The organism is Laspinema olomoucense D3b (genome assembly GCF_025370785.1).
In the GTDB taxonomy this organism is placed as follows: domain Bacteria; phylum Cyanobacteriota; class Cyanobacteriia; order Cyanobacteriales; family Laspinemataceae; genus Laspinema; species Laspinema olomoucense.
On record NZ_JAMXFA010000029.1, the window covers coordinates 1 to 57,671 of the forward strand.

At 48.5% G+C, this 57,671-nt stretch carries 55 protein-coding genes (1 of these 55 running past the window's edge); 30 read left to right on the forward strand and 25 right to left on the reverse strand.

Translation table 11 applies throughout. The features are described from left to right. Nucleotides 1-81: 81 nt before the first annotated feature. Nucleotides 82-648, reverse strand: a complete 567-nt coding sequence (locus NG792_RS19485) for a TFIIB-type zinc ribbon-containing protein (protein WP_261197308.1) — start codon at nt 646-648, stop codon at nt 82-84. Between the two features lie 111 nt (nt 649-759). Beyond that, a complete protein-coding gene (patD, locus tag NG792_RS19490; RefSeq protein ID WP_261197307.1) occupies nt 760-1,131 on the reverse strand; it encodes a heterocyst frequency control protein PatD in 372 nt (123 codons plus the stop codon). A gap of 279 nt (nt 1,132-1,410) precedes the next feature. Between patD and NG792_RS19495 the strand changes: the two genes are divergently transcribed. Continuing rightward, on the forward strand, nt 1,411-3,678 hold the full coding sequence (locus NG792_RS19495) for a RelA/SpoT family protein (protein WP_261197306.1): 2,268 nt from the start codon (nt 1,411-1,413) through the stop codon (nt 3,676-3,678). Between the two features lie 100 nt (nt 3,679-3,778). Here the strand turns inward: NG792_RS19495 and dusB are convergent, their stop codons facing one another. Beyond that, on the reverse strand, nt 3,779-4,795 hold the full coding sequence (gene dusB / locus NG792_RS19500; RefSeq protein ID WP_261236501.1) for a tRNA dihydrouridine synthase DusB: 1,017 nt from the start codon (nt 4,793-4,795) through the stop codon (nt 3,779-3,781). A gap of 57 nt (nt 4,796-4,852) precedes the next feature. Continuing rightward, nucleotides 4,853-6,553, reverse strand: coding sequence for an EAL domain-containing response regulator (locus tag NG792_RS19505; RefSeq protein ID WP_261236502.1), 1,701 nt, complete (start codon nt 6,551-6,553; stop codon nt 4,853-4,855). 806 nt (nt 6,554-7,359) lie between these two features. On the opposite strand from NG792_RS19505, the gene NG792_RS19510 reads away from it, so the two are divergent. Together NG792_RS19510 and NG792_RS19515 are read left to right on the forward strand one after the other, a co-directional pair. Next, a complete protein-coding gene (locus tag NG792_RS19510; RefSeq protein ID WP_261236503.1) occupies nt 7,360-7,968 on the forward strand; it encodes a hypothetical protein in 609 nt (202 codons plus the stop codon). A gap of 330 nt (nt 7,969-8,298) precedes the next feature. Next, nucleotides 8,299-9,954 (forward strand): CHAT domain-containing protein, encoded by a 1,656-nt coding sequence (locus NG792_RS19515; protein WP_261197302.1) that lies wholly within the window; start codon nt 8,299-8,301, stop codon nt 9,952-9,954. A 140-nt stretch (nt 9,955-10,094) separates the two neighbouring features. Here NG792_RS19515 and petD read toward each other — a convergent pair whose 3' ends face one another. Both petD and petB read right to left on the reverse strand, forming a co-directional pair. After that, entirely contained in the window at nt 10,095-10,577 is a 483-nt protein-coding gene (gene petD / locus NG792_RS19520; RefSeq protein WP_261197301.1) for a cytochrome b6-f complex subunit IV, read from the reverse strand. Nucleotides 10,578-10,677: 100 nt separating this feature from the next. Next, nucleotides 10,678-11,346 (reverse strand): cytochrome b6, encoded by a 669-nt coding sequence (gene petB / locus NG792_RS19525; protein ID WP_261197300.1) that lies wholly within the window; start codon nt 11,344-11,346, stop codon nt 10,678-10,680. 507 nt (nt 11,347-11,853) lie between these two features. Between petB and ctpA the strand changes: the two genes are divergently transcribed. The 3 genes from ctpA (at nt 11,854) to NG792_RS19540 (ending at nt 14,195) form a co-directional block, all read left to right on the forward strand. Then, nucleotides 11,854-13,092: a carboxyl-terminal processing protease CtpA gene (gene ctpA, locus NG792_RS19530; RefSeq protein ID WP_261236504.1), complete on the forward strand. Its 1,239-nt coding sequence runs from the start codon at nt 11,854-11,856 to the stop codon at nt 13,090-13,092. 50 nt (nt 13,093-13,142) lie between these two features. Continuing rightward, nucleotides 13,143-13,322, forward strand: coding sequence for a hypothetical protein (locus tag NG792_RS19535; protein ID WP_261236505.1), 180 nt, complete (start codon nt 13,143-13,145; stop codon nt 13,320-13,322). An 81-nt stretch (nt 13,323-13,403) separates the two neighbouring features. Further along, entirely contained in the window at nt 13,404-14,195 is a 792-nt protein-coding gene (locus NG792_RS19540) for a tetratricopeptide repeat protein (protein ID WP_261236506.1), read from the forward strand. A gap of 165 nt (nt 14,196-14,360) precedes the next feature. On the opposite strand, the gene NG792_RS19545 is transcribed toward NG792_RS19540, so the two are convergent. Further along, nucleotides 14,361-14,738 carry a slr1601 family putative cell division protein gene (locus tag NG792_RS19545; protein WP_261197296.1) on the reverse strand — a complete coding sequence of 126 codons (378 nt, stop codon included), beginning with the start codon at nt 14,736-14,738 and terminating at the stop codon, nt 14,361-14,363. A gap of 356 nt (nt 14,739-15,094) precedes the next feature. Beyond that, nucleotides 15,095-15,190, reverse strand: coding sequence for a photosystem I reaction center subunit XII (psaM, locus tag NG792_RS19550; protein ID WP_015148281.1), 96 nt, complete (start codon nt 15,188-15,190; stop codon nt 15,095-15,097). A gap of 763 nt (nt 15,191-15,953) precedes the next feature. On the opposite strand from psaM, the gene NG792_RS19555 reads away from it, so the two are divergent. Next, on the forward strand, nt 15,954-16,724 hold the full coding sequence (locus NG792_RS19555) for a TerC family protein (RefSeq protein WP_261197295.1): 771 nt from the start codon (nt 15,954-15,956) through the stop codon (nt 16,722-16,724). A gap of 107 nt (nt 16,725-16,831) precedes the next feature. On the opposite strand, the gene ndk is transcribed toward NG792_RS19555, so the two are convergent. Beyond that, nucleotides 16,832-17,281 carry a nucleoside-diphosphate kinase gene (gene ndk, locus NG792_RS19560; protein ID WP_261197294.1) on the reverse strand — a complete coding sequence of 150 codons (450 nt, stop codon included), beginning with the start codon at nt 17,279-17,281 and terminating at the stop codon, nt 16,832-16,834. Between the two features lie 308 nt (nt 17,282-17,589). On the opposite strand from ndk, the gene speA reads away from it, so the two are divergent. Then, nucleotides 17,590-19,602 (forward strand): biosynthetic arginine decarboxylase, encoded by a 2,013-nt coding sequence (speA, locus tag NG792_RS19565; RefSeq protein WP_261236507.1) that lies wholly within the window; start codon nt 17,590-17,592, stop codon nt 19,600-19,602. 131 nt (nt 19,603-19,733) lie between these two features. Here speA and NG792_RS19570 read toward each other — a convergent pair whose 3' ends face one another. From NG792_RS19570 to NG792_RS19585, 4 genes are all read right to left on the reverse strand, one after another. Next, nucleotides 19,734-20,903: a nucleotidyltransferase family protein gene (locus NG792_RS19570; RefSeq protein ID WP_261236508.1), complete on the reverse strand. Its 1,170-nt coding sequence runs from the start codon at nt 20,901-20,903 to the stop codon at nt 19,734-19,736. A gap of 253 nt (nt 20,904-21,156) precedes the next feature. Further along, nucleotides 21,157-22,020, reverse strand: coding sequence for a segregation/condensation protein A (locus tag NG792_RS19575; RefSeq protein WP_261236509.1), 864 nt, complete (start codon nt 22,018-22,020; stop codon nt 21,157-21,159). Between the two features lie 539 nt (nt 22,021-22,559). Further along, nucleotides 22,560-22,850, reverse strand: a complete 291-nt coding sequence (locus tag NG792_RS19580; RefSeq protein WP_261200141.1) for a hypothetical protein — start codon at nt 22,848-22,850, stop codon at nt 22,560-22,562. Between the two features lie 472 nt (nt 22,851-23,322). Further along, entirely contained in the window at nt 23,323-25,974 is a 2,652-nt protein-coding gene (locus NG792_RS19585) for a DUF3536 domain-containing protein (protein WP_435387592.1), read from the reverse strand. Nucleotides 25,975-26,777: 803 nt separating this feature from the next. On the opposite strand from NG792_RS19585, the gene cax reads away from it, so the two are divergent. From cax to mutY, 5 genes are all read left to right on the forward strand, one after another. Beyond that, complete coding sequence (cax, locus tag NG792_RS19590) at nt 26,778-27,872, forward strand: calcium/proton exchanger (RefSeq protein ID WP_261236511.1); 1,095 nt, start codon at nt 26,778-26,780, stop codon at nt 27,870-27,872. A 105-nt stretch (nt 27,873-27,977) separates the two neighbouring features. Further along, nucleotides 27,978-28,136: a hypothetical protein gene (locus tag NG792_RS19595; RefSeq protein WP_261236512.1), complete on the forward strand. Its 159-nt coding sequence runs from the start codon at nt 27,978-27,980 to the stop codon at nt 28,134-28,136. Further along, nucleotides 28,133-30,043 (forward strand): serine/threonine-protein kinase, encoded by a 1,911-nt coding sequence (locus tag NG792_RS19600; RefSeq protein WP_261236513.1) that lies wholly within the window; start codon nt 28,133-28,135, stop codon nt 30,041-30,043. The genes NG792_RS19595 and NG792_RS19600 overlap by 4 nt, the downstream gene beginning before the upstream one ends. A 442-nt stretch (nt 30,044-30,485) precedes the next feature. Further along, nucleotides 30,486-30,827 carry a DUF760 domain-containing protein gene (locus NG792_RS19605; RefSeq protein ID WP_261200146.1) on the forward strand — a complete coding sequence of 114 codons (342 nt, stop codon included), beginning with the start codon at nt 30,486-30,488 and terminating at the stop codon, nt 30,825-30,827. Nucleotides 30,828-30,863: 36 nt separating this feature from the next. Continuing rightward, nucleotides 30,864-32,006: an A/G-specific adenine glycosylase gene (mutY, locus tag NG792_RS19610; protein WP_261200147.1), complete on the forward strand. Its 1,143-nt coding sequence runs from the start codon at nt 30,864-30,866 to the stop codon at nt 32,004-32,006. A gap of 135 nt (nt 32,007-32,141) precedes the next feature. Here the strand turns inward: mutY and NG792_RS19615 are convergent, their stop codons facing one another. After that, entirely contained in the window at nt 32,142-34,154 is a 2,013-nt protein-coding gene (locus tag NG792_RS19615) for an ATP-binding cassette domain-containing protein (RefSeq protein ID WP_261236514.1), read from the reverse strand. Between the two features lie 358 nt (nt 34,155-34,512). Between NG792_RS19615 and NG792_RS19620 the strand changes: the two genes are divergently transcribed. From NG792_RS19620 to NG792_RS19630, 3 genes are all read left to right on the forward strand, one after another. Then, nucleotides 34,513-34,674, forward strand: a complete 162-nt coding sequence (locus tag NG792_RS19620; RefSeq protein WP_261236515.1) for a hypothetical protein — start codon at nt 34,513-34,515, stop codon at nt 34,672-34,674. A 348-nt stretch (nt 34,675-35,022) separates the two neighbouring features. Next, on the forward strand, nt 35,023-36,183 hold the full coding sequence (locus tag NG792_RS19625) for a glycosyltransferase family 4 protein (RefSeq protein WP_261236516.1): 1,161 nt from the start codon (nt 35,023-35,025) through the stop codon (nt 36,181-36,183). 46 nt (nt 36,184-36,229) lie between these two features. Continuing rightward, nucleotides 36,230-37,090, forward strand: coding sequence for a hypothetical protein (locus NG792_RS19630; protein WP_261236517.1), 861 nt, complete (start codon nt 36,230-36,232; stop codon nt 37,088-37,090). A gap of 56 nt (nt 37,091-37,146) precedes the next feature. Here the strand turns inward: NG792_RS19630 and NG792_RS19635 are convergent, their stop codons facing one another. From NG792_RS19635 to NG792_RS19645, 3 genes are all read right to left on the reverse strand, one after another. After that, complete coding sequence (locus NG792_RS19635; RefSeq protein ID WP_261236518.1) at nt 37,147-38,397, reverse strand: glycosyltransferase; 1,251 nt, start codon at nt 38,395-38,397, stop codon at nt 37,147-37,149. Between the two features lie 64 nt (nt 38,398-38,461). Continuing rightward, a complete protein-coding gene (gene galE, locus NG792_RS19640) occupies nt 38,462-39,466 on the reverse strand; it encodes a UDP-glucose 4-epimerase GalE (protein WP_261236519.1) in 1,005 nt (334 codons plus the stop codon). A 91-nt stretch (nt 39,467-39,557) separates the two neighbouring features. Beyond that, nucleotides 39,558-39,764, reverse strand: a complete 207-nt coding sequence (locus NG792_RS19645) for a hypothetical protein (protein ID WP_261200154.1) — start codon at nt 39,762-39,764, stop codon at nt 39,558-39,560. 200 nt (nt 39,765-39,964) lie between these two features. On the opposite strand from NG792_RS19645, the gene gloB reads away from it, so the two are divergent. Both gloB and NG792_RS19655 read left to right on the forward strand, forming a co-directional pair. After that, a complete protein-coding gene (gloB, locus tag NG792_RS19650; protein WP_261236520.1) occupies nt 39,965-40,738 on the forward strand; it encodes a hydroxyacylglutathione hydrolase in 774 nt (257 codons plus the stop codon). A 124-nt stretch (nt 40,739-40,862) separates the two neighbouring features. Then, a complete protein-coding gene (locus tag NG792_RS19655) occupies nt 40,863-41,252 on the forward strand; it encodes a GFA family protein (RefSeq protein WP_261200156.1) in 390 nt (129 codons plus the stop codon). A gap of 28 nt (nt 41,253-41,280) precedes the next feature. Here the strand turns inward: NG792_RS19655 and NG792_RS19660 are convergent, their stop codons facing one another. Continuing rightward, nucleotides 41,281-42,135: an SH3 domain-containing protein gene (locus NG792_RS19660; protein ID WP_261200157.1), complete on the reverse strand. Its 855-nt coding sequence runs from the start codon at nt 42,133-42,135 to the stop codon at nt 41,281-41,283. A 551-nt stretch (nt 42,136-42,686) separates the two neighbouring features. On the opposite strand from NG792_RS19660, the gene glgP reads away from it, so the two are divergent. Further along, entirely contained in the window at nt 42,687-45,293 is a 2,607-nt protein-coding gene (gene glgP / locus NG792_RS19665; RefSeq protein WP_261200158.1) for an alpha-glucan family phosphorylase, read from the forward strand. Here glgP and NG792_RS19670 read toward each other — a convergent pair. Next, complete coding sequence (locus NG792_RS19670; RefSeq protein ID WP_261236521.1) at nt 45,290-46,210, reverse strand: DUF429 domain-containing protein; 921 nt, start codon at nt 46,208-46,210, stop codon at nt 45,290-45,292. The two genes, glgP and NG792_RS19670, sit on opposite strands and share 4 nt — an antisense overlap. 232 nt (nt 46,211-46,442) lie before the next feature. On the opposite strand from NG792_RS19670, the gene NG792_RS19675 reads away from it, so the two are divergent. Both NG792_RS19675 and NG792_RS19680 read left to right on the forward strand, forming a co-directional pair. Continuing rightward, nucleotides 46,443-46,685 carry a type II toxin-antitoxin system Phd/YefM family antitoxin gene (locus NG792_RS19675; protein WP_261236522.1) on the forward strand — a complete coding sequence of 81 codons (243 nt, stop codon included), beginning with the start codon at nt 46,443-46,445 and terminating at the stop codon, nt 46,683-46,685. Continuing rightward, nucleotides 46,682-47,068 carry a type II toxin-antitoxin system VapC family toxin gene (locus tag NG792_RS19680; RefSeq protein WP_261236523.1) on the forward strand — a complete coding sequence of 129 codons (387 nt, stop codon included), beginning with the start codon at nt 46,682-46,684 and terminating at the stop codon, nt 47,066-47,068. Before NG792_RS19675 ends, NG792_RS19680 begins: the two co-directional genes overlap by 4 nt. 61 nt (nt 47,069-47,129) lie before the next feature. Here the strand turns inward: NG792_RS19680 and NG792_RS19685 are convergent, their stop codons facing one another. Then, nucleotides 47,130-47,681 (reverse strand): DUF6141 family protein, encoded by a 552-nt coding sequence (locus tag NG792_RS19685; protein WP_261236524.1) that lies wholly within the window; start codon nt 47,679-47,681, stop codon nt 47,130-47,132. A gap of 440 nt (nt 47,682-48,121) precedes the next feature. On the opposite strand from NG792_RS19685, the gene trpS reads away from it, so the two are divergent. Both trpS and NG792_RS19695 read left to right on the forward strand, forming a co-directional pair. Further along, nucleotides 48,122-49,132 (forward strand): tryptophan--tRNA ligase, encoded by a 1,011-nt coding sequence (trpS, locus tag NG792_RS19690; protein ID WP_261236525.1) that lies wholly within the window; start codon nt 48,122-48,124, stop codon nt 49,130-49,132. Nucleotides 49,133-49,306: 174 nt separating this feature from the next. Continuing rightward, nucleotides 49,307-50,287, forward strand: a complete 981-nt coding sequence (locus tag NG792_RS19695) for a methylenetetrahydrofolate reductase (protein ID WP_261200164.1) — start codon at nt 49,307-49,309, stop codon at nt 50,285-50,287. A 1,219-nt stretch (nt 50,288-51,506) separates the two neighbouring features. On the opposite strand, the gene NG792_RS19700 is transcribed toward NG792_RS19695, so the two are convergent. The 4 genes from NG792_RS19700 to NG792_RS19715 all read right to left on the reverse strand — a co-directional run bounded on the left by NG792_RS19700 (nt 51,507) and on the right by NG792_RS19715 (nt 52,954). Then, nucleotides 51,507-51,629, reverse strand: coding sequence for a hypothetical protein (locus NG792_RS19700; protein ID WP_261200165.1), 123 nt, complete (start codon nt 51,627-51,629; stop codon nt 51,507-51,509). A gap of 80 nt (nt 51,630-51,709) precedes the next feature. Then, on the reverse strand, nt 51,710-52,156 hold the full coding sequence (locus NG792_RS19705) for a helix-turn-helix domain-containing protein (protein WP_261200166.1): 447 nt from the start codon (nt 52,154-52,156) through the stop codon (nt 51,710-51,712). Continuing rightward, on the reverse strand, nt 52,156-52,392 hold the full coding sequence (locus NG792_RS19710) for a hypothetical protein (RefSeq protein WP_261236526.1): 237 nt from the start codon (nt 52,390-52,392) through the stop codon (nt 52,156-52,158). Before NG792_RS19710 ends, NG792_RS19705 begins: the two co-directional genes overlap by 1 nt. A 43-nt stretch (nt 52,393-52,435) precedes the next feature. Next, nucleotides 52,436-52,954 carry a pentapeptide repeat-containing protein gene (locus NG792_RS19715; protein WP_261200168.1) on the reverse strand — a complete coding sequence of 173 codons (519 nt, stop codon included), beginning with the start codon at nt 52,952-52,954 and terminating at the stop codon, nt 52,436-52,438. Nucleotides 52,955-53,252: 298 nt separating this feature from the next. Here NG792_RS19715 and NG792_RS19720 point away from each other — a divergent pair, with 298 nt between their 5' ends. The 3 genes from NG792_RS19720 to rpmH all read left to right on the forward strand — a co-directional run bounded on the left by NG792_RS19720 (nt 53,253) and on the right by rpmH (nt 55,540). Further along, entirely contained in the window at nt 53,253-54,326 is a 1,074-nt protein-coding gene (locus NG792_RS19720; RefSeq protein ID WP_261236527.1) for a cysteine hydrolase family protein, read from the forward strand. A gap of 262 nt (nt 54,327-54,588) precedes the next feature. Then, nucleotides 54,589-55,122, forward strand: coding sequence for a DUF2808 domain-containing protein (locus tag NG792_RS19725; protein WP_261200170.1), 534 nt, complete (start codon nt 54,589-54,591; stop codon nt 55,120-55,122). 280 nt (nt 55,123-55,402) lie between these two features. Further along, on the forward strand, nt 55,403-55,540 hold the full coding sequence (rpmH, locus tag NG792_RS19730; protein WP_015148244.1) for a 50S ribosomal protein L34: 138 nt from the start codon (nt 55,403-55,405) through the stop codon (nt 55,538-55,540). 31 nt (nt 55,541-55,571) lie between these two features. Here rpmH and NG792_RS19735 read toward each other — a convergent pair whose 3' ends face one another. Next, nucleotides 55,572-55,712: a hypothetical protein gene (locus NG792_RS19735; protein WP_261236528.1), complete on the reverse strand. Its 141-nt coding sequence runs from the start codon at nt 55,710-55,712 to the stop codon at nt 55,572-55,574. Nucleotides 55,713-55,743: 31 nt separating this feature from the next. Between NG792_RS19735 and rnpA the strand changes: the two genes are divergently transcribed. The 4 genes from rnpA to yidC all read left to right on the forward strand — a co-directional run. Next, nucleotides 55,744-56,175 carry a ribonuclease P protein component gene (gene rnpA / locus NG792_RS19740; RefSeq protein WP_261236529.1) on the forward strand — a complete coding sequence of 144 codons (432 nt, stop codon included), beginning with the start codon at nt 55,744-55,746 and terminating at the stop codon, nt 56,173-56,175. Next, nucleotides 56,147-56,542 carry a PH domain-containing protein gene (locus tag NG792_RS19745; RefSeq protein WP_261200172.1) on the forward strand — a complete coding sequence of 132 codons (396 nt, stop codon included), beginning with the start codon at nt 56,147-56,149 and terminating at the stop codon, nt 56,540-56,542. The genes rnpA and NG792_RS19745 overlap by 29 nt, the downstream gene beginning before the upstream one ends. After that, nucleotides 56,529-56,669 (forward strand): hypothetical protein, encoded by a 141-nt coding sequence (locus NG792_RS19750; protein WP_261200173.1) that lies wholly within the window; start codon nt 56,529-56,531, stop codon nt 56,667-56,669. Before NG792_RS19745 ends, NG792_RS19750 begins: the two co-directional genes overlap by 14 nt. Nucleotides 56,670-56,739: 70 nt before the next feature. Then, on the forward strand, nt 56,740-57,671 hold the 5' portion of the coding sequence (gene yidC / locus NG792_RS19755) for a membrane protein insertase YidC (protein ID WP_261200174.1). The gene runs 214 nt beyond the window's last position; only the first 932 of its 1,146 coding nucleotides appear in the window; its start codon is at nt 56,740-56,742; the stop codon falls past the right edge of the window.

Below are 57,671 nucleotides of genomic sequence, written 5' to 3' on the forward strand. Positions count from 1 at the left end.
CCCCATCCTCCCCATCCTCCCCATCCTCCCCATCCTCCCCATCCTCCCCATCCTCCCCATCCTCCCCATCCTCCCCACTCCTTATTGCGGTTTATCAAAGCGCCGCATTAAATAGGCTACGCCGAAATCTCCATTCGGGTGTTGTTCGAGAACTTCCGCGAGTTGGAAGACCATTTCCGCAACTTCTGGACCTAGTTTATCGATGGTGGCATCGCGTTCTTTTTCCGATTGAAGGAACGATCGCACTCGGGCTTGCCATTCCCCCGAAAAGATCTGTTCTAGGCTATCATGGAGTCCTAGTTCTTCGAGAATTTCCCATTCCCCGCGATCGCACCAGAACCCGCCACAACTAGGACAGCGTTCCACATAAAACGGGTTTTTTGCCATCACTTTGGAACGGGAAAGATAGCGATTACATTCCGGACATAATCCCGCTTTCATGTCCGTCTCAGGGGGAATGAAGTGGGTGCCGACTTCGCGAGTCACGTAGGTGGGGGGAATCATCTGCCGACGTTGCTGCGATCGCCAGGGTTCGTAGTCGGTTGAGGAAATCCAACTCCCTTGACATTCCACACAGTGCTTGACGGGGAGATCCCCGGACAAAAATCCATCGATTAGGGGTTCATTCTTATCTTTTGGGCATTGCATTGCTCTTTCTTTCCCGGTTACACCTTCAAAAATGGGACTTGGAACGAATTGGGGCTAGATAATCCAGGATGGGCGATCGCAACTCCGGATCTTAACCCGGGCCCCTGGAACTTAATTGGGGGCAGGAATCGACAAAATGGCCTCACAGTATCCGATGCAACCCTTAAGGCGATCGCGGACCTCAGACCAACGTCGCTCAAGGGTCTCCGGTTGTCGGGCCGAACCTAAAAACATCACGTCATTTCCCAGCAGCCGAATCTGCTTGTGCAGTTCCGTCTGGAACGACTGCACCAGGGACACCATACCCGGGTCTAGCTCATCCATCCCTAACCTCAAAATTTGCTCCTGAAAAAATTGTTGCATTTCAAGTGTACTGGCTCGCACCCTCGCTCGATCGGGATTCGGAGCATTGACCGTCTCGGCTAATTGGCTGAGTGCTTGCATCAAATTTTGATAACACTGGGTATGAAGATCCGGCAGCATAAGTAGAAGAAATTTGTTTATATTAAAGTAGGTAATCCGTACAATTTAATAAAACTTTAACTTAGATATAAATTGCAAGCCTGATCGATGCAGAGTTTCTGGTCCGGTGTGAACAGCTTCGGGATTTTCAAATTTCCCGCCCACCTCGCTATCGGGACCCTCCACCCTCAGCTAATAGCTCCTCATTTCCGGGTTTTCTGTATCTGAAGATACAATAAATGCCCTAAAATTGATAAATCTTCTCAAGCCCACCCCATCGTTAATCCTTCAGACAGTCTTATGATAATGAACCCCGTTGCTCCAACCTGCTCCTTTGATGTCGAGATCCCCGAATGGCTGCAAAGCTGTTTAATCTCCTATAACGAATCTCCAGACTCAGCCCACCCCGACCTATCCCAGAACGATAACTCCCTGATCTGTCGGGCCTTTGAATTCGCCTATCAACTTCATGAATGTCAGCGGCGCAAATCCGGAGAGCCTTATATCATCCATCCGATCGCCGTTGCCGGACTCCTGCGGGAACTCGGCGGCAGCAGCGCCATGATTGCCGCTGGGTTTTTGCATGATGTCGTCGAAGATACCGAAGTTACCCTCGAAGAAATCGAAGAACGCTTCGGGGAAGAAGTCCGCCAACTCGTCGAAGGCGTCACCAAACTGTCCAAATTTAACTTTTCCAGCAAAACCGAACGGCAAGCGGAGAACTTCCGCCGGATGTTTCTGGCAATGGCTAAAGATATTCGAGTCATCGTGGTGAAACTGGCCGATCGCCTACATAATATGCGCACCCTAGAGTCCCTCGCCGATGTCAAGCGTCAGCGCATCGCCCTGGAAACCCGAGAAATCTTTGCACCCCTAGCCAATCGCTTGGGGATCGGTCGATTTAAATGGGAACTCGAAGACCTCGCCTTTAAGTATCTGGAACCCGAGTCCTACCGACAGATGCAGGATCTCGTTGCCGAAAAACGGATTGATCGCGAAAACCGCCTGAATAAAGTCACCGAAACCTTGCGACTGCGCTTGGAAGAACTGGGGATCGGTTGTACAGAAGTCAGCGGACGACCCAAGCATCTGTACGGGATCTACCAAAAAATGCAGCGCCAGAACAAAAAATTTGAAGAAATATACGACGTAGCAGCGGTGAGAATTCTGGTGCAAAAAAGCGAAGAATGCTACCGTGCATTGGCGATCGCTCACGATGCCTTCCGTCCGCTACCGGGTCGCTTCAAAGACTATATCGGCCTACCCAAGCCCAACCGCTATCAATCCTTACATACCGTCGTCCTCGGACCGACAGGCAGGCCAATAGAAGTGCAAATCCGAACCGTTGAAATGCATCACGTTGCCGAGTACGGGATCGCAGCCCACTGGAAATATAAAGAGACCGGATCCAGCCACAGTAAACTCAATAACGATGACGAGAAATTCACCTGGTTACGGCAGCTATTGGAATGGCAAAGTGACCTAAAAGACGCTCAAGAGTATCTGGAAAATGTTAAGGACAATTTATTTGATGAAGATGTCTATGTCTTCACACCTCAAGGGGATTTAATCTCCTTAAAACAAGGCGCAACGCCGGTAGATTTTGCGTATAGAATTCATACGGAAGTGGGTAACCATTGTTCCGGGGCGCGGGTCAATCAACGACTGGTTACCTTAGATACTCCTTTAAATAATGGGGATATCGTTGAGATTCTCACCCAGAAAAATTGTCATCCGAGTTTAGATTGGCTGAATTTCGCCATTACAACAACAGCGAAAACCCGAATTCGCCAATGGTACAAGCGATCGCATCGGGATGAAAATGTCCAACGGGGTCGGGATATGTTGGAAAAAGAATTGGGCAAAAATGGATTTGAATCTCTGCTCAAATCTGAACAGATGCTGCAAGTGGCTCAACGCTGCAATTACCACAGTGTGGAGGATTTACTCGCCGCAGTCGGCTATGGAGAACTCACCCTGAATCAAGTGGTGCATCGCCTCCGGGGTGAAGTTACCGATCGCCAAACCTTGGCTCAGACTCAGCCGTTGTTGTTATTGCCAGGAGTCACCGCCAGGGCCGCGCTTCCCCCAGCACAGACGAAAGGGAAACACCCGATCGCCGGAGTAGAGGGATTGGTTTATCATCTGGCTCGATGTTGTACACCGATCCCCGGAGAAGCCATTATTGGAATTGTCACCCGGGGCGATCGCGGCATCTCCATTCACCGCCAAGGCTGTTCCAACGTCGAAGGGATTCCCGGCGATCGCCTCGTCCCCGTCAACTGGAATCCGACGGATTGCTCCGAGGGTCGTCCTCAAAGCTATCCGGTTGAGATTCAAATCGCCGTCCTCGATCGCGTCGGGGTCCTGAATGACATTTTGTCTCGATTGAAAGATAACAATGTCAACGTGCGCAGCGCCAACGTAAAAACCTACATGGGTAAACCGGCAACCATCGAACTGGGGATCGATATTTGCGATCGCCACCAACTCGAACGCACCTTTAACCAAATTCGTCAAATCAGCGATGTGCTGAATCTGCGACGCCTAAGCAATGCGGCGGATTAAGGTCATTGGTCATTTGTCTTTTGTCATTTGTCATTTGTCATTTGTCATTTGTCAAGGGACCAGTGACCAATGACCAATGACCAATGACAAACGACCAATATCATTCAGCCCTCATCCCTTGGGCGATCGCGCGATCGATTAACTCGCATCCGTGGGCCACTGACTCCACTCGGGCTAACTGATCCCGTAGCTCTCCGGCACCGTAAAACCCTTTCACATACCAGGTCAAATGCTTTCGCGCCTGTTGCACTCCGCGATCGCCTTTGTACTCCCACAACCCCCGTAAATGCTCCTTCGCACATTCCAACCGCTCGATCGGGGTGGGTGCTTTCAACTCCTCCCCAGTTTTCAGAAAATGGTCAATCTCTCCCACTAAAAACGGATATCCCAAAGTCCCCCGGGAACACATCACCCCATCGGCCCCCGTTTCCTCCAAACAGCGTACCGCCATTTCCACTGAAAAAATATCCCCATTCCCAATCACCGGAATTGACAGCACCTGCTTAACTCGTCGAATCCACTCCCACTTGGCACTGCCATGATATCCTTGGTCCCGCGTCCGGCCATGAATCGTAATCATAGCTGCACCAGCATCTTGCATTCCCTTAGCAAAGTCGAGGATATTAATCTCGTGATCGGACCAACCAATGCGGGTTTTCACCGTCACTGGAACCGATACCGCTTTGACCACTGCACGGACGATCTCCTCGGCAGTTTTGGGGTCCCGCAACAACGAAGAACCCCCGCCATTTTTGGTAATTTTATTCACCGGGCAGCCCATATTAATATCAATAGTATCGGCCCCTTCGGCCACAGCCATGACTGCCGCCTCCGCCAAGAAATCTGGGCGACAGTCGAAAAGTTGAACGCTAATCGGTTGTTCGTTGGGGTCCACTTCCATAATTTTGGGAACCTCCCGCAGATAGCGCAAACTGCTCGCTTGCACCATTTCGGTGTACATCATGGAGTGCGGTGCATAGCGACGCACCAGACGACGAAAGACTAAATCTGTAACCCCGGATAAGGGGGATTGCAAGACCCGACTTTTTACCGTAAGGTGACCAATTTTCAGGGGAGTTGCGAGCTTTTGTTGCAATTCAGGGGAAAGAATGGGCATTTTTGAATTCCTGATCGTCACGATTGGGGTGAAAGCAAGACAGGGGTGATTGGGTCTTTATCGTTTGCCGAACAATCGCCTAATTTCACGTTCAGAAACTGCTGTTTCTTGTTGAATTTCGTCACATTTTTGTTTTTTCAACAGATTGACTTGAGCTTCGGACTCCACCCCATCCGCGATCGCCCTTAAATTGATGCCGTGGGCCATTTGGATAATGGCATTTAGAATGGGAGCATTTTGAGTGGGATTGCCAATCAAACTGCGGGAGATTTTGAGACTATCCAAACCCAAATTTCCTAAATAATTGAGGGAACTTTGGGCCATGCCAAATTGGGCGATGGTGAGGTGCAATCCCAGCCGTTTGAATTGGAGGAATTGAGAGGCGAGTGCATTCAGGTTTTTTGCATTGGCGATCGCCTCGGCTGGAATCTCTAATTCCAAATATCCAGGGTCGAGACCCGTGCTTTTTAAGCTCTCCATCAGGAGCGCCGTTAGATTTACATCATTCAGTAATTGTTCGGAGATGCTCGCCGAAATTCGCACGGAGAGTTTGGCCTCATTTTGCCATATTTTACCTTGCTGACAAGCGATTTGTAACATCCATTGACTCATCTCTCGCAGCAGTCCCACTTCTTGCGCTAAAGACAAGACTTTAGCGGGAGGAATCGGTCCCAATCGGGGATGATCCCAATAGGGGACTGCCGCGACTGAACTGATTTTTTTCTTTCGGAGATCGATGCGAGGTTGATAAAAGACTTGCAGTTGTTTTTGCTCCCAACTGCGCCGCAAATCGGAGGCGAGTTCCAACTCCTTAGCCGTATCAAATCCAAACAAGGGACGGGTATAGATTTTAGAGGAATTTCCTCCAGATTGCTTGACTTCTCCCATTGCTACCCCGGCTTGCCTGCGCAGTTCTTCCACATTTGATACCGTGGGATAAAAGGCGATGCCGATTGAGGCGGTGAGGGGAATGGATTTGCGTTCAATCTGGTAGGGTTGAGCGATTTCTTGTAATAATTGTTGGGCGATCGCCACAGCAGTTTCTTTCTCAGTCACCGGGGGGAGCACAATTCCAAACTCGTCACCCCCTATCCGAACTGCACCGCCTCCTTGCAATCGTTCAGTAAAATCAATGAGGCGGCGGGCGACCTGTTGTAAAATTAAGTCCCCATTTCCATAACTAATGGTATCATTAATTCGACCAAATTTATCCAACCCTAAAAGCAAAAAGGGAACGAGGGTATTTCTGCTCTGACTTTGGGCGATCGCCTCGGGCAATAAACCCTCTTTTCCTTCTAATCCTGACCAATTCGGTAAACCCGTGAGAGCGTCAAATTTTTCTAACAGAGTAAGTTGTTCGGACACTTGCTTAAGCTGTTCGGTTTGCTGTTCCGTTCGCTTGAGTCTGGCTTCGATCGCCTCTAGTAATTCTTTCTTGGTAAAGGGTTTCGTGAGATAATCATCCGCCCCCAGATTCATACCTTGACGCACATCCGAGCGATCACCCTTTGCCGTCAAAAAAATTAAGGGAATATTGACGGTATTCGCATCCGCTCTTAATGCTTGTAATACCCCATAACCATCCAGTTCGGGCATCATAATATCACAAATAATCAGATCAAACCCCTCGGATTTGGCCAGTTCAACCCCTTCCCGTCCATTGGTAGCCCCACTTCCTTCAAAATCTTCAGCTTCAAGAAAATCGAGGATATTATTCAGAATTTCCGATGTATCTTCAATTACTAATATTTTGGTCATACCGTTTCTCTTTAAGACAATCGTTTATTCATAAAGCGGTGTTTTCGGCAACATCGCCTTGATTTGTACTGACATACACCCCGACTTGAAGCAAATGGCAGACATCCTTTCAGTTTCACCGCTTGAGCAATGCTTAGGGATTGTCTGCCTGACTTTCCAGTTTATTATAGAATAAAGTTCTGAGCGCGGCAGTAAGTTAGAGTGGCTAATTTTTCAACAAAGACTGACCGGCGCGTGATTGCTCATTGAGAGGAGTTTTGCTCGGGAGCAGTAAGGGGTTCGCTATTTGAATGGTGTACTCTCACCGAGCAAGATGTGAACCAGGGGGACATCCCTTACGCCCATCCCGCACATCGGAGGAGCAGGCGTCGGATCCATTGTCAGAATCCTGGAAGGTTCGCTATAGTCAAAGAAGATGCGGGCTGGGTCTCACGCTTCCCATCCCGGCCTAGAAGTCCAGGAAAGCCTGAAAAGTAGCGCCTGCGATCGCCACTCTTACCCGAGGCGAAACCTTTCCGGTGAGTCCCTCCTCGTCATCGGTCTTTTTCCGAAAAATTCAACGTTTAATCTGCTTTCATATTTTGTTTTAGGTTTTTTCTCTGGCCAAATACAATCCTTCAGGGTCAGAATTCAACCAAAAATTACGGATTTTGTGAAGAAAGGTAAAGGGAGGAAGAGGCAAAGAAGGTGTGGAAGAAAAATGCCTATCCACCGATCCCCTCACCGATTGCGGAACGGACAGAACCGCTATTGTAGCTAGCGATATCAAAGCAAATCCATCCATGCACTCACCAGGAGCATCATTCATGCCAAATCAACCCCGTGATCTTGAATGTGGAGAATATTCTCAATCTCATCTGGAGTTAGAACTCTTAGAGCTACTAACCCAGATAGAAGTTCCTTACCCTTGGAACCCAACAGCCCTTGAGAGTGAGACTTATTTTTCCACCGTAGAAGCTTCCGTTGCGCCCATGTGGTTGCCCGACGAAGCTGAGTTTGCACCTCAAGCACAAACGGCGATCGCCGCTTTCGAGAGACTGTGGTCCGCCAATCCCTCGCAAACCTCCGTAGTAGAGACTGTTAGAGCAGCTTTAGTGCAAAAATTTGGGACACAGGTACCTGTTAGCTGGTTAGAGGCGATCGCCGAACGCGCTCAAACCTTAACCTCTAGCACAACCCCGATTGCTCAAAGATTAGTGCAATGTGTCAGCGAACTGCTGCCGCAGTGGACTCCGGAAGATTTACAGGTTTTAGCCCGACCCTTTGCCTACGCCATGCGAGGCGAATCCCTCGACTCCACGGTAACCACCATGAGCGAGAAAACCTGGTCTAACTTATCCGAGATTGAAAAAGCCCGCCTGAGTTTGGCGATCGCCCGTTATGCCGTCTCTGAATTAGAAAATTTGTCGGCATAAATTACCGGGGGTGTTATTTTAATCATCTTGCACTCAACTTTAATTCAGGGTCAACACTTTCTTAATGGGATGGCAACCTCATTGGGCCAAGCATCCCCATTTCTTCAACCCCTTGGCTGGTTCAGCATCTCAACAAAGAGTCTTGATATATCGGTGTATCCCCCGCGATCGCCTTGATAGGGTTAATCCAAACACTGGATCACACCATGTCATACAAAGGGCGGGGGATATTGCTGTAATCATCAGCGAATATTCCTCAATTGAACATCATCACCCGAGAACAGATACACTGGTTAAAAGTCCCTTTCACATTAGAGCCAGTGTTGTTGAATGTCTTGGTCTGAGATTCCTTGCCTGAGCATCGCGATCGCGCCATTAAATACCAACTCTGATGCCAAACACTTTGCCATCTGGGTTCTGAAAGCCCCCTATCCCGGTGGCTACGTTCATTATGACTGTCCCTGGCCCGATAGCCTCACCCAAACCTGGCAAGCGTGGCATCAGCTATTTTCCCTACAGCCCTTGCCCTCAGTCTGGAATCTACAGCCTTCATCCCAAGACAACGCCTTGTCCCTGCTTACCCCCAGCAGCAGTCAGTCTCCAGCCAGTTACAGTGCTCGCCTAATGCAGCAGTTAGGACTCCAGCTTTGGCAATGGCTGTTTGGGGAAGCGCTTCAAAATAGCTATGCCCAAAGCATGGGAATCGCAATGGGTCAGGACCGACCCCTGCGGATTCAGTTAGAAATTCGGGACCCCGAACTGATCGCGTTGCCTTGGGAGCTCATGCAACCCCGTCCAGGTAAACCCACCATTTGCCTCAATCCCCAATTGCGATTTAGCCGGACCACCAGTGATGTAGACCCCCTGGGGATTCGTTGTACCGCCCAATCTTTAAAAATTTTATTAGTCTTAGGGGAAGAAGTCGAGACCCCCGGTCATCCCTCCCAGCCAGAAAACCGCCTGCAACTGCAAAAAGAAGCGAATGCTTTAGCCCAGGTCCTAGAACCGAGCGATCGCAACCGTCAGGGGAGTGACAATATCCTCCCGGTATCCTGCCATGTGGATACCTTAATCCAACCCACTCCCAGCGAATTGATTGAAACCCTCGAAACGGGAAACTATAATATTTTCTTCTATGCGGGTCACGGCATCTGTGCACCTGCGGGCGGTCAGTTATTATTACGCAGCGGGACCCCTCTGAGTGGGACGGAATTGGCTCAAGTGCTGGTGCGCTCAGAAGTGACTTTAGCGGTGTTTAATGCTTGTTGGGGCGCTCAGAGCGATCGCCAGAATGGACAAGCGATTCCTCGCAGTAGTTTAGCTGAGGTCCTGATTCATCATGGCGTCCCGGCAGTGTTGGGAATGCGCGACTCGATTACCGATGAAGAAGCATTAAGTTTTATTCAAGCCTTTACCAGCGCCCTGGCAGACCGAATGTCCATTGATCGCGCTGTAGCAGTGGCCCGACAGCAGTTATTAACGGTTTATAAATTCAATCAACCTGCTTGGACCTTACCTGTCCTTTATATGCATCCGCAGTTTAATGGGGAATTAATCCAACCTTTGGACTATCTGGAGACAGAACTCCCGGAGAACACACCCTCGGGGATTCGGCCTTTAATTAGTCTGGCTTATCTGCGATCGCTCGATGTCAGCAATCAAGTCTGGCCGATTCGGGGGGGCCTCATGCGGGTGGGTCGGCGGTCTCAAAACGACCTGGTGATACAGGAACGGTGGGTTTCCCAACGACACGCCGAAATTTTTTACCGAGATATGTCAGGGACAGGTTCAGTTCCCGCTTATTTTCTGCGGGATTTTTCTCGGTATGGGACTTTGATTAAAAGTAGTAATGGTTGGCAAAAAGTGCACCATCAGGAAGTGAAGTTAGAATCAGGAATTTTATTAAAATTTGGCAGTTCCCAGGGTCAAACGTTAGAGTTTGCGATTGAGGAATGGCAAACTCATGACACAGGAGAGAAGGGGTAAGATCAACAAACATCCGTTGCTCTTCTATGGTTTGTGGGAATAAAATGTGAAAAGACGCCCTTGCTTTATCTCAGAGGTACAATTGCACATCTGAGAACATGGGCGTCTATAATTTAACCGGGAATTGACCCGGGAAAAATTTAGAATAGACCGAGAGTCAGAGACTTGTCGATCGGCATGATTGCGCCGACTCCCAACCAGATGGTGAACAAAGTACCAAACAGGAAGACTGCCGTCGCCAAAGGACGACGAAAGGGGTTTTGGAATTTGTTGACATTCTCGATAAAGGGAACCAACATCAAACCAACGGGAATCGCACCCATCAATGCAATTCCTAACAGTTTGTTAGGAACGACACGCAGCATCTGGAACGAAGGCCACAGATACCATTCGGGAAGAATTTCCAGAGGGGTCGCAAAGGGGTCAGCAGGTTCTCCGACCATTGCGGGGTCTAAAACACCTAATCCAACACACAGGGCGATCGTCCCGAGAATAACTACGGGGAAGACATAGAGCAGGTCATTTGGCCAAGCGGGTTCGCCATAATAGTTATGGCCCATCCCCATTGCCAATTTTGCCCGCAACTTCGGATCGCTCAGATCCGGCTTTTTCAAAATAGACATTTTTGAGAATCCTCTCCTTAATTGTTAAGGTCGGCAGGTCTTGGCTGGAATTGCTAAAAGGATATAGCGATCGTCAGCATGATGAATAGCAAGGATCTCTTTACAAGGGACCGGAAATACCTTGCTTGCGAATCATTAAGAAGTGCAGCAACATGAACACGGCAATCAGCCAAGGCAACACGAAGGTGTGCAAGCTGTAATAGCGCGTCAAGGTGCCTTGACCCACACTGGTACCACCGCGCAGCAGTTCAACAATGGTAGAACCAACTACGGGGATTGCTTCGGGTACTCCAGAGACGATCTTAACGGCCCAGTAACCCACTTGATCCCAAGGGAGAGAGTAGCCCGTCACGCCAAAGGAGACGGTAATCGTTGCTAAGATCACGCCGGTGACCCAGGTGAGTTCCCGAGGTTTTTTGAAACCGCCGGTTAGGTAAACTCGGAACACGTGCAGAATCATCATCAGGACCATCATACTGGCGGACCAGCGATGAACGGAACGGATGAGCCAGCCGAAGTTGACCTCAGTCATTAGGTACTGGATTGAGGAAAAGGCTTCGGTAACGGTGGGGCGATAATAGAAGGTCATCGCGAACCCAGTGGCAAATTGGATGAGGAAGCAGACTAGCGTAATCCCGCCCAAGCAGTAGAAGATATTGACATGGGGAGGGACGTACTTGCTGGTGATGTCCTCAGCGAGCGCCTGAATTTCGAGGCGATCTTGAAACCACTGGTATGTTTTGGAGTTCGTTACTTCTTTGGAAAACATTGCAGCAAGCGTTCCGAAAAGATTAATGCGTTTCTTCCAAAATGTAACATAATCTAAACACTATTTTCATAAATCTAAGACCCTTTGGCGATCGCGGCTAATCCCCAATCCCTTGGCCCTTCTGTACAAGGGATCGGGGTGGGGATCAGCCTTGAAGGTGGGGGGCTACTTTTATGAGAAAAGGTCAGCCTCAAGTGGCTCGATCGCCCTGGGTGAGCGATCGCCTCCTGGGGTGGGATCTAGAATTGGAGGGTTAGGGGTCCAGATTCCCCGGCTCAAATTCCGGTTCTATTCCTGAATGTCTTTGTCGAGGCGATCGCCAATCCCGAATTTAACCTAGACGTGGGTGGGTGGGAAGTGATCAAGAGGGCGATCGCAGCCAAACCCTTTCTTGTCAACCCTCCCAATGCTAGATAGCTAAATCCCCTAAACTGGGGTAACTTTAGCTCATATATTTAGACTGATAAATTTGATATAAGCTTTGATCAACCTTTCAAAATCGGCATTATGGCAAAACGAGTATTCCGAGTAGGGCTATTATTGGTCTTGCAATTTACCCTTGCCTGTGGCTGGTGGACGCCAGAGGCATTCGCCCTGAGCGAAGAGCAGCAGTTGATTTCGCAAGCGTGGCGAATCGTTAACTACTCTTATGTAGATGAGAGCTTTAACCATCAAAATTGGTGGTTTGTGCGCCAAAAGGCACTGAAACATCCCCTATCCAATCGCGAAGAAACTTATGAGCAGATTCAAGGAATGCTCGCGAGTTTGGATGACCCCTTTACCCGATTATTAAAACCCGAGCAGTATCGAAGTTTACAAGTCAATACCTCGGGAGAGCTAACTGGGGTGGGATTACAAATTGCCCTAGATGAGGAAACGGGAACCGTGGCTGTGATTGCCCCGATTGATGGGTCCCCTGGTCAGAAAGCGGGATTGCGCCCGGGCGATCGCATTCTGGAAATTGAAGGAACCTCTACGATGGGTTTAACCTTAGATGAAGCGGCAGCTAGAATGCGCGGCCCCATTGGAACCACAGTCACCCTAACCATTAGACGAGAGGAAACTCAAGAGGTGGAACAGGTTCCTCTCGTCCGGGAGTTGATTGCCTTAAACCCAGTTAACTCTAAATTGCAGCAAACCCCAGATGGTCGTTCCGTGGGCTACATTCGTCTGAGCCAATTCAACGCCAATGCAGCAACAGAAATTGCCCAGACGGTGCAGGCGTTTGAGGAGCAAGGGGCAGATGCCTACATTCTCGATCTGCGGAGCAATCCGGGGGGGCTCTTACAAGCGGGGATAGAAATTGCTCGACTGTGGCTAAATGGCGGTACGATAGTTTATACAGTAAACCGGCAAGGCATAGTCGGCAGCTTTGAAGCGATGGATGAAGCACTGACCGACGATCCCTTAGTCGTGTTAGTCGATCGCGGGACTGCCAGCGCCAGTGAAATTCTGGCCGGTGCTCTACAGGATAATGGACGGGCCTTGTTGGTGGGAGAAAAAACGTTTGGCAAGGGGTTGATTCAGTCCCTATTTGACTTAGCCGATGGTTCGGGATTAGCGGTAACCGTAGCGAAGTATGAAACGCCAAATCACCGGGATATTCATAAATTGGGGATCGTTCCCGATAAAGAGGTGGCATTAGATCCGATATCGCGCGATCGCTTGGCAACGGAGTTTGATCGCCAATATCAAGCGGCATTGGACTTACTCATTGATCCCAGGGTGGTGGCGGGTGTCCATTAGGGTTGGGACGGTTTTCCCGATCCCAAGGGTGCTGAAGCGACTCAGCTTTCATGGGGCAAGGGCCCTCAGTGGTCAAGGGTGAACCACCGGAAGCGGTTTACGGGTCTAAACCATTCAATGGATTTAAAATCCCTGGTTTAGGGGCGATCGCCTTAACCTGTTCAGCAGTGATGGACGCCGGTTGGACAAAGGAGGAGTCGCACTCCCTCCCCCTGGACGATCCGGATTGAAAAGTGACACATCCGCAAAGCCAACTTGGAGAGGACCTCGGTAAGGTGATTCTAGTGGGTTATGGAAGAGGATGAAACAGTATGAACCCTGGCTTTTTTGGTCATCAGCAACATAGAAATAGCTATCCCTGCACTCCGGATTCGGCTTTGTCCAATCCAGGGTCGGGGCTGGTCAAGGGCCCTGCACGGGGCAAACGCCAGCGCCGGTCTACCTGGGAAGGTCCCTCCCCTAGGGGGATCGGGTTGGGGTCCCAAGGGTTATCTCCGCAGCAGTTACGTCAACAAGCGAGTTTGACGGTTCAACGAGGAGACTATGCCGGGGCGATCGCCCTGCTGAGTTCGTTAGTCTCTCAGAATCTCGCCAGTGCGATTGACTACAACAATCGGGGGTTGATGTATTTTCAAAGTGGTGAATATGAGAAAGCCCTAGCGGATTATAACCAAGCCATCGAGCTAGATGCTCAACTGTCCCAAGCCTACAATAATCGGGGCAATTGCTATGCGGCGTTAGGGTTGCGCGTAGAGGCGACTTTGGACTATGACATGGCGATCGACCTGAATCCCTTTAACGTGCGGGCGCTGATCAATCAGGGGATCACTTTGCGCGAAATGGAAATCTATGAATTGGCGATCGAGAATTTTGAAATAGCCTTGGGACTCGGGCAAATTGAAGGGCATATCTTTGCCGAACGAGGCCGGACCTATCATGTGATGGGAGAATGGAATGCGGCGATCGCCGACTATCGACGGGCCCTGGAATTTTTGCCCGAATCTACCGCTTCATCCGCTGAGGTGTCCACCCGGTTGCGATCGCTGGTCAAAAATTGGATTCATGAACTGATTGGTTCTTCCGACACCGATCCCCATTCCTAAGCCAGAGTTTCTCATGATAGCCCTCATCCTACTTCCTCCGGCAAAAACCGTTAGGGAAGCATAACCGGCAAGAGATGCCAGGGTTATGCTATTTTTGAAAGCCTGCTTTTACCCGTCGCCATCCCAGCCTTGTTCAAGGGTTAACGCTTCACTGGCGCAGTCGGCTTATTTATCAATCACAATTTGAACTTTATTGGGATCGACCCGATAGCTATGTTCTTCCATAATACTCGTCGCTTGTTCCGGAGCCATCAACCGTTGCAGTTCCGCCTGCAAGCGATTTACGCGGGTTTCAACATGGTTGACTTCAGCACGAATATCCTGTAAATCCTGCTGCCGAGACTGTTGATAGGGAAGCAGGGTGATCACCGCAGAGACGGCAACCACTGAAAGAACCGCGTTGACGGCTAACTTCACCGTGGTTTCAGCGGCGATCGCCCGGTAAAGATGTCGCTGTTGGTGCTGTTGCGACAACCCGCGTCTTTTTGGACGTCGCGTTTCCACAGGTATTAAATGGGGCGTTGAGGGTTGAATTGCATTCATGAGAGTGACTATCCCTTACCTTGCCTGAAATATCAGTTTCAATTCAAAAAAAGCATTTACCGGAGCTAAACCGGGCTTGGTGGTTGCGCGGCAGGACAAGCGCGTATCCCACCTGAATTCTACTCCCTTGTTTAGCTCTCAACCGCCTACCTTAAGACTTTTTTTTGAAAAATGCTTGCAAAAAATTCCGAATCCTCAAATCATCCCCCAGATTAACCCGGTTAGGGGATCCTGATTGGCTATTTTATTTTCTGCCATTGATTTTGGAAACAGGTTCCCAAATCAGGAGCCTGTCAAGGACCCTTACGGTAGGCAAGGGTCCTCGACAGGCCCTGAGCCGTTGGACTGGGAGAACCTTACTTGTACAGTTCGGTTGCCAGACGGAAGGCTAAGATGCCCGGAATTAAAGCAACAACCAGTGCGACTAGGACTTGGGTTTCAGAGATTCCCATAATTTAGACCTCCTTGATATTTGGATATTTTTAACTAATGTCGGCTATTTCGTGCCGTGAGGAAACCCATTGTTACAATATGCAACAAATAGTTCTGCCATTTTACTCTGTCTCGCGCCCCGAATGGGACCCCAAAGCCCAAATCAGCCCCTCAGAGGTGGGATTCCTGGGTTGAGTAAAAAATCCTAGTTTTTCCCTGAGAGCCACGATACCTCAGAGCCTCGGTACAGGATTAGATAGAGAAAATAAGAAACCGGGGTTCTGGAGCACATTTTTGGCTAACGAGGAGCATTTTGGTCAAAAAACCCCCTTGTCTTCTGGCTACAGTATTTTTAAGCTCCCAGACCCCAGAAACTGGCTTTCTGGGGCGCATTTACTGCTTTGTGTTTAGCATTTTGGAGAAGAAAGCCGGTCGTCTTCTGGCTACTGTAGCGATGCTCTAGGGGTTCAAAAGGTTTAGCACAGAGGGGGAGCGGGGCGAATTTATTCCGGGAAACCCGAGATTCGGTGTACTGAAATTTCTCATAAAAGGTTAAGCTGAGTGAAGACCGCTGATCATTCGCTCCGAAGTGATTGCCCCCAATTTTGACCTAGGTCGCTGTAAGTGGCAGGCTACTTTCGACTCGCCCAGAGGGCTTCACCAGCCCAAGTCCCTCGTTACATGAGGACTTTTGGAGACTCACAGGCAGAAAGAGGGAAAATCATGGATGAATGATTGGTTCGGTTTCCCTGCGTGACCGCTATCAAGGAAAATTTTTCGTTAATGCTAGACCGATTTAGTGATTTTTATCCCCAAAATATCGGAATTGAAACAGCTTTCCTGCTGCTGATTTTAGTAGCGTTGGAATCTGTGCTCTCGGCAGACAATGCGATCGCCCTAGCCTCGATTGCGCAAGGATTACTGGACCCGAAGATCCAGCGTCAGGCCCTCAATTTTGGGCTAGTGGCTGCTTTTATCCTGCGGATAGCGCTCATTTTTACCGCCACCTGGGTGATCAACTTTTGGCAGTTCCAGCTTCTCGGAGCCGTCTATTTGTTGTGGTTAGTCTTTCAATATTTTACGTCCTCAGAAGGGGAAGAAAATCAGCGGAGTGGCCCGAAATATAATTCGCTGTGGCAAGCGATTCCGATCATTGCCATGACGGATTTGGCCTTTTCGTTAGATAGTGTCACTACGGCGATCGCAGTTTCTTCAGAAATTTGGCTGATTATTACAGGTGCAACCATTGGAATTATCGCCCTGCGGTTTATGGCGGGGTTATTTATCCGATGGTTGGATGAATATGTTCACCTGGAAGATGCGGGTTATATTACCGTGGGCTTGGTGGGATTGCGTCTGCTGATGCGCGTATTTAGCGACGATTTTGTCCTACCGGAATGGTTCTTTATTTCCTTGGTTGTAATGTTATTCATCTGGGGATTTTCCCTCAGAAAGCCCGAGACTGAACTGGAAAATGCTGTTGAATCCGCCACGAATCACGATGCAGAGGCGGTGGCTCCCCTCCAGGAAAAGGGAGAAATAATTCAGGAGTAAGAAGGAGTAAGGGTTAAGAATTCACTCCGGGAAGTTCTTAATTCTTAACCCTTACTCATGGGAGTCTCACGGTCTCGGCTGCGGAATAAAAGGGCAGATACCCTCTATTATTCGTAAAGCCAAGGTGCCATCGCTGAATCCCAACTGACCAGTTCTTCCGGTGTAAACCACAGGCTAATTTCCTTAGCAGCGGTTTCGATCGCATCGGAACCGTGGATCAGGTTGCGTCCGACACTGACTCCAAAGTCTCCGCGAATCGTCCCCGGTTCTGCCGTTAAGGGATTGGTTGCGCCGATGATTTTTCGAGCGGAGGAAACCACTCCATCTCCTTCCCATACCATTGCCACCAATGGTCCGGAGGTGATGAACTTCACTAACCCAGGAAAGAATGCTTTTTCCTGGTGAACCTCGTAATGTTTCTCGGCCAACTCCCGAGGCACGCTCATCATTTTCAGTCCCACCAGGGTAAACCCTTTGGCTTCAAACCGCCGAATAATTTCCCCGATGAGTTTGCGTTGGACTCCATCGGGCTTGATTGCGATAAATGTCCGTTCCAAACCAATCTCCTAGCACTTGACGATTAACAACTATCACCCTTTAAGCGTATCTCAGAACGTCCCCTCCTCCAGGTCTGAGCTAGAATCAATTTCTCAAATTATGGGTTCGGTGTTCTCTGAAATACATGAGTTTTCGTTCAATGTGCTAATATCCACGGTTATGAGAGCGCTATTGTATTCTTCCGGTTGAGGCCGGATTAACCCTGGGTAATCCTGGGAAAGGGAGCGCCGCATGATATCCCTTGGCGGGATGATGATCAACGATTTGATGGACTGGAAGCGCGTTGTTGCGAGGCTGCGAAGAAATTATGGGAGTTAAGCCAAATATCGCCGAGACCAACCTCGGGGAAAACTCGACGGATGGGAACGGGACGGAAAACAGGGGATCTGGGGCGATCGCCCCAATTGTGTTGCATCCCTCTAAGCAGGCGCAACCTTGGACGATTGAGGAGAGTGAGGAACTCTATCGCATTACAGGTTGGGGAGAGCCTTATTTTTCGATTAATGCCGCAGGTCATGTGACGGTCTCTCCCCGGGGCGATCGCGGTGGGTCGTTGGATTTGCTAGAACTGGTCCAAGCTCTGGGACAGCGCAATCTGGATTTACCCCTGCTGATTCGCTTTTCGGATATTTTAGAAGACCGGATCGAGCGCTTGAATGCTTGCTTTTCTAAAGCGATCGCTCGCTACAAGTACCCCGGGGTCTATCGCGGGGTGTTTCCAGTCAAGTGCAACCAACAACGCCACCTGATTGAGGATTTAGTCCGCTTCGGTCAACCCCATCAATTTGGCCTGGAAGCAGGTTCTAAACCGGAACTGATGATTGCCCTCGCCACGCTGAAAACTGAGGGCGCACTGGTGATTTGTAATGGCTACAAAGACCGGGAATACATTGAAACGGCAATTTTAGCCCAGCGTCTGGGTCAACGGGCGATCGTGGTGATCGAACAGTTGGAAGAGGTGGAGATGGTGATCGCTGCCTCGAAAAACCTCGGGATTCAGCCGATTGTCGGGGTGCGGGCTAAACTGATGAGCAAAGGAATTGGTCGCTGGGGAGGTTCCTCGGGCGATCGCGCTAAATTTGGTCTGACCATTCCTGAAATTATCCATGCGGTAGATCAACTCGCTGGCGCTGATCTGCTCTCCTGTCTCCAGTTGTTACATTTCCATATTGGTTCGCAAATTTCCGCCATTAGCAAGGTTAAAGATGCTATCCGCGAAGCCAGCCAAATTTATGTGGAGTTGGCGAAGTTGGGGGCAAATATGAAGTATTTGGATGTTGGCGGCGGTTTGGGGGTGGATTACGATGGCTCTAAAACCAATTTCCATGCTTCCAAAAACTACAATATGCAAAACTACGCTAATGATATTGTGGCGGAAGTGAAGGAAGCCTGCGAAGAAGGTCAGGTATCGATGCCGACTCTAATTAGCGAAAGTGGACGGGCGATCGCCTCCCATCAGTCGGTGCTAATTTTTAATGTCCTCGGCACCAGTGATGTCTCGATTCAACCCCCTGAACCGAGTACGGAAAAAGAACATCTGATTCTGCGAAATCTCTCCGATACCTATCACTCGATTAAAGCTGAAAATTACCAAGAAGCCTATCACGATGCCATCCAATTTAAAGAGGAGGCGATTAGCTTATTTAATTTCGGCTATTTGAGTTTGCGGGAACGCGCCCGGGCGGAACAACTCTACTGGGCTTGCTGTGGGAAAATTCAGGCGATCGTTCGGGGTGCTGATTATGTCCCGGATGATTTGGAGGAGTTGGAAAAAATTATGGCCTCCATCTACTACATTAATTTATCGGTGTTTCAATCGGCGCCGGATAGTTGGGCGATCGACCAATTATTCCCAATTATGCCCATTCATCGCTTAGATGAAAAACCCACGGAACGCGGTACTCTTGCAGATTTGACCTGTGATAGTGACGGTAAAATCGACCAATTTATTGACTTGCTGGATGTGAAGCACGTTCTGGAATTGCATCGCCTTAAACCCGATGAACCCTACTATTTAGGAATGTTTCTCGGCGGTGCTTATCAGGAAATTATGGGCAATCTGCATAATTTATTTGGGGATACCAATACCGTCCATATTAAGCTGACCCCGAAAGGCTATGAAATCGAACACGTGGTCAAGGGGGATACGATGAAAGAAGTCCTCAGTTATGTCCAGTACGATTCTGAAGACATGATTGAAAGTATCCGCCAGCAGACGGAACAAGCGTTAAAAGAGGGGAATATTACCCTGCAAGAATCTCAACGATTGCTGCAAAATTACGAGCGCTGTTTGGGTCGGTACACTTATTTAACGACATAAGGTGCAACGAACTCTTACCCTAGTTTTAACTGGGGTAAGGGAACAGAAACCGGGTGTTCTCCCCCGAGAGAGGGATGAGAACTGGAGTAGTTTTTAGGGAACCCGGTTTCCAAAAAAGACTACGAGGGATGTTAAGGGCGACCTTCGCTTTCGAGGAGTTCGGCGATCGCTCTGCCTTCCTCGGGGGTATTCACAGGAATAGCCTGACGAGTGTCCGTAATCAACCAATCCAGGGCCGCTGCTTGGACATCAATGGATGCACCTGTTTTATCGACGCAGTAGCGCCCAAACACCAGCTTGTCAACTAAGCGCACCCCTGGACCTAAGCGAGAATATTCAAAAATTACGCTATTTTCCACCGTTGCGCCACTGCAAATTCGGCAACTTGGCCCGATCATCGAAGGTCCAATAATTTTGGCCCCATCTTCAATTTGCGTCATCGCCCCAATGTACACCGGCCCTTTAATATCCACCTTATCGAGGTTAACGGAGACATTTAAGCCGGTGTAAACCCCTGGAATTATCTCTTTGCCGGGAATCGAGACATTTTGGATCTCTCCGGTTAATACCCCGCGAATTGCTCTCCAATAGTCCGGAACTTTTCCAATATCCACCCATTGGAAATCCATTGCAATGCCGTAGAATGGAGCACCCATTTCTACCAGTTGCGGGAATAGCTCACCCCCGATATCATATTCTTGGTCCGAGGGGATGTAATTCAACACTTCCGGCTCGAAAATATAAATACCCGTGTTAATGTTGGTACTCATCGCTTCTTCTACGGACGGTTTTTCTTGGAACTGCTTGACGCGGCCCGTTTCGTCCGTAACAATTACCCCATAACTGGATACTTCTTCCCGGGGGACAGATTTCATGACGATGGTGGCGATCGAGCCTTTTTCTTTGTGCCACTTAACTGCTTCCGTTAAGTCCAGATCGATTAAAGCATCTCCACAAAGCACAACAAAGGTATCATCGAAAAAAGGGTTAAAGTCTTGGATGCGCTTCATGCCGCCCGCACTTCCGATTGCCTCCCCAACAAGTTCGCCATCCACAATCCGACCTTCAAAGGAATAGCCAATTTCGACGCCAAATCTTTGTCCATCCCGGAAATAGTTTTCGATTTCGTTGGCTAGGTGGCTAACGTTGACCATGATTTGGTTAAAACCATGCTGGCGAAGCAATTCCACTAAAAACTCCATCACTGGTTTTTGCAGGATGGGAATCATCGGTTTGGGGGTGGTGTATGTAATCGGACGGACTCGGGTACCCTTACCCGCTGCCAGAATCATGGCTTTCATAGATATTTTTCTCTTATCCTTGAGCCTATCAATTTTAACGAATTAATGTTTTGAAATTGCAAAAAGTTGTTATCTTTTAGTCGTGATCCGGAAGGGAAGGTCCACCCCGGGGAATGAGGCTTGGGGTGAGGGGTTGAGCGATCGCCCTGTAATTCCTAGTCCCCCTGCCCTTCCTGGGGTCCCTGGCCGACTCGGTGGGTGGCAAGGTGGTTCCGGTTTAGGCTTTCTCTGGAGGGGGGTGCAGTGGTGTGGGTTAAACCATGACCTCGTTGAGAGTGGGGGGGTTCTCTAGGGCCACTGGATCGACGATCGCCCGGATTTTGAGCTCTCCGTAAAATTGTTCTTGAGACAGTTCCACCTTAGACTGAGCGGATAACAAGAGCAGGGCCGAAAAGACACCCACTCGGTCATTAGAAGTTGGGAGGGACTGGGCAGTGGCGGATTCTCCCGAGGGGCGATCGCCTCGCTGGTCCATCAACCCCTCTAAAAGGGCCTCCAACTCTAACCAGGATTCACAGATATCCAGTTTTTCCGCGTAAGCTAACAAAAAACGAGTCAGGCGATCGGCCACTTCTGAAATATTTTCTTGTTCTGCTAACTCCGTCAGCGCCCGAACCGTACTCGCCGTCGATTTCGACCCGCCATGTCGTTTCGCACGGCGGCGTGGGGGCGTTTCGATCGCCATTGACATCAACTGCAACTGCTCAATCAACTCTTGAAGCGTAACCCGGCGTTTTTTAGGCGTGGGTGCTACTGCCCGTCGTTTGAGTTGCAATTCTAACTGTCTGGGAACATTCCCCCCTTGCCCTTCCTCATCCATCGGGTCCAGAAATTCCGCCTCTTCCTCCTCCGAGGCATTCGGGTCATCGATCACCGATTCCGAACGCGCTAGAGCATCTGCTTTCAATAAAACCAACATCGAGGCATATAGAAACGCCTGTCCCGTCTCCGATAAAGCCGCTTCCCGCTCAACTCGTCCTGCTTCATGAACTTGAGACAGTCTACTGAGATATCGGTCAATCACCTCAATCACTTGGACATCCCAGGGATCGATTTCTCCAGTTTGTGCCAACTCGATGAGGAGTGAGATCGCATTTTGAGCTAAAGAACCAGTCATATCCCTTTTTTATTTTAAAAGTTAAAGTGGGTGCAGCGTGGCTGTTCAGTCTTTTGATTATATCATTCTTAAAGACCGGCCTACTCCTTGATTTGACTCCGATTAAACGCCATGTCAAAGAGTTTTCTAGGTGAGAATAGGGGTTTAAACTATTGGCAACCCTCAACTTCTCGACCCTACATTTAGGGGTGAATGTTAAACCAGGGGCCCCGCGTCGAGTTCAGCGTGATGGGGTGCTTTGCTCTCAACCCCGGGTCCCTAGGAATGAAAAATCCTCCTAAAACACCGCTTAGGAATAGTCATGACAAAAATTATCCCCAGTTTTTGGGTAAACCGGAACACTCTGTGAGGAGGCGATCGCGATGGTGGATAATTTTTAAGTTCAAAATTCCCTAAAATCTGGGTTGGAGAGGATGATCCAGACTCGGGGATGAAAATGGGGATGCACCAAGATCAGGGATTAACGAAGACGATGCACCCAAACAACCGATTCCTTGACAGTCCCGATAACTCAGACTCAGTTCTGCACCCATTGGGATTTATTTGTCTGTCACAAAACGTCTTTTTTGCGAGGAGACAATTCCTAGACCCGATAGGATAATGGCAGTGACCATGCCCGGTTCGGGAATTTTTTGGCTAGTGGGCGCTTCCCATTCTATGGTGCTTGCCCCTCTGAAGGTACACTGATCTGCTTCAGAGCAATCCATCATCATGCCCTGATGGGGGCTAGGAACCTCAGCGGAAGCAGCGGATACAGGTATAAACCCACTCAGTCCGATTTGAACGATAGATACACAGACCAGTCCCAGAGATAGTTTTAAAAACATCATTTACTTCACTCAATTTTTTGACGATTTATGCTGTTATTAACAGAATCTTTTAAAATTGCTTAATTGTCGCGAAGGTTACTCACTGCGGTTTCGTGTTTGTGGTCGGTTGGGTGCTGTGAGTGAAGTCACATCAGCCTCCAGGAGTAGCGCTCAGGGCGTTTCCCACTGAAGGCAGATTGTCGTCCCTCAATTCCTTGCTGAGACTAATTTAATGCGAAACTTCTGGAGCTTCATCTGTCTTGAGTGAGATTTGCAGGTGAGACAATTTGAGGCTGGGGTGAACCTAAAGATAGAGTTAAAAACCCGAAGGATTAAACGTTGAGTCAACCACTTTATCCGGAATCCGGTCCTGATAGACCTATCACAACCGGATTTGGTATGAGCTAACCGCTATGAGGATTCCCCGTACCCGGAATAGAAATAGCCTGCGCTATCGGGAATAGATAGCGCAGGCTATGAGATGGAATGGCAATTAGCGAAGCTGTTCTAATTGGGGCGTAACCTGAACCTGGAGGGTTTGACCCAATAACAAGAGACGACGGAGTTGGACTGGATCTCCGGGAGAAATGGCGAAAGATTCAGCAGAACCCGAGGCAATATTAGTATCCAGAGAGGGGATAGCGTGGCGATCGAGTTGACCCGTGAGCCAATAGAAATAAAGCTCTTGAGAGCGTTCTAGGGACAAGCCGAGATTGAGACGTTGACCGACGGCAATCAGGCGTTCTAAGCGCTGAATAGCGGCCTCTAGGAGTTCCGGTTGGACTTCGTGGAGGAGGTCCCAGAGCGATCGCAGGATGGACCGTTCTAAAATGAGTTTGGCTTCGGGGAGATAGAGATTACAACGGGTATGTTCAGCTTCCGTGGCGATCGCTTCTAACTCGCCTAAATGAGCGGACATTACCTGTCCATCAGCCTGAGCATTCCCCAATTCCTGTTCTAAACCCAGGACGGACTCGGTACAGCGATGGCCCAAAGCAATCTCTGCGGCAACCTGTAACTCTTTCGGGACCGGCAGTTCATCCCGATGGAAGCCCATCATGATCCCATAATTATCCCGATACACCTGGCTGTAAAGTTGGTCGAGGCGCATCAAGGTTTCTTGACTTAATAGGCGCATAATCCGATGGCGTTCCTCGGCGAACAGGTCGCGCAGATTATAGGATTTCCCATCAAAATGCTCATTCATGGCCAAAATAGCATGGGCGGCACTGGCTTCTTGCAGGACGCCGAACAGATGCTCTTTCATCTCGGTGTAGGCCCGTCGTCCCGTGAAGGGTTGAATGCAGCAATGGAAATCCCAACCGCCGATATGGAGTACGGCAAAGACTAAATCGACACTTTCTCGGGTGATTTCCGAAACCAGTTGAAGTTGTCCGACTCCCAGGGTCAGGGGACCCATGCGTTGCAACTGATAATCCCGTTGGTAAGCGTCATAGCAGTACACCCGCTGTTGGGGGCCATAGCTGGTAAAGAGTCCACTGATGGCGTAATGGGCGGCAACTTGCTCTAAGCTAATCTGAGCGGTTTGGACCAGATGGCGATAAACCCCAGCCCCATCTTTAAAGGCATCGACGTTACTGGGTGCGAAGGCAAGACGGGCGATAAATTCTCGTTCGAGTTGGACTCCGGCGACATCTCCGGCAAGTTCGATCGCCCGGGCGGCATAGCGGAGGATTTGCACCCCTTCTGGGCGGGAGAGTTCTTCAAAGAACCAGCCGCAACTGGTGTACATCAGCAAGCTGTGCCGCTGCATTTCCAGCAGGCGCAGGCCATCTACTTGTTCCAGGGGGGTGAGGGGGTGAGTTTGATGGTGTCGGAAGAAGCGGTCAATATTTTCCGGGGAGCGATCGCGGACGATTTTGATATATTCATCCCGAGCCTGCCAGGGGTCTAAGAAGAGGTGGCGACCTTGTTCTTCATAGATCTCGGTGAGTTGATCCCGCAACCAGTTGAGCGACTCACGCAGGGGACGCCGCCACTTTTGATGCCAACCGCCACCGCCACCGCAACCACAATCTTCCTGCCAGCGATCGACCCCATGAGCGCAACTCCAAGCGGTGACGGATTTGAGTTGGACTTCCCAGGAGGGGGGACTGATGCTTAAATAATGGGCAAAGTTAGTGACGGTCCAGCCATGTTTGGGGAATTCGCTAACGAAAGCGTAGGCGAGACATTTTTCGGTTCCGCCCTTGTGGTGACCGAAGGTTTCGCCATCGGTGGCGACGGAGAGTAACTGACTGGGGCGACCATCTCCTTGAATGGCTAACCCTAAGCGTCCCAGGAGGTTATGGGAATTGTTCAGGAGGTCATCAAAGCCCATATCGCGGGAAATCGGACCATCGTAGAAGAAGATATCGATGGATTTACGGTCCTCTCCCCCTTGGGGATCTGGGAGAAAACAACGATAAGGCCGGGTGGGATCAATTTGTGCGCCACCGACTTCGATCCAGTCGGTTTGGGTTTCTTCATCGGTGGGGATCACCCGGCAGCGTTGGGCTTGGGAGGGGGCTAGAATAATAAATTGGATGCCTTCGGCAATTAGGATTTCCAGGGTGGCATAGTCTACGGCGGTTTCGGCTAACCACATTCCCTCGGGATCACGGCCAAAGCGGGAGCGGAAGTCTTCTTTACCCCAGCGAATTTGGGTGTATTTATCCCGTTCGTTGGCGAGGGGCATGATGATGTGGTTGTAGACTTGGGCGATCGCATTGCCATGACCATTGAGACGCTGTGCACTTTTGCGATCGGCTTCAAGGATGCGATTGTACACTTCTCGGTCATAGCGTTCCAGCCATGTCATTAAAGTTGCACCGATATTAAAGCTGAGATATTCATAGTTATTGACGATCCCCACCACTTCGCCGCAGTCGTTCAAGACTCGGGCGTAGGCATTAGGACGATAGCATTCGTGATAAATCCGCTCGTTCCAGTCGTGAAAGGGCGAGGCACTCGGTTGCCGCTCGATCGCATCTAAATAAGGGTTTTCTCGCGGAGGTTGGTAAAAATGTCCGTGAATGGAGACATAGACGCCTGTGGCGGTTTTGATGGGGTCAACTTTCGTCGGTTCTGTCCGAGTTCCTGGGATTTCTTCTGGAGTTAAGGAAGTTAAGGTGGGATTCAGCATAAGTGCTGTGTCGGTGGGGGTTGTCATACTGTTAGATCTACAACTAAACAATCGATAAAATCTATCTTTAGGCAGGCCATTTCTGGGGTACAGAGTATGGGATTAAGTGCAGGCAATTTTAAGAAAGGGGGAGGCGATCGCGAACGGCAATGACAAACTTGGCACAAACTGCCGGGGTCTAAGCCTCAACCGTCATAGCCTTTGCTGTTACTTCAACATCATCTCTAGGGCTATCTCTTACGCGATCGCTGTTCTATCCGTTTTCTGCTATGAAGCTATCTGTCGGCACTATAACCGATCCCCATTGCAAATAGTGTCACCCCTGTCTTAATTTCACACTTCAAAACAAATCTTTATTTAATGAAACTTGCAAATCAAAATGTCTATGCTATAATCCGCTTCTTACGACTTCCATCGGGGTTTGTATCTTGCTCCTGAATACATTCAAACCCAAGGTTACGCGCTTTTGTGCTACAACAGGTTTCGTTATGACTAAACGAATGCTGAACTCCTAGTCTAATTACCTAGCCAAGGCCGGAGGGAACCGATAGAAGGGGCGGCACGTGAACCCGCCTTGTCTTGAAGCAAGCCCAATCATGCAGGCCAATTTCAAGACACTCTATAAGCTGAACTCTCCGGAAAACCGTCAGCTCAACCGGACTAAAACTCTAACGGGAGCGGTCGTTCCACCCCCCAGACTCGGACCTCAAAAGCCCGGTTAGCGGCCTAGGAAGGCCCGCAAATCTTCCCGATTCTTCCGGTTCAATTACCACTCATTTTTTTACTGAGACCTAACCAATTTGATGTCCATCAAAAACATTATTTTCATCGGTTTACTTGTTTTTGTTCCCATTTCCATTGCCGGTCATTTTCTCCACTGGGGAGCCTTAACGATTTTTTTAACCGCTTGTTTGGGAATTATTCCCTTAGCTGCTTGGATGGGAACCGCCACGGAAGAAATTGCGGTGGTTGTCGGTCCAAATATTGGAGGATTGTTGAATGCCACCTTTGGCAATGCCACGGAATTAATTATCGCCCTCGTTGCGCTCAATGCTGGATTTATCAATGTCGTCAAAGCCAGCATTTCCGGGTCAATTATGAGTAACCTGCTCCTCGTCATGGGGTTGTCCATGCTACTGGGAGGGCTGCGGTACAAACAACAAGAATTTCAACCGATTGTAGCCCGGTTGAATGCTTCGGCGATGACTCTGGCGGTAATCGCCATGTTACTGCCCACAGCGGTAGATTTCACCTCCACCGGCATCGAAGAAAAGACTATGCAGCAACTCTCAACCTGCGTGGCAGTCGTCTTAATCCTCGTTTATCTCTTAACCCTGGTGTTTTCCATGAAAACCCATGCCTACCTCTGTGATGTCGGGGAAGCGGAGTTAGAAGGGGAAGAAGGTGAAGCAGTTAAACCGCCGAATGTCTGGTTATGGACGGGGGTACTATTAGCCTGCACCCTGATGGTAGCTGTCGAATCAGAATTGTTAGTCGATTCCCTGGAAGAAGCTACTTCTATGTTGGGATTAACCGCACTCTTTACCGGGGTGATTGTAGTTCCCATTATTGGCAATGCTGCGGAACACGCGACGGCAGTTACAGTGGCGATGAAGAATAAGATGGACCTGTCCGTGTCCGTGGCCCTGGGTTCCAGTTTACAAATTGCCTTGTTTGTTGCGCCTGTCTTAGTCATTGCCGGTTATATCCTGGATAAACCGATGGATTTGGACTTCAACCCCTTTGAACTGGTGGCAGTTGCGGTATCGGTTGTTATTGCTAATTCTGTCAGTTCCGATGGCCGTTCTGATTGGCTGGAGGGGACTTTGCTCCTGGCGACTTATCTCGTGTTGGGATTAGCATTCTACTTCCATCCGGCGATTCCAGGGATTGGTTAAAAATTTGGCATTGGGTTAAAAGAATTCGATAAAATCAGGGTGAGCAATGCTCACCTTTTTTTTTGCTAGATTTTTTTGAGGTAGATGGGTTGGGGGTTGGCGCGTTTGAACCTGTTAAGAGAGCGATCGCCAATCATGCAGCCAGACTTATACCGCAAGACAACTGCCGAGAATCCCACCTATACTACAGATAGTGGTTTCCTGAATTTGCGATCGCCCCAAGTCTCCACTCCCCCGCTCAATCCAGCCCCCAAGCGTTTATGAGCTATTGCATCAACCCCACCTGTCCTTCCCCCCACAATCTAGATCACAAACTCTTCTGTCTCGGTTGTGGGATGCAATTGTTGCTGAATCGACGGTACCGCCCGGTGAAGGCCCTCAGTTCTGGGGGCTTTAGCGTCATTTACCAGGTGGATGACCAAGGCTTACCCAAAGTCCTCAAAGTCCTAAATCTCTCCCAATTTACCACCCTCCAAGCCCAAAAAAAAGCGGTTTCCCTCTTTGAACGAGAAGCGCGGGTACTCAGTCAACTCCATCGCCAGGGAATTCCCTATATGGAACCCTCGGCTTATTTTACGATCGCCCCTCCGGACCGCAAACCTCCCTTACATTGTCTCGTCATGGAAAAAATCGAGGGAGTTAACCTCGAAGAATGGCTCAAACAACAACCCACTTCCCTCACCCAATCCCTTGCTTTAAAATGGCTTAAACAATTGGTCCTGCTTCTGGAAGAAGTCCATCAGCACCAATTTTTCCATCGGGATATTAAACCCAGTAATATCATGCGCCAACCTGATGGCAATCTGGCTTTAATTGACTTTGGGACCGTTCGTGAGGTCGCCCATCAGGAACTCTCATCCCAAAATATCATCCCTGCCGGAACCGTCATCATTTCCCGAGGATATGCGCCACCGGAACAGGAAAAAGGGCATACAGTGGAACAATCTGACTTTTTTGCCTTGGGTCGAACCTTTGTCTATTTGTTAACCCGCCAGCATCCCCTGACCTTTTATGAACCCTATACGGACGAATTTCGCTGGCGCAGTAGTGCGCCTGGGGTTTCCGATGAGTTTGCCGAATTCCTCGATCGCCTGATGGCACCTTTCCCCTCCCAGCGTCCCCGCAATACCGGGGAAATTTTATCGGAACTCGCCCGTTTAGAGCAGATTCAGAACAGCCCCCCCGGGGTTCATGCCGTCCCACCCACCCGGAAAATTGCTTTACCTACACCCTCTGCCATTAAACCTACTAGCCCCGATTTTACCCTTGAGCGCACCTTAATCGGGCATCAAGATGGGGTTTGGTCTGTGGCCCTTTCTCCTCGGGGTCATATCCTCGTCACCGGCAGTTGGGATAAAACGATTAAAGTCTGGAATGTCGCTACGGGGCAGTTATTACGGACTCTGATGGGTCATCAGGAGGCGGTGTGGTCCGTGGCAGTCACTGCCGATGGTAAAACCCTGGCGTCCGGCAGTTCAGATCAGCAGATTAAAATCTGGAACCTCCCCACGGGACAATTAATTCACACCCTCACGGGTCATTCTAACTGGGTCGCGGCAGTGGACCTCTCCCCCGATGGGACCCTGATTGCCTCGGGGAGTTCGGATAAAACCATTAAAGTTTGGTCTGTCCAGAGTGGGGAATTAATCCACACCCTCCAGGGTCACCGCTATGCCGTCACTTGCATCGCCTTTACTCCCGATGGCAAAACCTTAGTCAGTGGCAGTGGGGACAAAACCCTGAAAATTTGGTCCCTGACGACGGGAGAATGCTTCTCGACTTTCACGGGACATCGCGCCTCGGTGACTTGCCTTGCCATCAGTCCTGATGGCAAAACTGGGGTGAGTGGGGATGTGAAGCAGACTCTTTGTGTCTGGGATTTAGAGACGCAAAGACTAAGCTATACCCTGACGGGTCATTCGGGTACGATTTGGTCGGTGGCGATCGCCCCGGATGGCGAACAGTTTGTCAGCAGTTCTCGGGATAAAACGGTTAAAATTTGGAACTTACAGACTGGCGAATTACGCAGCACTCTCATGGGTCATCGCAGTGCCATTAATGGGGTGGCGATCGCCCCGAGTGGGAAAGTGCTTGTCAGTGCCAGTCATGACCAAACCATCAAAATTTGGCGATCGGCCAGTCCACTCTCAACCGCTGCGATCGGTTCATGAGTTTCTCGCCAACAGCTTGCTCTTATCCCTAACTCCTCTCAAAATTAGCCCACTTCTGTTCCGTTCCCCCCTTCAATCTCGCCCTACATGGGCGACTTGGGTAAACGGCTATTTCTTTTTAGGGAGTCCGATTAACCCCTTTAGATAGAGGCAAACTTCCCTATAGAGACGATAACTTAAAGAAACATTAGAAAACTGTCATAAATGGCTCGGACCATTCAGTCTGAAAAAAAACAGAGCATTCCCCTTCCTCCTACTACAGCATCGGGACAGGATTACAGCCAAGGGACAATAAACCGGGTTTATCGCCCAGATTTCCTGCTAGTTTCTACAAATTTTCTTCCCTAACCTCGGTTTGTCTTCCCCCTACTGTACCGACGCTGTAGCCTACAACCTTAATAGACAACTAAACGCCCATCTAAGCCCAAGAGGTACAATTATTATGAACCCTGAATCCAATCGACCGCCAGAATTCCTCTCAGAAGAGGGAGACAATAATTTACTCTGGGATTACTTACAATCCTTGAGTCCAGAAGCTATTTCCCAACTCTCTCGACCTAGTTCCTCTGATGTGTTTCAAGTTATGGAACGCAACATCATCGGTTTATTAGGAAATCTCCCCCCGGAACACTTTGGCGTTACGATTACGACGAATCGCGAACATCTCGGACGGATTCTAGCCTCAGCGATGATTAGTGGCTATTTTCTCCGCAATGCCGAGCAACGCATGGCTTTTGAAAACTCTTTACAATTTACCGAATCTCATCCTAAACTTCATGAGTAAATGGAGGGTGAAGTCCTAGGGTGGAGTTGAACAAACTTGCAGCAGAACCAGAGTATTACTCGAACCTCGGCAGGCTCATCCCTGAGTTTGCCGAATTTTGCTATTTTAGACTTGCGGGAATCTCTGCTGAGTTGGTACGCCCAAGGGGGAAGAGATTTACCTTGGCGTCAGCAACGAGATCCGTATCCGATTTGGATCTCGGAAATTATGTTACAGCAGACCCAAGTTAAGACGGTTATCCCCTATTATCATCGCTGGTTGGAGCGGTTTCCAACTCTCATCAGTTTAGCTGAATCGAGTCAACAGGATGTGCTCAAATTGTGGCAAGGGTTGGGATATTATGCTCGGGCACGCAATTTACACGCCTGTGCTCGGGCGATCGTTCAGGACTATGATGGCAGCTTTCCCAGGACCCTAGAAGCGGCGCTGGCGTTACCGGGAATTGGGCGAACCACTGCCGGGGGGATCCTCAGTGCGGCGTTTAATTTACCTCTGCCCATTCTTGATGGGAATGTCAAGCGAATTTTCGCTAGACTCATAGGGTTGCGGGTGCCACCAGCAAAGGCCATGAAGCTGTTATGGCAGTGTTCAGAAGTTTTGCTGGATCCTGAAAATCCTCGGGATTTTAATCAGGCTTTGATGGATTTGGGGGCGACTCTATGCACTCCCAAGGCTCCTGAGTGCAGTCGCTGTCCTTGGATGGCTCACTGTCAGGCTTATCAATTACAGATGCAGGCTGATTTACCCATGCGTGAAACTTCTAGTCCCCTCCCCCATAAACTCATCGGTGTGGCTGTGATTTGGAATGATCGCGGAGAGATTTTAATTGATCGGCGACGTCAGGAGGGACTCCTGGGGGGGTTATGGGAATTTCCGGGAGGGAAAATCGAACCGGGAGAAACGGTATCTGATTGTATCCACAGGGAAATTCGGGAAGAGTTGGCGATCGAGGTGGAAGTGGGTGCCCAACTGATTAGCCTAGAACACGCTTATACCCATTTTCGGGTCACGTTAACGGTTCATCATTGTCGCCATGTTGCCGGGGAACCACAACCCCTGGAATCGGATGAGGTGCGCTGGGTGCGATTGGATGAAATTGACCAGTTTCCATTTCCAAAAGCGAATGTCAAGATTATTGAGGTGTTACGTCAGCCGGAAAATTCTTCGTTTAAGCCGTAACCGGAACCCAAATCAGCTAAGGCTTTAAGTTAGGGTTTTAGGGTAGAGAGGCACCGGTTAGGTGCATCTCTTTGAGGGAATATTGGGGTGTGACTGCTCAATTTAGAAGGTGCAACTCTGTGGGGAAAGGGGGTTTTAAACTTCGAGTTTAGACTGTTTTTCCATATATTCTAAAGTGTTGAGCAAACGAATTGCTGATTCATAAGATTCCTGGGTTAATTCGCGCAGTTCTTGGGGTGAGTCTACGACATCATCTACGATTAAGCGCAAAAATCCAATCATGGGATTGAGGCGAGTCCGAATTTCGTAGGAGGTGTTCATTAAGGTTTCGCTGCGAGCTTTTTTGACGAGATCTTGGGTGTCTAGGGAGAACTGCATGGAGTAAAGTTTGGCATAGTATCCGCCTTTGCTCAAGAGTTCCTCATGGGTCCCGGTTTCGACGACTTGACCTTTGTCTAAGACGGCAATTTGGTCGGCATTTTTGACGGTGGACAAACGGTGAGCAATTACCAGGGTGGTGCGATCGCGACTGAGGCGTTCGATCGCCTGTTGCACGAGATGTTCGGAAACGGTATCTAGGGCACTGGTAGCTTCGTCTAGGATTAAGATATCGGGATTATGAAGCAATGCACGGGCGATCGCAATTCGTTGTCGTTGTCCTCCCGAGAGCAAAATCCCGCGATCGCCCAAGGGGGTATCAAATCCTTCCGGGAGGTTCATAATGAATTCATAGGCATTGGCCAGTTTTGCCGCTTCTATCACCTCTTGCTCTGTGACATCGGGACGCCCATAAGCGATATTATTGCGCACCGAATCGTTGAATAAAAAGGTATCCTGACTGACGATTCCCATTGATTTTCGCAGCGATCGCATATCAAATTCGCGCAAGTCTTTCCCATCAATGGTGATCCGGCCCTCTGTGGTATCGTAAAATCTCGGCAGCAAATCCGCTAAAGTCGATTTTCCCGCCCCCGAACCCCCGACTAAGGCCAAAGTTGTCCCTTTGGGTAACCATAGATCCACATCTTTAAGCACCACATCTTTATGTCCAGAGTATGAAAAAGACAGGTGATCAAAATGAATTCCATTTTCCAATTTTCTGTAAGGTTCCGTTCCATCCTTCATCAAGGGTTTGTCATTTTTCCGCAAAAATTCGCTAACAATAATCGTGCTGGGAATAACATTGGCAAATTCACTGCGACTATTATTTAATTGTCCCATTAAGGGGACCACTCTGGACAGCACAAACAAGTACGTGAGCAAAAGGGTTGAAAGGGATTCTATTTGATTGGAAAATATAATTCGCCCTATTATAATAATGCATAAAATCACAAATAACCCACTCAACTCATTCATCGGCGTAATAATTGAGTAGTTCACTTGGGATTGCATCTCTGCTTTTTCTCGGTCTTCGATTAGTCTTTTTATTTTGAAATACTCCTGATTCTCTTGTCCCGTAGATTTTACCAAACGAATTCCATTTAATACTTCCATTAAGGCGGTGGTATAGGCCCGAGATTTTTCTGACAGAATCTTTCCATACTCCTGGGAACGCCGGATGATAAACTGAGAAAGGAGCGGGACGAGCATTAACAAAAGAGTAGAGACCAGGGTGAGCTGCCAAGAGATTAAAATCAGAATCCCCACAAAGATTAAAACCGTCATCGCGTTGGTCAGAGTCCGAATTCCAATCCGAATAGCGCTGGAACATCGGCCAACCTCTTGATTCACATAATTGAGAATATCCCCCAATTTCTTCTTTGAATAATAGTCAATATCTATATCAAGCAATAATTGTACCGCATTTAACCGAATATCTTTGACCAGCAAGCGGGATAAATGAGCAGATGCCAGTTGATTAGAGACCAACGTGACATTTTTCAACACGATCAGCAGTAGAATGACTCCCATCATCAACCCAAGCTGATATCTTGGACTCACTTGCTCCAAAAGACTAAACGCTCGGGTGACGATAGGAGGCCCTTGCTGAAACTCTACTTCCTGGCCTAAAAAGGCTAAGATCACAGGAACAATCAGGGTCATACTGACTCCATTGAACAATGCTCCTGACCACCCTAGAACAATAGTCAGGGTAATCCAAAAAGGGTGTTTTCTAGCATAGTTGAGGAGAAATTGAGTGGGAGACATTAAGTTTTCCTGCTACTGAGCTTGGGGGTTAGCTGCGATAAGGGAATGGTGGGTACAATACAAGGCTCGGCGTCTACTTGGGTAGCCGGAGCTTTTTTAGATTGCTCAAGGAGAGCGCATTTGGTTTTTCTGCTACTAGCCGATCAGCTCTCTTTTCCCTGAGCCTAGTTTACACTAAAATGCAAGGCCAAGACTGAGGGGCGGGGGTTCAATGGCTGTTGCTCAACAATGGTTCAATCGGATTGAGTGCCGTCTGGGGAAACAACAACATCGGCAGCTATAATAATAAAACCAGGTAGGCACTATCCCACTCTGGCATCCCCCGCTTGTCGCCCTCTCAAGCCCATTTTTCATGCCGATGCTAACAGAAATTGCGATCGCCCTATATCCAGAACTGCATCAAGCCCTGGAAAAAATTGCTCCCGGTATAATCAATCTCTATCCATTAATTTCTTCTAAGGTCCCGACTCGTATCTCTACGGTGGCTCGAAAGAATAAAATGCCAATACGACTGACTTAAATCAATGGGGTTTGTGCGCTCAATCGGCGGTGCCTCACCTCAATCGGGACCCAGAAACTCGGTTTCTAGGTAAAGTCGTCGGGGTAAGTTTTGGGAAAACCGACAGACTGTTGCAAATCAGTCGGATAATGATACCCACCTGCGGTCCCTGATATCCCCTGGGGAAACGTTATTGCTCATTATAGCCGAGGCTTGTCCAACCAGGCAGTCTCGCCTCGATGCGCTCACTCAATCAAGTTCCCGGCCATGAATTGACTCTCTTCATTAGGCTGACTTGTTATTTTTCTGTAAATCCTGGAAGATGAAACAGTTTTTCCCTTAATTTTAGAAATCAATCGAAACCCCACCATGAATCAATCCCGGCAGAATTTGAAACGCATCGCTATCTGGCAACCCTATTTTATGGGGGGAGGTGCTGAAGCAGTCAGTCTCTGGATCATGGAGGCTTTAGCTCCTCACTATAATGTTACTTTGTTTACTTTAAATTTTATTGATTTCTCCCAATTAGATACTCTCTATAATACCCATTTAACCCATCAAAATATCACCATTCATCCGCTCTTACCCAGGTCTATAGATACCCAGTGGATTAATGCATTGATAGCCAATAGCCCTCAAATCAGATTCGCCTTAATTCATTGGTCCATCCGAGCTTTTAAAGCGCTCACGGCTGACTCAGATTTAGTCTTCTCGACTTATAATGCGGTGGATATGGGACAACCCGGACTGCAATATTTGCACTGGGTTCATGTCGTTGATCCCCAGCCTAAAGACAATAAAGGCTGGAACCGCTTGATCATGAACTTATCAGGATTTTCCCTGGAGAAACTCAAACAGAATCAGTCTGTAGCAAACTCTTTCTACACCGCTGATCGAATTAAAGCAGAGTATGGAATTAATTCCCGGGTCATCTATCCCCCTGTAATCACAGAAATGGAGAAACGGCCCTGGGAGGAAAAAGAGGATGCGTTTCTCTGTAGCGGTAGAATTGTTGCGGCAAAGCAGACTCATCGAGTGATTGAAATTTTGCAGGCGGTGCGCGATCGCGGCTTTGATGTGAAATTGCATATCACCGGAGGAGGGGGGGGTACTTACAAACGGTCTTATGAACAGAAAATTCAGGGTCTAGCCGATAAAAATTCAGACTGGATTCAAATCTATCAAGACCTCCCCTATAAAGATTATCTCCAGGTCCTAGCACGCTGTCGTTACGGTATCCACTCTAAGCCTGAACCTTTTGGAATCTCTGTTGCAGAAATGGTGAAAGCGGGGATGATTCCCTTTGTTCGAGATAAAGGGGGTCAGGTAGAAATTGTCGGCGCTCATCATGAGGAATTGCTGTTTGATAACAAGAATGCCACCGCCGTGGAGAAAATAGTCCAGGTTCTCCAGCAACGCGATCGCCAGATGGCTCTACTTGAATCCTTGAAAAAACAGCAATCTCTCTTTTCTACGGAAAAGTTTATTTCTGAAATTCAGGCGGTGGTTGCTGAATACTTCCAAAACTAAGTTTTAATCCCCGATTCCTATTCCATCTAAAGGAGTGATTGAGTCAGTGTCTTATCTGGTAAACTATCATGTCAGGCATTCCATTAATATTGGGGATTGGTTTTCCTCTCCCCTGCTGTACTTTAACTTTCCCGGAGTCCAAACCGAAGCCAAAGATATTGACGATTTACCCCAAGAACCACTCCAGAATCCACATCTAATTCTCGGTGGAGGGGGACTCTTATTTCCTCGGTTTCTGGGACCAATCCAGCATTTAAAAACTCAGGTAGATAAAGGCAAGTATATCTTTTGGGGAGTCGGACAGCAAAGTTATAAAGATCCATCACTTACCTTTGCTCAATTTGACTATAGCCCTTATGTGGAATCCGTTGATTTACTGGGAATTAGAGATTATGGAGTCGGTTTAAATTGGGTTCCCTGTGTCAGTTGTATGCATCAGGAGTTCGATCGCCCCCGGGTTCCGCAGCATGAGGTGGTTGTGTTTTCCCACAAAAAGTTTCGGATTCAGGTTCCCGGACTACCCACCCTCACGAATGAGTCAATGGATTTCCGGACTGTACTGGATTTCTTAGGGTCTGGAGAAACCATTTTAACCAGTTCTTTTCATGGAGCCTACTGGGGAACACTTTTAGGGCGGAAAGTCATCGCTTTTCCCTTTACTAGCAAGTTCTATGGACTGAAGCATTCCCCAGTTTTATATCCCGTTAAAAAATGGAAACAAAAAAGTTATAAACTGTCTCTGTTTGGCAAGACGCTCTATGAATCTCGGGATCCGAATTGGTTTGAATGCGAGATGGATGATTGGCGTTCATGGCTGAGTGAATGTCAAAATTATCCCTCTAGTTTGCAGGAATGCCGCGATCGCAACCAGTGGTTTTATCAACAAGTTCTGGATTTATTAACGTAAAATTTTGAGGTTTGCTCCCCAATTTCAGGTGCTTCGGTAAACCAAAAATGGGAGATTTATGAACCATGAACTGACCCAGCGATCGGTGCAATCACTCCGGAGAGAATCTCTGCCATCGCGTGAAAACTATAATATTGGACGCATCTTTCCCGGGCTTTTTGGCCCCGTTCCTGGGCAATTTCCCAATTTTCAAAAATCTCTTCAATGGTTTGAGCAATCTGTTGGGGAGCATTCGGATCAACCAAATAACCTGTCTCAGCTAATATCGCCGGAATATCTCCGACTCGCGTTGCTAATACGGGTTTTGCCATTGCCATCCCATCGGTTAATTTGAGGGGGAATTGTGCAGCGGCGGCAGCTTCATCTCGCTGGGGAACGACTATAATATGGGCTGCAGCAACTACTTCAGGCATCTGTTGAATCGGTAAGGTTGGCAGTTTGATAATCCACCGCCCCCATTGTTCCATGAGTTGATTGTCGTAATCATCATAAGGACTACCCCCCACGATCGCTAGTCTTAAATCTGGCTGATTCAGGCGATCGAGGGCAATTAATACATCTTCTATGCCTTTATAGGGTCTTGGTGCACCGGGAAACATCAGAATCCGATATCCCGAAAGTTGATAGTGATTTCGGCTGGTTTCCGGTTCATAGCGAGTTGGATCAAATAAATCCGTATCTTTGCCATTGGGTAAATACACCCCGCCAAAGCGCTTTTGCAAAAACTGATTGTGCAGGGTCACCCCATCTGCCCGCGCAATCCATTTTTCCATCCATTTTAAATACAGTGGATGATCTGGATATCGCAATTGCCCATTTTCTTTAAAAATATCCCGGGCTAATTGTTTGATACTGGGCGGGCGATATTTCCAAGCGTCACCCCCATGCCAACTCAGTTCCCAGTCATCAATATCTAAAAGGACTGGCCGACCAGTTTTCATTTTATTTAATAAAGCCAGTCCAAAACTACTGGGTTTCGGTTTATAGGCATAAATAATATCTCCCGTCATTTGATTCACCAAGGAGGTAGCTGATTGAATAAAGTGGGGATATTTTTTGCCGGGAACGGTAATAATGGGGATGTCTTCAAAAGAAGTTTGGACGTTGGGTTCGTCGTCAAATACAAATCCGAGAATTTCAACGTCATAGTTGAGGCGCTTGAGCACTTGACTGAGTAAAAAGGGGCGAACTCCACCGCCGCCCCAGCGTCCGGCCCCTTTTTTAGAAAGGTCACTCACCAGAACGGAAATTTTAGGTTTGGCGCTGGCATTTTGCAAGGTATCTCCGGATTGGTTTGGACGATTCATGGGGGGTAATCATGTTGCCTATACAGTCCTATTATCGCTAGTCAGCGATAATTTTATCCGTATTTTAATCAACTTTATGACGCTGTTGATGCCACTGCCATGCATGGGAGATGATATCATAAAGGTCGGGATACTCGGGATTCCAACCTAATATCTTTCTGGCTTTTTCACTGCTTCCGACTAAAACTGGAGGGTCTCCAGGACGGCGATCGCCAATTTTTTTAGCTACCTCTTTCCCCACTACTTTCTCGGCAGTTTCAATCACATCTTTGACCGAAAAACCACTCCCATTCCCTAAATTGAATATCTCCGTTTCTCCCCCCTTCAACAAATATTCCAGTCCCAAAATATGGGCAGAGGCTAAATCATTCACATGAATATAATCCCGAATACAGGTGCCATCTGGGGTTGGATAATCGGTTCCGTAAATTGAAATAAATTCTCGGTGTCCCAAGGCAGTTTGTAACACTAAGGGAATCAGATGAGTTTCTGGATCATGATCTTCCCCGATCGCCCCATCGGGATCGGCCCCGGCTGCATTAAAATAGCGGAAAATCACGGACTTTAAGCCGTATGCAGCATCAAAGTCACTCAAAATCTTTTCTACCATGAGTTTGGTCATCCCATAGGGATTGATCGGATGCTGGGGATGGTCTTCCGTTAAAGGAATCTTCTCAGGAATCCCGTAGGTGGCACAGGTGGAGGAAAAGACAAAGTTTTTTACCGATGCGGCTAACATCGCTTCTAATAAGGTTAACGTCCCTGTGACATTGTTGCGGTAATATTTCGCCGGGTCCGTCACCGACTCGCCCACATAAGCGTAGGCCGAAAAGTGCATAACGGCTGAAAAATCATGGGTGGCAAATACGTTATTTAAAAGGGCGCGATCGTTGGTATCTCCTTCTATTAATTCGACTTTTAAAACATCCTCTACGATGTCCCGATGTCCATAGACTAAGTTATCTAAAATAGTGACTTGATACCCAGCTTTTTTCAGACTTAAGACGGCATGGGAACCAATATAACCGGCCCCGCCTGTGACTAAAATTGTTTTATTGTTGTCGCTCACCTTTTTTCATTCCTTTGTCTGTATTCTTGATTTTTTAAAAGAGTTGCCCGCTCATCGACGGATGCGCATGATGGGTTCACTCCCTAACTAATTAGGTGATAATTTTAATCCGATCGCTCTGGATTAGTTCAAAAATCCGATTGATTTGCCGCCGGTCTTCATCGGTAATATTTTTCCCTGATAGCAAAACATTGGCAATTTGCAGATGTTCTTGAGTGGTGATTTCATTGCTTTCTAGGATTCGCTCAATCATTTGATGAATGGTAAAAAGCGGTTTAATCGGAGTCGGTCTTCCCATTAGCTTTTTTCGGACTAGAGTGGGGTAAAGTTTGGCTCAAAGCCTTAACGGTTCTATTTTATCTGCTTCAATTCAGGATTCCGGTAAATTTGTTACCCTAAAATTATAAAGACTTGATAAAGTTTTGGCAAGTTTTGACCGCGCCGTCAATTTTACCGCAGTTATCCATCATTTATATTCACTCCAGGAGGAAGGATTCAATGCAAGTTTATCGGCTCAATGCCCTTGCGGACAATTATATCTTTTTACTGCACGACCCCGCGCAAAATGTGGCAGCGGTGGTGGATCCGGCTGAGGCGGATCCGGTACTGAGGCAATTGCAGGCCCTGGGCGCTAAGTTAACGGCGATCTTCAATACCCACCACCACCGAGATCATGTGGGGGGTAATCAGGCATTGATGCAGCATTTTGAGGGGGTGACGGTGTATGGAGGGGCCCAGGACCGAGGCAGAATTCCGGGACAGCAGGTGTTTTTGCAGGAGGGCGATCGCGTGGAATTTGCCCAACGCACGGGGACCGTGTTCTTTCTGCCCGGACATACCCGCGCCCACATTGCCTATTATTTTCCCCCGGCCCCTGGAGAGGAACTGGGGGATTTGTTCTGTGGGGATACCTTGTTTGCCGGGGGTTGTGGGCGCTTGTTTGAAGGGACCCCCGCCCAAATGCTTTCGTCCCTGAGTAAACTCCGGGAATTACCGGATCAGACGCGAGTTTGGTGCGCCCACGAATATACCTTATCCAATCTTCAGTTTGCCTTAACGGTGGATGGAGAGAACCCAGATTTACAGGAACGGTTTGCCGAGGTGAAGGCGGCGCGATCGCGGAATGAGGCGACGATTCCTGCGATTTTGGGTGTGGAAAAGCGCACCAATCCCTTTTTGCGCTGGGAAGATCCGGTATTACAGCGGGCAGTCAATGGGGCTGACCCCGTACAAACTTTTGCTCGCCTCCGGGGTCGCAAGGATTCCTTTTAGCACAGTTTGGGTTCCAGAGTATCCCTAACGGTAGTGCGATCGCTGTTAAGTACCTTGCTCCCGCCTCTAAAGGAAATACAATAAAAAAGGCTCAGTTTATTTGCTCTTTTTCTTGCTACTGAATATGACCGAAAATCCCGAATCGGGGACAACTTACGAAGGCGGCTGTCACTGTGGTGCAGTGCGATTTCGCGTCACGGTTGATCGCCACGAAGCGATTGACTGTAACTGTTCCATCTGTCAGAAAAAAGGCTTTTTACATTTGATTGTTCCCCCCGATCGCTTTACCCTGTTACAGGGAGAAGAGATGTTACAAACTTATACCTTTAATACCAGATCCGCGAAACACTTGTTTTGTCAACAATGCGGGATTCATTCGTTTTATAGACCGCGATCGCACCCTGACAGCTTCGATGTGAATGTGCGATGTTTGGATGGGGATGTCGCGGCGAAATTTGCCGTAACTCCCTTTGATGGACAAAACTGGGAAGACAACATCCAAACGATTCAATAAAACCGGCGATCGCCTGGGACCGAGGGGGTTAATCTCCCCCTGGCATCCCGAGTAACTGCCATTCCCCGTTAATTTTGCCAAATAAAGCGTGAGATTCTAGGGGAGAATACACATAACGATTGTAAACATAGCCCTCGCGATCGTCACTGAGTCGAATCGCCGTCCAACTATCAATCGGGTCAAAGGTTTCCGGGAGTTGGCGATCGCGGTCCAGTTGCACCACTTCATTCGACAGAGTAGCGATCGCCTCACTGTCTAAACTGGGTTGCGATCGGGCATTGACATTTTCGCCCACCACCACCACGCGCTCCAGTTGCCAAGAAACTCCTTCAGAGGAAGCCGGTGGCGGAACCTGTCTGGCAAAGGCTTGAGCCACATTCGGACAAACCCAAATTTCCGAACCTGGATCAGTATTATCCGGCGGAGGATTTTCTGCCGGAGCACAGCCGATGGCGACTGCTTTTTCCAGAATCAACCAAAATCGCCCTTTAGGGTCATCTAAATTCAAATTCTCCCGAGTTTGGGGACGAGAAAAGCCAATGGTTATACCTGTTTCGGGGAGGATTGAACCCAGAAATTCGGCATTGCGCTTTTGTACCGCCTCTCGTAATTGGGCCCGAAACTCATAGAAATCGCTACCGGGTTCGGCTTCATCTTCTAAAATGAGCTGTCCTTCCGAATTTGGGGGGGCAACGGGTCCCGAAGCCCCAAAAGTGATCATCCTGGGTTCACCGGCTTTAGAATGAGCGCGGATTAGGGCTGCCAAAAGAGCACCCAAAGCTAATCCGACACCGATCGCCATTAAGATCGACCAGCGGAGTTTTTTTAGGGAGTAACGCCCTCTCTTTGTAGCCTTTTTAGCCATGTGGTCTGATTTGCTCATGAGCAACCCAGTGACCCCCTGTCGTGCCATGCTCCAGATCAGGAGCCTTGTCACCGGGTAGAGTTAAGCCAGTCTGGGGGATTTCCCCGCTATTTTAGCGGAAAAGCGATCGGCACTCAACCCGGGCCAAGGCACAGATGTCAAGATTTGATCCATAAACTCCCGGAAAAAATTATTTTTTCCGTTCAAGATCGGGGCAGATCATCCCCGGCGATCGCCACACAATCAGATCTAATACGGAATCTGTTTGCTAAAGACCTACTTTACTCTTGAGCCTGCGGAGGCAGGCTTCGTCCGCAAACGCCCCACCCTTTAGGGTGTGGAATTTTATAGACTTTAACAACCGGATTTGGTATAACCTTCCGCACAACCCAGAACTGAGCCTCCGGCGCAAACGGGCTCAAAAACTGAGAAAAGTATTAAAAGAGATTAAATATTCGGCGCAGTGCTCACAAAATGGGCTATAGAAAACAAAAGAACACCCACGTTATTATTGTCATCATTGTCCGAGTTAAGTTCTTAGTCCATCTTCAAAAAATTGTCCGTAGCTTATGCAACCAATTCGCACGTTTAACGTTTCTCCCTCTCTGCCTCCACAACTGGAACCCTTACGCACCTTAGCCTACAATCTCCACTGGGACTGGAATGTAGAGACCAAAGACCTGTTCCGGCGTTTAGACCGGGACCTGTGGGAATCGAGCCGTCACAATCCCGTCTTGATGCTGGGAACCATTTCCCAGGAACGCCTGGAAGAAATGGCAGAAGATGAAGGCTTTCTGGCCCAGATCGACCGCGCCGCGCGGCAACTGGACGACTACCTGAAAGAGCGCACCTGGTATCGCAAACACCGGGAGAAAGAGAAACATCAAGAATGTTTTGTGTATTTCTCGGCGGAATTTGGCCTCACGGAATGTCTGCCGATTTACTCGGGGGGCTTAGGGTTACTCGCTGGGGATCACCTGAAATCTGCCAGCGATCGCGGTTTACCCCTAGTTGGCGTCGGACTCCTCTACCAAGAAGGATATTTTAGCCAATATCTGAACGCCGATGGGTGGCAGCAAGAGCGTTACCCCATCAACGACTTCTACAATATGCCCCTGTACCTAGAGCGAGACGCACAGGGGAATGAATTACGCATTGAGGTAGACTATCCCGGGCGAAAAGTATATGCGCGGGTCTGGCGGGTCCAAGTAGGGACTGTTCCCTTGTATATGCTCGATACCAACATCGAACCAAACAATCCCTACGATCACGATATCACCGACAAACTCTATGGCGGAGATCTCGATATGCGGATTCACCAAGAGATGATGTTGGGAATCGGTGGCGTGCGAATGCTCAAGGCCCTCGGCTACGAACCCACCGCCTACCACATGAATGAAGGGCATTCGGCCTTTTTAGCCTTAGAACGGATTTCAATTTTAATCCGAGAACAGGGTCTCACATTCAAGGAAGCCAAAGAAGTAGTTGCTGCCAGCAATGTCTTCACGACTCATACTCCAGTTGCTGCCGGATTTGACCTGTTCCCCCATGATAAAGTCATGCACTATTTAGGTCATTATGCCGAGGAATTTGGCCTGGGAAGAGAACAATTTCTAGCCTTGGGACGGGACAATACAGGGGATTTGGAGTCTCCTTTTAGTATGGCAACCCTGGCGATCGAGATGGCAAGTTTTATTAATGGGGTCGCCAAATTACATGGCGAAGTCTCCAAGGTGCTATTTAATAACCTCTGGCCCAAACTTCCCCCTTCGGAAGTGCCGATTACCTCGATTACCAATGGTGTACACGCCCGCAGTTGCGTGGCAAAATATACCCAGGAACTCTACGATCGCTATCTCGGACCCAAATGGTCCACCACCCCCGCCCACTATCCCTTGTGGGAACGGGTAGACGCCATCCCCGATGACGAACTGTGGCGCAACCAGGACCTCTGCCGTGCGGAACTCGTCGTCTTCGTCCGGGAACGACTCCAAAAATACTTACGAGCTCGCGGCGCTTCCTTCACCGAAATTGATGCATCGCGAGAAGTGCTGGACCCCGGAGTTCTCACCATTGGGTTTGCACGGCGCTTTGCCACCTACAAACGGGCTACATTGTTCCTCCGCGACCTCGATCGCATCAAACGGATCTTACTGGGGTTAAATAACGACCTGATTCCCGGTGGTAAAAACGCCCTCAAAAAGCCAATGGTTCAGTTTGTCATCGCCGGAAAAGCTCACCCCCACGACATTCCGGGCAAAGAAATGATCCGTCATATCACCCATTTTATTCGGGAACAAGGATGCGAAAAAAATGTGGTGTTTATCCCCGATTACGATATTAACGTAGCGCGGATGATGGTATCAGGCTGTGATGTGTGGTTAAATACCCCCCGTCGTCCTCGGGAAGCATCGGGAACCAGTGGAATGAAAGCGTCCATGAATGGATTATTGAACCTCAGTATCCTGGATGGATGGTGGGATGAAGCGGACTACGTTCGCACCGGGTGGCCGATCGGACATGGGGAATTCTATGACGACCCTAATTATCAAGATGAAGTGGAAGCGAATGCTCTGTATGACTTGCTGGAAAAAGAAGTGATTCCCCTGTTCTACAATCGGGATGAAGAGGGCATTCCCCGCAAGTGGGTGGCGAAAATGAAAGATGCCATTCGCTTGAATTGTCCGCTGTTTAATACAGCCCGGATGGTGAGTGAATATGCAACTCGGGCCTATTTCCCGGCAAGCGATCGCTACTATGCCATGACCACCCACGGTTGTCAACCGGCCAAAGAACTAGCGGCTTGGAAAACTCACCTGTTTGAACGCTGGTATGACATCAAGATTCTGGACATTGATATTTCTGAGTCTGATGATGTCAAAGTCAACCAAAGTATTAATGTCAAAGCGCTGCTAGACCTAGCCGGATTGAGCGACTCTGACCTAGAAGTTCAACTCTACAAAGGACCAATGGATGCCGATGGTAATATTATCAATGGCGTCTCCGTCGTCATGGATTATCAAGGCACTGATGCTAATCAACAAAGTATCTATACCGCAAACATTGCCTACAATTCTTCGGGATTACAAGGATTGTCTCTGCGGGTGTTACCGAAACATCCCTATTTAAGCAGTCCGTTCCAACGGGGTTTACAAGTGCTTTGGGCCAATGCTTAGAGGTCGATGACGTCAGGTTTCGGGGTCTCAGTGGATGGGGGATTTGAACCACGGATTTCACTGATTTCACTGATATGATGACTGATTTGTAGGGGTGATTTATGGATTGCCCCTACATCAGTTATTTGATTGACGGAAGGATGATTTGGAATGATGATATAGCCGTTGGCATAAGCTTCGGTGACCGGATCGGTACTGACTCCTAATACGAGATTGCGATCGCACCCCCAGTACCACCAATGAGCGCCGATATAAGCGCAAATGATGGCATCGAGTTGGTCTTCAATGGCTTTGAATAATTTAGAGCTTTTAGCGGTTAATTTTTCAATAAAAATATCGAGAGGTTCACTCAAAATCCAAAAATCTGACTTTAAACTTAAACTGGGTTCTAAATTGGGCAAAATTTCGACAATATATTGCCGGAGTTTGATTAATTCTAAGCGGCGATCGCCTAATTTACCTTTTTTGTATTTGAGAATCCGAGATAACCCAAATAAATTAATCATCGCCGGATGAGGAAACACCTCAATTTGATAGCGATCGCACCGTTGGGGAATCATCATCGGTGCGTGCATAAAACCCCGCATCTCTAAACTATTCCCAAACCCCACAGTATGACTGGCAAATCGACTGTTGAGATTTGCCGGATAACACCCAGCATGATAGCGCCCAAAATAGCGATGAGTCTGCTTATCCGGCAGTCTCATCCCCGTAGCATTTGGAATCAGCGTCGGCGCATCCACCGCAATCAGTCCCGGTTCGGGTTCAGGAACTCTTTGATCCACCCACTCCAGGATATCCACCGTTGATAATTTACAGTCTAAATCCGTCAATTGTAATTGATTATTTTCCCAAACCAAACAACATAAACCACTCGCGCCGGAACTCCATCCAAGGTCAATTCCAATAAATTTCATCGGTTTTTAATCATTATTTTGACAGAATCGCTAATCATTCTAAACAGTAAAACAGGTAAATCAGGTTAATTGTCTCAAGGGTTGAACGCCGCATCAACTAACGGATTGAATCCCACACCAGACGGGTGCATCCGTTGTTACCAGAATTTTAGCCTTTAGAAGTGGCAGGAAAAAGAAGCAGACTGAGCCAGTTTTATGATAAACTGTTAAATACACAGCGGAGGGAAAAATTATGTCCCAAGTCGATATTGCTGAAGCGAAAGCCAAACTGCACGAGTTATTGGAAATCGCCCTCAATGGCGAAGAAGTTGTAATCACCAAAGACAGTCACCCGGTTGTGAAACTGGTCCCCGTGCCAGATCAAGCGCCACAAAAACGTCCCCGTGCCCAATTTGGCAGTATGAAAGATTTAATCTGGGTTGCTGATGACTTTGATGAACCGCTAACCGAAGAGTTTAAGGAATATATGGAATGAGACTGCTTCTGGATACTCATACCTTCATTTGGTTTGTGATGGGCGACCCTAGAATACCTCCTGACTTGCAGGATATAATTGCCGATGAGAATAACCAGAAGTTGCTCAGTAAAGCAAGTGTTTGGGAGGTGGCGATTAAGCAACGCATCGGCAAGCTAAACTTTGCTCGACCTTTTCGAGATGTTATAGAGCAACAACTCGCAGCCAATGGTATTGATCTGCTCGATATCAGTCTAGCCCATATTGAGGTTGTTGCCAGTCTACCCAGGCATCATCGAGATCCGTTCGATCGCCTCATTATTGCTCAAGGAATTGTTGAGAATATTCCAATTATCAGTGCTGATACTATTTTTGATGCCTATCCGATTCAGCGAATCTGCTGACGAGACAGATAGCGTTACAGCAAGCATTTGAACTAACTCAACGCTTAGATGCGAGACTGCCTTACCGGGCTAATTTTAATAAACTGGCGAGTTGTTCCGGTTGATGAGATCCAATTAAGATTTTTTCACCATTTTTAAGTTCTAATAAGACGCCGCGATCGCCACTCACATTAAAAGCTTTTCCCTGGGGACCATACCGAACCCCCCATCCCCCATAATCCCGCAACGGATGATAGGTGAGCACTTCCGATTTGACTACGGAGTCAAACGGAATTTGAAGTCGCTTAAATAACAACGGGTAGAAACTGAGATACAATCCATCGGTTCTGACTTCAGTTACTAATTTGGCGCTATAAAACAAAATGGGGAAAACTACACCAAATACCAGTCCAAAACCAATTAAAATAATATTTAAAATTGTATTTTCTTCCCAAGATTGTTCTAAAAAAAATGGCATAATTGCCGCACAGAGGGCAGCCAAAGAGCTGCATACTAGGACGAACCAAATCCAACCCTGCCGAAATTGCTGCACCTCCCGAAACAGGAGGGTTGCATAAATTTCCTCGTCTATGCTCACTTCGTCTGACATCGATGCCGTTGTTAGTTTTTCCACAGCTACCTCCTATACTCCTTCGGAAAGAGGTTTCGCGAATCAGATTCGCTTTGTTCGGGCAAGGGTTTCGGGCCCCTGTTCAGATGGGGACTTTTTGGATTTCCCCCATTACCCATTCCCTCTATCCATAATATTCCCAAAAAAGTAGTCTATTGGGCGTGAAAAAACAACGAAAACAGTAGAAACTATGTAGGGCATAAATGTTGAGCTTTGTATAGGCGATCGCCACTTCATGAAGACCCCAGCAGCAGACTACCCAAAATGGACCTAAACCGGGTGGTCCCTAGAAGCGATTCCCTATCAAGGCGATCGCATGACCCGAGACCCAAGATTTGCTAGGATATTTGAGCTTTATGTCAAAAAAAGTCAACAATAAGAGAGAGAAACACCGATTCAGTCCGGTTTTCCTCATCCTTTCCGTCGCAATATAAGAGCAAATTATGGGTAAGCAGCGCGTTTTATCTGGAGTCCAACCCACCGGCAACCTACATCTCGGTAACTATCTCGGTGCGATCCGCAACTGGGTCGAAATTCAAAGTCAGTATGAGAATTATTTCTGTGTTGTGGACCTCCATGCCATTACTGCACCCCACACTCCTGCCACTTTAGCCCAAGATACCTACACGATCGCCGCCCTCTATCTCGCCTGTGGCATCGATTTACAGCATTCCACCATTTTCATCCAGTCCCACGTCACAGCCCACGCCGAACTCACCTGGCTGCTCAACTGTATCACCCCCCTCAACTGGCTGGAAGATATGATCCAGTTTAAGGAAAAAGCCGTCCGTCAGGGAGAAAATGTCAACGTAGGGTTACTAGATTATCCCGTCCTGATGGCAGCGGATATTTTGCTCTACGATGCGGATAAAGTCCCTGTCGGTGAGGACCAAAAACAGCATTTAGAACTCACCCGAGACATTGCCGCCAGGGTGAATCATCAATTTGGCAAGGAAAAATCGCCAGTCTTGAAGTTGCCAGAACCCTTGATTCGCAAGGAAGGGGCCAGGGTAATGAGTTTAACCGATGGGACAAAAAAAATGTCCAAGTCTGATCCATCGGAACTAAGTCGGATTAATTTGCTCGATCCACCAGATGCGATCGTCAAAAAAATCAAAAAATGCAAAACAGACCCGATGCGGGGACTGGTGTTTGATGACCCGGAACGTCCGGAATGCCATAACTTATTGACGCTTTATCAGCTACTCAGCGGCAAAACCAAGGAAGCAGTGGCAGCGGAATGTCAAGAGATGGGTTGGGGTCAATTTAAACCGTTACTCACTGAAACGACGATTGAGGCACTCAAACCGATTCAGGACCAATATAAGGAAATTATGGGCGATCGCACTCATCTGGAAGCAGTCTTAAGAGAAGGGAGAGAAAAAGCCGCCACCATTGCCAACGCCACCCTCAACCGAGTCAAAACTGCTTTTGGATATTCTCTACCGTTGTAAGCATTAGGGATGAAATCGGGACCTTGAGTGATTTAGAGGCAATTTTCTTTTCGCCCTTAAATCGAACAAGAAGAAACGACAGCAAGTCGTTATTACAAACTTCCCCATCTTCCCCATCTTCCCCATCTCCCCCATCTTCCCCATCTCCCCTATCTCCCCCATCTCCCTCTTCCTATGAAACAACCGCACAACTTATCTCGCTTCCGTCAGGCTGTTAAAGACGGTGAATTCTTGATGACGGCTGAGGTAATGCCACCGAAAGGGGGTAATCCAGCCCACATGATTAAAATGGCAAATGGTTTAAAAGGGCGAGTTCATGCGGTGAATGTTACCGATGGATCGCGGGCTGTTTTGCGGATGTCATCGTTAGCGGCATCAACGATTTTGTTGCAGCAGGGAATTGAGCCGATTTATCAGATTGCTTGTCGCGATCGCAACTCGATTGGGTTGCAGGCGGACCTCCTCGGTGCCAATGCCTTGGGAATTCAGAATGTTTTGGCCCTTACGGGGGACCCGGTAAAAGCCGGAGATCATCCCCAGGCGAAGTCGGTTTTTGATATGGAATCGGTGCGTCTGCTGAAGGCGATCGCTAAACTGAATCAAGGCTTTGATATTAATGATAAACCCCTGAGCGATACTCCCACAGACTTGTTTGCCGGTGCTGCGGTAGATCCACAGTCGAAAAGTTGGTCAGGTTTAAAAAGTCGGTTTGAGAAAAAATTAGCCGCAGGTGCAGAGTTTTTCCAAAGTCAGCTTGTCTGCGATTTTGACAAGTTAGACAAGTTTATGAATGAAATTGCCCAAGGGTGCGGTAAACCCATTTTAGTCGGTATTTTTCTCTTAAAATCCGCCAAAAATGCGGAATTTATTAATCGTTGTGTCCCGGGTGTGGATATTCCCCAACATATTATCGATCGCTTGGCAAAGGCAAAGGACCCTTTGCGCGAAGGGGTGGCGATCGCCGCTGAACAGGTACAAGCTGCCCGGTCCCTCTGTCAAGGCGTGCATCTGATGGCAGTGAAACGGGAAGATTTGATTCCGGAAATCCTCGATTTAGCTGGCATTCCACCCATCTCCTCCGAACCGATGTCACTGGATTCCCCAACTCTGGGCGATCGCCCTGGGCTTATCCGGATCTCCACTCCCACAGCCTGAACACCTCAACTATAGATGCACCCTGATACAGACGCCTCTGGGCACACCCTGCCCGAGGCTTTTTATTTTCTAGAGTTCATGGCGATCGCATCCCCCACCTCCTCAGTTGTGGGGTTACGCCCCCTGGGGGTGCGGTCCATCTTCCAACTTCGGAAAAGATATGTATTAATGAATTAACCTAAAGAACTTCACCACAAAGAAGCTCTTAAAAAAGGTTGCATCTACATGATCGAGTTACATAGGCGTCTTGCCATCAGGGTTCCGCAATCTTTCCGGAGCTGGCTAATCAGCCCCCAGGAATCTGCGAAAAACATCACCTCTCCAGCATCAAGTTGGGAGGTATTGTTTTTTTGGGGCTTCGGGCGTTGTCAGCGCGAAAACGCCCTAGGATGTCAGTAGCCTAGGACCTCCCCAAACTCAGGTAAGGGGGGTCACCGTAGCCAAGTGCTCCTTACCCGGATCAGCACAAAGGGACTTAACCCGGATGAGAGTGAGGGGCAAACCGGGCATCTTTTAGGGAATCCAAAAACAAAACACCCCCCTAGGGCTTGGGGGGTGATGCAACACTCAGGGTGTCGAACAAATTCAGGGTGATCGTGTTTTCATTATGATTGCAGGAGTCAGGAAAAAGCATCAGCTAAATGGCTGAACTTTGCCTTGCTTGATTTAGATCCAAATTAAAGACTGTGGCAGCAGAGTCAGAAGATATCCTGAATCAACAGGATGGGGTGATGCATCCGCACAAATCAACTTAAGCCGGATGACACTCAGGGGCAAACCGGGCATCTTTTAGGGAATCCAAAAACAAAACACCCCCCTAGGGCTTGGGGGGTGATGCAACACTCAGGGTGTCGAACAAATTCAGGGTGATCGTGTTTTCATTATGATTGCAGGAGTCAGGAAAAAGCATCAGCTAAATGGCTGAACTTTGCATTGCTTAATTTAGATCCAAATTAAAGACTATGGCAGCAGAGTCAGAAGATATCCTGAATCAACAGGATGGGGTGATGCATCCGCACAAAGGGACTTAACCCGAATGAAACTGGGGGTTAAACCTGGGAGATCTTCATGTAGTCTAAAAATAAAAAACCCCCCTAGGGCTTGGGAGGTGATGCAACACTCAGGGTGTCGAACAAATTCAGGGTGATCGTGTTTTTATTATGGTTTGAAGAGCCACGAAAAAACATCCGCCAAATGGCTTAACTTGATCTAAGCCAAATTACTGACGGATGGGCTGGGAAATGGCAATGAGGGCGATCGCCACTGAGGGACCGATATCTTGCCCGGGTCGGATACTGTTGCGGAGTCTCCCGGTCTTTGCTGCTGTCACCATATCTGACAATAACGATTGCCTCCTATAGGGGACTAAAAATATCGGAGGCAGTTCCCGAGATTGAAAAAATATTACTACCCAAAAAAAAATTAGACCCGACTCAGAGGTAAGCGGATCTTATGCTTGCGGAGAATGCGGATGAGTTGAGTGCCACTGAGCTGAATTCCCGTTACCTGGGCTAAATGTTCGGCTAATCGTTGACTTGTCCAGACTTCCAGGGGATACCCAAATTGGCTGGGGTTTTTTTTGACAACTTCTAAGAGCAACTGAATATAAGCTTGATCAGCTTTGCGATAGTTCCCCTGTTCCCGGCGATCGCGCAGACTATCAAGATTGTCTGGATCCCCATGCACGCACCAATAAGCAACGGTTCGGTAAGAACAGCCTAAAAACTCGGCAATTTCTTCGTAAGTTTTACCATCATTTTGCAATAACAAAATCAGGGCGTGTTCCCGAAACCGAGAGCAATCACTCTGGCGGATGGCATTTTGCAAGCTCTTTTTTTGGGTGGGGGTGAGAAAATTTTTGGCGGGCATCAGGGGAAGACAGAACGTAGTCGTTTTAATTTTATGCTACTTAGATGTAAATCATATCCCAGGCGATCGCGATCGCCTCCTCCGTCAGAGACTGGGGAATAAAGCAGACGAGAAGCTGTTTTTGGCAGCATCACAGCTTCTCGTATTTTGGATTGTAGATATATCCGCTCGGGGCGATCGCCCCGAACTCCGGAGACGACCCAAAAGCCGCAAGGAGATCGCGATGGTGGAGTCATCTCCCTCAACCCGATCTCCTGAACCCCTTATTAATTCCAATCTCTAATGGGTCTCAGTAATGATGTCCGAATCCGACACAAATCCAATCGCCCCTTCCATTTTACTGCTTTCGAGATTAGCGCCCTCAAAATTAGCACCACTTAATTGAGCATTAAAGAAATTCGCATTCGATAGATCTGCATTTTCTAAGCTGGCCCCCCTGAGATCGGCATAGCTGAAATCTGCACTGCTCAAATCAGCACTACTCAAATCGGCATTCCTGAGATTCGCACCCTTTAAGTTCGCTGTAGATAGCACGGCACTATGGATCCGAGCGCCTTGTAGGGAGGCATTTTCTAAATCAGCAAAAAACAGATTAGCACTGCTGAGATCAACGCGATCCAGATTCGATCCTCTGAGGTTAGCCCCACCCAACACTCGCTCCTTGAGATTTGCACCGACTAGATTGCACCCCTGACATTGATTGTTTTCCTGCAAGTGTTTCAGATCTGCGCGATCACTCATACAGCTAGAGCAGAAGGTTAGCACCACTACCGCAATTGTCAGGTTTATTGCTTTCACGTTCTTTAGTTCCTTATTAGTGCAACCAATCATCACGGCTCCCGGGTGGGAACCTAATTACATAAATATTAGTAATTGTCAAAGGGGGTGATACCCATCAGTATAGATTTCATAAAACTTAATAAAAAAGTTGGAGAAGATTCACAGGCCCTAGGGCAGCGATCGCCTCCGTTGTAGCAGACCCTCTCACCGAATCTGTTCAATGCAGTTACAGTAAAATCAGCGATCGCCCAGTTGGTTTAAGGGTCTAACCCTACGAAACCCGCGATCGCCCCGTCAGAAGAATGGAGAGCAGCACATGAACCCAACCCACACCTTACCCATTCCCCCTCACTTTGAGCGCGCAAAAGTCGGCCAAGTTTGGCGAGTCCCTTATCAGCAGCTTGCTCAGGACGCCCAAACTTGGGCCAAAACTCACCAAATTCAACCGGCGATCGCCGACTCCCCTAAAATTTGCCTCTTAGCGATCGACATTCAAAATACATTCTGCATTCCCGACTTTGAACTCTTTGTGGGGGGACGCAGCGGCAACGGTGCCGTTGAAGATAACCAGCGCTTATGTGAATTTATCTATCGAAATTTGCATCGGATTACCGCCATCATCCCCACGATGGATACCCATACCACCGGGCAAATTTTTCATCCCATATTCTGGGTCGATCGCAACGGGGATAATCCGCCTCCTTTGACCCAAATTTCCCTCAAGGACGTAGAAAATGGCGTTTGGAACGTTAATCCAGCGGTTGCTCAGAGTCTAGGCGATCGCCACCCCGAACAAATCCAACAGTATGCTCACCATTACGTTAAACAACTAGAAATTGAGGGCAAATATCCCCTGATTATTTGGCCCTATCACAGTTTATTGGGTGGAATTGGTCACGCCTTAGTTTCTGCCGTAGAAGAGGCGATATTTTTTCATAATTTGGCCCGCCATGCCGCCACAGGATTTGAACTGAAAGGAAACCATCCCCTCACGGAGAATTATTCCGCCTTACGCCCAGAAGTATTATTAGACCAAACAGGAACGGCGATCGCCCACCCTAACAGTCTATTAATGGAAAAATTACTAGAATTTGACGTATTGATGATCGCCGGACAAGCCAAAAGTCACTGTGTAGCTTGGACTATCGATGATCTACTCCGGGATATCCAAGAACGAGACCCAAAATTAGCGCAAAAAGTTTATCTGTTGGAGGATTGTACTTCCCCAGTCGTCGTTCCAAATGTGGTAGACTTCACCGATGCTGCTGATGCTGCATTTGCCCGATTTTCGGAGGCTGGAATGCATTTGGTCCAATCCACCGATGCGATCGACCATTGGCCTGGACTGGAGGGTGCGGGTTCATTTTCCAATCAATCGAGGGGGAAATAATTTTAGCGCAGAAACCTCTGATTATTTTGACCTCGGGAAAAACGGATCCCACCCCCGGGTTGAGGGGGAACTTGATAAAATCTCTGCAAGTCTTCCAGATCAGTGACCCAGATGAGGAACAGATCGAGTATATTGCGATCGCGTTTATTTAAAGACCCTAGTCAAACGCCCTCCATTGAGCAGGCCACCCAAAACCGGGCCTGTATGTCATAAAAGTTTACAAAGCAGCTAAAATACTCTGGTGAGTGACGGATTTAAGCTTATGTTGTCTCCTGATTCTGCTATGCGACGAGTCTTTTTAGGAATAGCTGTTACCGGATTGCTGATTACCGCCATGCCCATGCCGCCAAGTTGGGCATTCCGGTGTTCGGGTTTAACGGTTTTTGGTGGGGTTAAGCGAGAGTACGAACTCAAATATTGCGTGCAAAGTGGCCGGGAAGATAGCTGGGACCGCTATTGGCTAAAAATTCCCAAGGAAAAAGTCAGCTTGGCTATTTCTGAGTTGCGGATTAACTATCCCGAAAGCTACCGAGGCGAATTCAACGAAGAGCGAATCGAAGTCACAGTGAATGGGGACAAGATTGAATTAGACGAGGCATTGTGGGATCGGGATAATCGCTTTATTCAAATTTATCCAACGGAAGCCATTCCTGCGAATTCAGATGTGGAAGTGGTTTTATCCAATGTCCGCAACCCCAACTTTGGAGGAATGTTTAATTTTAATGCCCTGGTAGTGACTCGCGGAGGTCCTCCGATTCCGGAATATATTGGGACTTGGGTTTTAGCAATTGACTAAGCCCCCTCCACCCACACCGAGGGGACTCATGGCAACGAGGGAACGTCAAAGGTTTTGGCGTTCCCTTTCATTTTGAAGCAGACTCTGGTCCCCTCGGCTTCGTCCCACTCTGTGGGACAATCTCACCAAGAGACCTCTCCCCCAACGGGGGCTTAGGTCCGATTCCCCTAACAGCTCAAAAAATTGAGGGGTCCAGCGGTTTTAAGTCCAAAGTCATGATATTATAAAAATTTGTGATTTTTTTTGAAAGTTTAGAGTCGCAACCTAGGAGTTATTCGTTATGACACAGCGCACCCTACATGGCACAAGCCGTAAAAGAAAGAGAGTTTCAGGGTTTAGAGTTCGGATGAGAACGGCCAATGGTCGCCGAGTGATTAAATCCCGTCGGAACAAGGGACGTTATCGGTTAGCCGTGTAGTCGGGTTCTCCACAAAAATGGAGTCAAACCCTCAGCAGGACGAAACCGTTCCCGGTGCGATCGGTGGCAGAATGAACCCAATTGCCACCGTTAGACCTCCACGTTCCAAGAGAGCGAGACAGAGGTAGAACCGGACTCGGGGGCGATCGCCTCCTCGGGGAATGAGAATCACCCCAATCCTTCTGCATCCGGAAAAAAACACCGTGTTACCTGCATCGAATCGGTTAAAGCGCCCGAAAGAGTTTAGCGCTGTTTATCGCACGGGAATCAGTCGCAAGACCACTCACCTGACCTTGAGAGCCAAACGGCGCAAAGGAGATTTGCCTGTGACGAAACAGCCTGATCTCAAGTCGGAGAACCCCGCTGAGGCGAAGTCGGCTGATTTGCCGACCCGCGTGGGAATTTCGATTAGCCTGAAAGTAAGTAAAAAAGCCGTGATTCGGAATCGAATCAAGCGGCAAATCCGCGCCGGATTGCGGGAATTTCTCCCCCGAATTTCCCGGGGGTGGGACCTAGTGTTAATCGTGCGTCCTTCAGCAGTAGAGTGCAATTATCGCCAACTTCTGCAAGAATTAGAGCAGTTGTTGACACAAGCGGAGGTACTCAATGGCGATTCGCGAGGAAGTTTACTATGAAGGGGGTCCTCATATTGGGGAACTACTTGTGAACATCCTGTTAGGATTTACGGTGATTGCTTTACCGTTAACGGTTGGAGCAATCGTGCGGGCATTGTGGCTGCGCTACCGCATCACCAACCGCCGAATTTCTATCAACAGCGGCTGGATGGGAAGAGATCGCAGTGATATTATCTACTCGGAAATTGTCCAGGTAAAGACCGTAGCTCGGGGTTTCGGACTCTGGGGCGATATGGTATTCACCCTCAAAGACGGTTCTCGCTTAGAAATGCGGGGCGTTCCTAATTTTCGGGAAGCGTATGACTACATTTCGGACAAATTGTCCGCCAAAGCAAAACAGGCCAGTGGAGCCATTGGCAATCGTTAACAAAGCGAACCTAGGCAGTAGTAGCAAAGAGCGTACCCTCAAACCATCAAAATGGGCGGCGATCGCCCCTACTGCCCCCCTGTTCCCTCAAGCCCTCAACCCAAGGGCCAACCATCAAACCTCTTAAACATGGTTAATATTTAAGCAAGGTTGTTATACACAAAAAATCTTCCCACCGCATAGGTTGACATAAAAGAATGGACTTTGGAGTCGGATTTCTTTCCAATAACGTCATGCTGCCGATCCTGGACTTCTTCTACGGGATCGTGCCGAGCTATGGTCTGGCAATTGTAGCCCTGACCCTCGTGATCCGCTTTGCACTGTATCCCTTGAGTGCTGGCTCAATTCGCAGTATGCGAAGAATGCGAGTCGCCCAACCCGTCATGCAAAAGCGGGTCAAAGAAATTCAAGAACGCTACAAAGAAGAACCTGCAAAACAGCAGGAAGAAATGAGCAAGGTTTACAAAGAATTTGGCAATCCCTTGTCCGGCTGCTTGCCAGTCGTCCTGCAAATGCCAGTTCTGTTTGCCTTGTTCGCCACCTTACGGGGTTCACCCTTCTCGGATATCAATTACAACGTCAACGTTGAAATTTTTCCCAGTGAACAGGTTGAACGAATCATTCCCCAGGCATTCGCCACCCCCCAGCAAAATATTTATTTCTCCGATGGACAACACGCCCCCATCGTGGCGTTACTCCCCTCCGGCAATAAATTAACCGTCGGCGAAAAAACCCAACTAGAATTTCAGTCCGTTGAGGGCAAACCCTTAAAGGAATTACTCGCCCAGAATCCCAATACGGAATTGTCTCCCCGGTGGCAAGTCACCTCCGGAGAAGACCGCCTGCGGATTAATGAAGATGGCACCATAGAAGCCCTCCAGCCTGGAGAAGCCACCATTCAGGCCACCTTACCGGGTCTGGCGGCTAATAAAGGATTTCTGTTCATCGAAGCCCTGGGTCGCGTCGGTGCTGTGGATCCCGAAGGCAATATCCACTGGGATATCGTGGGTATGGTGCTATTCTTTGGGATTAGTTTGTACGTGAACCAATTGCTTTCGGGACAAAGTGGCCCTGGTGCCAACGATAACCCGCAGCAGTCCACAGTCAACAAACTGACCCCAGTGATTTT

Coding starts and splice junctions, on each gene's coding strand:
- NG792_RS19705 (WP_261200166.1), bottom strand. CDS start 52,156: ATGCCCGCCAAAAATTTTCTCACCCCCACCCAAAAAAAGAGCTTGCAA.
- NG792_RS19720 (WP_261236527.1), top strand. CDS start 53,253: ATGAACCCAACCCACACCTTACCCATTCCCCCTCACTTTGAGCGCGCA.
- NG792_RS19645 (WP_261200154.1), bottom strand. CDS start 39,764: ATGGGAAGACCGACTCCGATTAAACCGCTTTTTACCATTCATCAAATG.
- NG792_RS19745 (WP_261200172.1), top strand. CDS start 56,147: ATGGCGATTCGCGAGGAAGTTTACTATGAAGGGGGTCCTCATATTGGG.
- NG792_RS19570 (WP_261236508.1), bottom strand. CDS start 20,903: ATGAAAGCCATGATTCTGGCAGCGGGTAAGGGTACCCGAGTCCGTCCG.
- rpmH (WP_015148244.1), top strand. CDS start 55,403: ATGACACAGCGCACCCTACATGGCACAAGCCGTAAAAGAAAGAGAGTT.
- NG792_RS19540 (WP_261236506.1), top strand. CDS start 13,404: ATGAACCCTGGCTTTTTTGGTCATCAGCAACATAGAAATAGCTATCCC.
- NG792_RS19680 (WP_261236523.1), top strand. CDS start 46,682: ATGAGACTGCTTCTGGATACTCATACCTTCATTTGGTTTGTGATGGGC.
- NG792_RS19485 (WP_261197308.1), bottom strand. CDS start 648: ATGCAATGCCCAAAAGATAAGAATGAACCCCTAATCGATGGATTTTTG.
- NG792_RS19655 (WP_261200156.1), top strand. CDS start 40,863: ATGACCGAAAATCCCGAATCGGGGACAACTTACGAAGGCGGCTGTCAC.
- trpS (WP_261236525.1), top strand. CDS start 48,122: ATGGGTAAGCAGCGCGTTTTATCTGGAGTCCAACCCACCGGCAACCTA.
- NG792_RS19580 (WP_261200141.1), bottom strand. CDS start 22,850: ATGATGTTTTTAAAACTATCTCTGGGACTGGTCTGTGTATCTATCGTT.
- petD (WP_261197301.1), bottom strand. CDS start 10,577: ATGTCTATTTTGAAAAAGCCGGATCTGAGCGATCCGAAGTTGCGGGCA.
- NG792_RS19670 (WP_261236521.1), bottom strand. CDS start 46,210: ATGAAATTTATTGGAATTGACCTTGGATGGAGTTCCGGCGCGAGTGGT.
- NG792_RS19660 (WP_261200157.1), bottom strand. CDS start 42,135: ATGAGCAAATCAGACCACATGGCTAAAAAGGCTACAAAGAGAGGGCGT.
- cax (WP_261236511.1), top strand. CDS start 26,778: ATGTCCATCAAAAACATTATTTTCATCGGTTTACTTGTTTTTGTTCCC.
- speA (WP_261236507.1), top strand. CDS start 17,590: ATGGGAGTTAAGCCAAATATCGCCGAGACCAACCTCGGGGAAAACTCG.
- NG792_RS19505 (WP_261236502.1), bottom strand. CDS start 6,553: ATGACCAAAATATTAGTAATTGAAGATACATCGGAAATTCTGAATAAT.
- gloB (WP_261236520.1), top strand. CDS start 39,965: ATGCAAGTTTATCGGCTCAATGCCCTTGCGGACAATTATATCTTTTTA.
- NG792_RS19635 (WP_261236518.1), bottom strand. CDS start 38,397: ATGAATCGTCCAAACCAATCCGGAGATACCTTGCAAAATGCCAGCGCC.
- NG792_RS19725 (WP_261200170.1), top strand. CDS start 54,589: ATGTTGTCTCCTGATTCTGCTATGCGACGAGTCTTTTTAGGAATAGCT.
- NG792_RS19615 (WP_261236514.1), bottom strand. CDS start 34,154: ATGTCTCCCACTCAATTTCTCCTCAACTATGCTAGAAAACACCCTTTT.
- NG792_RS19600 (WP_261236513.1), top strand. CDS start 28,133: ATGAGCTATTGCATCAACCCCACCTGTCCTTCCCCCCACAATCTAGAT.
- NG792_RS19545 (WP_261197296.1), bottom strand. CDS start 14,738: ATGAATGCAATTCAACCCTCAACGCCCCATTTAATACCTGTGGAAACG.
- NG792_RS19495 (WP_261197306.1), top strand. CDS start 1,411: ATGATAATGAACCCCGTTGCTCCAACCTGCTCCTTTGATGTCGAGATC.
- NG792_RS19625 (WP_261236516.1), top strand. CDS start 35,023: ATGAATCAATCCCGGCAGAATTTGAAACGCATCGCTATCTGGCAACCC.
- psaM (WP_015148281.1), bottom strand. CDS start 15,190: ATGGGAATCTCTGAAACCCAAGTCCTAGTCGCACTGGTTGTTGCTTTA.
- dusB (WP_261236501.1), bottom strand. CDS start 4,795: ATGCCCATTCTTTCCCCTGAATTGCAACAAAAGCTCGCAACTCCCCTG.
- NG792_RS19710 (WP_261236526.1), bottom strand. CDS start 52,392: ATGACTCCACCATCGCGATCTCCTTGCGGCTTTTGGGTCGTCTCCGGA.
- petB (WP_261197300.1), bottom strand. CDS start 11,346: ATGTTTTCCAAAGAAGTAACGAACTCCAAAACATACCAGTGGTTTCAA.
- NG792_RS19575 (WP_261236509.1), bottom strand. CDS start 22,020: ATGACTGGTTCTTTAGCTCAAAATGCGATCTCACTCCTCATCGAGTTG.
- NG792_RS19695 (WP_261200164.1), top strand. CDS start 49,307: ATGAAACAACCGCACAACTTATCTCGCTTCCGTCAGGCTGTTAAAGAC.
- patD (WP_261197307.1), bottom strand. CDS start 1,131: ATGCTGCCGGATCTTCATACCCAGTGTTATCAAAATTTGATGCAAGCA.
- NG792_RS19585 (WP_435387592.1), bottom strand. CDS start 25,974: ATGCTGAATCCCACCTTAACTTCCTTAACTCCAGAAGAAATCCCAGGA.
- NG792_RS19620 (WP_261236515.1), top strand. CDS start 34,513: ATGCTAACAGAAATTGCGATCGCCCTATATCCAGAACTGCATCAAGCC.
- NG792_RS19675 (WP_261236522.1), top strand. CDS start 46,443: ATGTCCCAAGTCGATATTGCTGAAGCGAAAGCCAAACTGCACGAGTTA.
- NG792_RS19605 (WP_261200146.1), top strand. CDS start 30,486: ATGAACCCTGAATCCAATCGACCGCCAGAATTCCTCTCAGAAGAGGGA.
- NG792_RS19555 (WP_261197295.1), top strand. CDS start 15,954: ATGCTAGACCGATTTAGTGATTTTTATCCCCAAAATATCGGAATTGAA.
- NG792_RS19515 (WP_261197302.1), top strand. CDS start 8,299: ATGTCTTGGTCTGAGATTCCTTGCCTGAGCATCGCGATCGCGCCATTA.
- glgP (WP_261200158.1), top strand. CDS start 42,687: ATGCAACCAATTCGCACGTTTAACGTTTCTCCCTCTCTGCCTCCACAA.
- NG792_RS19535 (WP_261236505.1), top strand. CDS start 13,143: ATGGGGCAAGGGCCCTCAGTGGTCAAGGGTGAACCACCGGAAGCGGTT.
- NG792_RS19510 (WP_261236503.1), top strand. CDS start 7,360: ATGCCAAATCAACCCCGTGATCTTGAATGTGGAGAATATTCTCAATCT.
- ctpA (WP_261236504.1), top strand. CDS start 11,854: ATGGCAAAACGAGTATTCCGAGTAGGGCTATTATTGGTCTTGCAATTT.